The following is a 55,558-nucleotide window of genomic DNA, read 5'->3' on the forward strand; positions in this document are numbered from 1 at the left end:
CATTCCGGTCTCCGCGCGTTCCTCTCTCACACATTCAGCGAAAAGGAGCGTCCGATGGATTGGAATCGGGTCGAAGGCAATTGGAAGCAGCTCAAGGGCAAGGTGAAGGAGCAGTGGGGCAAGCTGACCGATGACGATCTCGACGTCATCGCCGGCAAGCGCGACCAGCTCGAAGGCAAGATCCAGGAGCGTTACGGCATCGCCAAGGACCAGGTCCGCAGCGACGTCGACGCCTGGTATGGTCGCCAGCAGTGGCACTGAGCATCGCGGCCGTCGATCGGCCGCTGCGAGATGGAAGGGCCCGGCGCGTCGCGCCGGGCCTTTTTGCATGGGCGGGAGCCTTGATCGTAGCCTCCAACCGGCCGACAGTTGCGGCTGTCCGAAACGGGATGGCCGATGTTCGAGGATCTCTCTGGAAAGCGCGCCCTGGTCACGGGCGCGTCGGGCGGGCTGGGGCTGCACTCCGCCGGGCTTCTCGCCCGCCACGGTGCCGAGGTCACGCTGGCGGCGCGAAGGCAGGCGGCGCTGGACCTGGCCTGCAACGACATCGCGGCGGGAGGCGGCAGGGCGGCAGGCCTGCTTCTCGACGTCGCCGACCCTGCCTCCGTCAAGCGCGCGCTCGCCGGTAGCGCCTTCGACATCCTGATCAACAATGCTGGCGTCAGCGGCGCCGGCCCGGCCGCCGAGCTCTCCGAGGCGGATTGGGACGCGGTTCTCGACACCAATCTGAAGGGCATCTTCCTGGTCGCCCAGGCCGTGGCCCGTGGTATGCGTGAGAGCGGCCGCGGCGGCGCCATCGTCAATATCGCCTCGATTCTCGGCCATCGCGTCGCCGGTGGCGTCAGCGCCTACGCTGCCTCGAAGGCGGGCGTGATCCAGCTCACCAAGGCGCTCGCGCTCGAATGGGCGCGCGACGGCATTCGGGTGAACGCTCTCTGCCCCGGCTATATCGAGACCGACATCAACCGCGAGTTCTTCGCCACCGAAGCCGGCGGGAACCTGATCAGGCGCATCCCGCAGCGCCGCCTCGGACAGCCGGAAGAGCTCGACGGAGCCTTGCTCCTGCTCGCCTCGGCCGCGGGCAGTTACATCACCGGCACGACCATCGCGGTCGATGGCGGCCATCTCGTCTCTTCCCTGTGAGAACGGTCATGGATTTCGAAATTTCCCCGCGCGTCGAAGACTATCGCGCGCGCATCGCCGCCTTCGTCGAACGCGAGGCCCTGCCGCTGGAAGCGGACCAGGCGTCCTATGACGCCCATGGCAACATCGCGCTGCCCGTGCTGGAGAGCCTGCGGGCAAAAGCCCGCGCTGAGGGCCTCTGGTGCCTGCAGCTCAAGCCGGAGACCGGCGGGGCCGGGCTCGGCCGGATGGGCATGGCGGTCTGTTACGAGGAGATGAACCGCTCGATCTTCGGCCCCGTCGCCTTCAACTCGGCCGCGCCGGACGACGGCAACATGATGGTGCTGGAAGCGCTCGGCACGCCCGAGCAAAAGGAGCGCTGGCTGGAGCCGATCGTCGAGGGCAGGGTCCGCTCCGCCTTCGCCATGACCGAGCCGCATCCCGGCGGCGGCTCCGATCCCTCGATGATCCTGACGAAGGCCGAACGGCGGGGCGACACCTATGTCGTCAGCGGCCGCAAATGGTTCATCACCGGCGCGGAGGAGGCCAAGCACTTCATCCTGATCGCCCGGACCTCGGACGACCCGCGCAACGGCCTCACCGCCTTCCTCTTCCACGCTGACCAACCGGGCTGGCGCATCCTGCGCCGCATCGAGATCATGGGGCCGGAGGAGCATGGCGGCCATTGCGAGCTCGAATTCGACGGGCTCGAGATCCCGGTCGAGAATGTGCTCGGTGGCGAGGGCCGCGGCATGAAGGTGACGCAGGTCCGCCTCGGCCCGGCCCGCCTGACCCATTGCATGCGCTGGCTCGGCCTATCCAAGCGCTGTGTCGAGATCGCGCAGGCCTATGCCGCCGAGCGCTACGGCTTCGGCCAGCGCCTCGCCGATCGCGAGAGCATTCAGCTCAAGCTCGGCGACCTCGCCATGCGCATCGAGATCGGCCGCATGCTGGTGATGAAGGCGGCCTGGGAGCTCGACCGCGGCGGCTTCGCCCGCAAGGAGGTCTCGATGGCCAAGGTCCAGGTCGCCAACGTCCTGCACGACGCCGCCGACGTCGCGATCCAGGTCAACGGCGCGCGCGGCTATTCCAAGGATACGGTGCTCGAATGGATCTACCGCTACGCGCGCCAGGCGCGGCTGGTGGACGGCGCCGACGAGGTCCACAAGATGGTGCTGAACCGTTTCCTGACCGAGGAAGGTCGCGATTTCTGGCGCTGGCCGGTTGCCGGTCAGGCGCGAGGCTGAGGCTCAGCCATGGCCGAGCGGGAGGGCGGAGCCTCAGTCGGGAAGGTCGACTTCGCCCCCGCGGCGCTGGCGGGCTTCCTGGACGGGCGTTTCGGCGCCGCGCCGCTCGCGATCGAGCGGATCGGCGGGGGCCAGTCCAACCCGACCTATTTCGTCGATCATGGCGCGCGGCGGCTGGTGCTGCGCAAGCAGCCCCTGGGGCCGATCCTGCGCGGAGCCCATGCCATCGACCGGGAATATCGGGTCCTCGAAGCCCTGGCGTCGACCGACGTGCCGGTGCCTCGCGCCGTCCTCTTTCATTCCGAGCCTGAACCGCTCGGCACGCCCTTCTACCTGATGGAGCGGCTCGAGGGCCGCGTCTTCCATGACTGCGCCTTGCCGGGGCTCGCGCCCGCCGAGCGCCGTGGTCTCTATCTCGGCATGGCCGAGGCCTTGGCGAAGCTCCATGCCGTCAGGCCCGACGATGTCGGCCTCGGCGATTTCGGCCGGCCTGGCAACTACTTCGAGCGCCAGATCGCCCGCTGGACGAAGCAGTTGCGCGAATCCCCGGGGGAACGGATCGCGGAGCTGGAGGCGGTGGCCGACTGGCTGCCCGCGCATCTGCCGGATGATGACGGGCATGTCTCGATTGCCCATGGCGATTTCAGGCTGGGCAACCTGCTGTTCCACCCGACGAAGCCCGAGGTGATCGGCATTCTCGACTGGGAGCTCTCCACGCTCGGCCATCCGCTCGCCGATCTCGGCTATTGCGCCATGCCCTGGCATACGAGCCCGGACGAATATGGCGGCATCCTCGGGCTCGACCACACGGCACTGGGCATCCCGTCGGAGGCCGGGTTCCTGGCCCATTACTACGCCCATGCCGTCCCGACCGCGCCGCTCACGCGCTTCCATCTCGTCTTCGCGCTGTTTCGTTTCGCCGTGATCTTCGTCGGCATCGCCGATCGGGTGCGGGCGGGCAGCGCCGCTGCGGCGAATGCGGCCGAGCTCGCCCCTCTCGCACGCCGCTTTGCCCTGCGGGCGATTGCAGCCATGGGCGGGCCGTAGCCATTGCCGTGAGGACGAAGGCGGCGTGATCTTTAGAAACTTTCTGAATATTGGAAGTTGAATTGCGTTATCATAGATCAAGACTTGATTAGATTGTATTTAGGCGGATTCAAAACAAGAGAATTGCTTTGCTGAACTGTAGGGGGGTGTGTTAGCGCGTGGCCGTCTTCATCTGCCGGACGTCGCACCATGCCCGCTCCCCGTTGGCTGACCCGCCTCTCTTCCGCCCTCGCTCTCGGGGCCGCGCTTCTTGGCGCATCCGTCGCTGCGGCCGAAACCATCGAGGTCACCGACCTTGCCGGCCGGGTCGTCAACGTCACGCGTGATCCCTCGAAGGTCGTCCTGAGCGAGGGACGCCAGCTCTATACGCTGGCGATGCTGGATCGCGACGATCCGTTCAAGCGCGTCGTCGGCTGGGGCGACGACCTGATCCAGAACGATCCGGGCGCCTGGGCAAAGTATCTGGCCAAGTTCCCCCAGGCCAAGGACGTGGTACAGATGGGCAACCCCTATGCTGCCGACGTCAGCATGGAGAAGATCGCCGCGCTCGGCACCGAGGTCTACATCCTCGACCTCTCCAACTACTTCAAGGCGCAGGAGACCGGCCTGCTTGCCAAGCTCGAGAAGGCCGGCATCGCCACGATCTTCGTCGATTTCCGTCAGGACCCGACCCGGAACGTGCTGCCGAGCGTGCAGTTGCTGGGCCGCGTCCTCGGCCGCGAGAAGGAGGCCGCTGCCTTCGCCGATTATTATCTGCGCCAGACCCGGCGCATCTATGCGCGCATCGGCGCGATTGCGGACGCCAAGAAGCCGCTGGTCTTCGTCGAGCGCGCCGCCGGGCTGCTGCCCTGCTGCGCCACCTTCGGCCCGTTCAACTTCGGCCGCTTCGTCGAGGAGGCCGGCGGCCGCAACTGGGGCAGCCAGTTCTTCTCCGCCTTCCAGGCCCAGGCCGCTCAGGAGAAGGTGCTTGCCGACGATCCGGACGTCTATTTCCTCACCGGCGCCAACTGGTACGGCAGCAATCCGGGGAGCAGCCCGGTCAGCCTCGGCTATGACGCCACGCCGGAGAAGGTGCAGAAGGAGCTGGCGGCGCTGATGCAGCGGCCCGGCTTCCCGCAGCTCAAGGCGGTGCAGGGCAAGAAGGTGATGGCCTTCTACCATCAGTTCTACGACGCGCCCTATTACTTCGTCGCCGAGCTCGCCATGGCGAAGGAGTTCTATCCGGACCTGTTCAAGGACGTCGATCCCGAGGCGGTGTTCAAGGAATTCCACGAGAAGTTCCTGCCGGTCCCCTATTCCGGCGTGTTCTGGGCCAAGCTCCAGTGAGGGCCTGAACGGCGATGACGGTGATGATGCCCACGGCGACGAGCGCGACGACGCAGTATCGGCAGCGCAATGCGCGCCGGCTGAAGCTCGTCCTGTTCGGTGCGCTGGCGCTGGTGGGTTCGGTCGCGCTCGACGTCTCGATCGGGCCGGGCAACCTGCCGCTCGCCGACGTCCTGCGGACGCTGGTCGATCCTCAGGCGGCGGCGCCGCGCCTGTCCGTCATCGTCTGGGATCTGCGCCTGCCGATCGCGCTGATGGCGCTGGCCGTCGGCGCCATGCTGGGCCTCAGCGGCGCCGGCATGCAGACGATCCTCGCCAATCCGCTGGCCGACCCCTTCACGCTCGGCGTCTCGGCGGCGGCGACGGTCGGCGCCTCCGTGGCCATCGTCTTCGGCTGGAGCGTCCTGCCCGGCGCCGGGCCCTTCATCGTCACGGCCAACGCCTTCGTCTTCGCGCTCGGCGCCTCGCTTGTCCTGTTCTTCATGACCCGGCTGCGCGGCGTCAGCGCCGAGACCATGATCCTCGTCGGCATCGCGCTGCTTTTCACCTGCAACGCCGTCACCGCGCTGCTGCAGTACCGCTCCAACGAGGTCCAGCTCACCCAGATCGTGTTCTGGACGCTCGGCAGCCTCGCCCGCGCCAGCTGGGGCAAGGTCGGCGTCGCGGCCGTGCTGATCGGGCTCGCGCTGCCCTTCTTCCTGATGCGCGGCTGGGCGCTGACGGCGCTCAGGCTCGGCGACGAGCGGGCCGGGAGCCTGGGCGTGCGCGTCGATCGCCTGCGGCTCGAGATCCTGATCGCGACCTCGTTGCTCGCCGCCGTGTCGGTCTCCTTCGTCGGAAGCATCGGCTTCATCGGGCTGGTGGGGCCGCATATCGCGCGCCTGCTGGTCGGCGAGGACCAGCGCTTCTTCCTGCCGGTCGCGACCATCGCCAGCGCGGTGCTGCTGTCGCTCGCCTCCACCGTCTCGAAGGTGATCACGCCGGGCGTGATCTACCCGATCGGCATCATCACGGCGCTGATCGGCGTGCCCTTCTTCTTCAGTTTGGTCATGTCGATCCGCAGCAGGGCAGGCTGACCATGGCTCTGGCGATCCGCGATCTCGACTTCCGCTACGGCTCGACGCCGATCCTGTGCGGGCTCGGCACCGGTGAGCTGCCGCGCGGCGAACTCGCCGCGCTGGTCGGTCCGAACGGCTCGGGCAAATCGACCCTGTTCCGCTGCGCCGCCGGCCTGCTGCGGCCGCGGGCCGGCAGCGTCAGCCTCGACGGCCGGGACCTTGCCGGTCTGTCGCAGCGCGAGCGGGCACGCCGGGTCTTCTATCTCTCGCAGGACACCGAGGCGCGCGTCGCGCTCTCGGTCTTCGACATCATCCTGCTCGCCCGCAAGAGCCTGCATCGCGGCTTCGCGCTCGCAGCCTCCGCCGCCGATACCCATGCCGTCGAGGCCGTGATCGCGGAGCTCGGCCTCGGCCCCTTCGCCTCGCGCGACATCGCCACGCTCTCGGGCGGCCAGCGCCAGCTCGCCGCGATCGGCCAGGCGCTGGTCCGCGAGCCGGACGTTCTGCTGCTGGACGAGCCGACCAGCGCGCTCGACGTGCGCCGTCAGCTCGACGTCATGGCCACGATCCGCGAGGCGACGCGCCGGCGCGGCATCGTCACGGTGACGGCGATCCACGACCTGTCGCTCGCCGCCCGCTTCGCCGATCGCGTCCTGGTGATGAATGCCGGGCAGATCGCCCAGGCCGGATCGCCCGAGAAGGTGCTTGCGCACCCTGCCGTCTCGCAGACATATGCCGTCGGCGTGCATCTGGAGCGTTCGGCCCGGGGCACCCTCCTGGTCGAGCCCTATATTCAGGTTCCCTGAGCCATGCCCGCTCCCGCTCCCCACGACAATTTCACGCTCAAGGAAGAGATCCGCGCCTATTGGTCGGCGCGGGCCGAGAGCTTCGACCTCTCCTACGGCCATGCGATCAAGTCCGATCGCGAGCTGCAGGCGTTCCAGCGCCTGATCGGCGATTCATTCGGGCGCGAGCCGCTTGACGTGCTCGACCTGGCCTGCGGCACGGGTGAGATCACCCGCGCGCTGCTTTCGCTGAAGCACCGCGTCACCGCGCTCGACTTTTCAGAGGCGATGTTGGAGCGCGCCCGCGCCAAGCACGGCAAGGCCGCTCGCTTCCGGCTGGGCGATGCCGAACGCCTGCTCGACGACGATGCGAGCTATGACGCTTTGATCACGCGCCATCTGGTCTGGACCCTGACGGATCCCGAGGCCGCCTTCGCGGAGTGGTTCAGGGTGCTGCGCCCCGGCGGGCGTCTGCTCGTGATCGATGGCGACTGGATCAACCGCACCCGCTGGCAGGCTCTGGTCAACCGCTTCGGGACCTGGCTGCGCGAGAAGCGCGGCGCAGCCGCCCACCAGATCGATGCCGATACCCATGCCTCGATCACCAAGCGCTTCTACTTCAAGGACGGGCTGAGCCAGCAGCGCCTCGAGGCGATGTTGACGGCCGTCGGCTTTGCCGCGATCACACCGGCCGATTACGGCCAGGTGGTTCGCGAGCAGCAGCGCGCCGCGCCGCTGCACGATGCGATCAGGCTGGGGTCCTCGACCCGCTTCGCCCTTCTGGCGCACAAGCCTGCGGACGCTGCCGCTTCGCGCTAGAAAGGGGGATGTCCGGTTGCCGATTCCCGAGGGGTGGCCGGATCTGGCGATGCGACAGGAGGGGGTGATGAACGTGAAACCGGACTGGGACGCCGCGCAATATCTTCGCTTCGAGGATGAACGGACGCGGCCTGCGGTCGATCTGCTCGCCCGCGTGCCGCTGGGCGAGCCGAGGCGCTGCATCGATCTCGGTTGCGGCCCCGGCAACAGCACCGAGCTGGTCGCGGCGCGCTTCCCCGGCGCCGTCACCGAAGGCCTCGATTCCTCGCCGGACATGCTGGAGAAGGCGAGGAAGCGCCTGCCCGGCCTCTCCTTCGTCCTCGGCGACGTGAATACATGGTCCGATGCGGCGGGTTACGACCTGATCTTCGCCAACGCCGTCCTGCAATGGCTGCCCGACCACGAGGGGCTGTTCCCCCGGCTGGCGCGCTCGCTGGCACCCGGCGGCTGTCTTGCCGTGCAGATGCCGAACAATCTCCACGAGCCCTCCCATGTCGCGATGCGCGAGGTCGCGGCGGAAGGGCCCTGGGCGGGGAAGCTCGCCAACGCCAAGGCCGAGCGCGCGACGATCGGCTCCTTCGGGGATTATCGGCGCTGGCTCGCCGAGGCCGGCTGCCGCGTCGACATCTGGCAGACGACCTATGTGCATGCGCTCGCCGGTCTCGAAGCCATCGCAGAGTGGTTCAAGAGCACTGGCCTGAAACCCTATCTGGATCGGCTGACGGCCGCGGAGCGGAAGGACTTCCTCGCGCGCTATCTCGAGCGCATTGCGTCGCATTATCCGATCGAGAGCGACGGCAAGGTGCTGCTGCGCTTCCCGCGCCTGTTCGTGGTCGCCGTTAGAGAAGGCTGATCGCCGTTCGGATGTTTCCCGAGCCCTCATCCTGAGGAGCAGCCACAGGCTGCGTCTCGAAGGATGCTTCAGGAAACTCCGGAGCCATCTGGAACATCCTTCGAGACGCCGCTTCGCGGCTCCTCAGGATGAGGGCTGAGGTATCGGCTGGCTTCTGGGCGCTCAGCCCTTGGCCGCTTCGGCCTTCTTGGCGGCGACATGCTCCTCGTCGGAGGCGCCGCTGCGCCAGTAGCTGACGACGAGGTTCTGGTCGCGCTCCGGTCTGAGCTTGTCGCGCGAGGCCGCCCGGATCGCCTTGAACGCGGCATATTCCGCTGCTGCCCAGAGATAGGTCGAGGGGCCGTCCGCCGGCCAGTCGATGGTGGCAAGAGCGTCCTGCAGCAGCGGCAGGCTGCCCGGTGCCGCCGCCCCGCGATGCAGCCAGGTGAGCGCCATGCCGGCCGGACGGCGCAGGGCCTGCTCCTCGCGCGCATCGGCGACTTCGATGAAGGCTTGTCCCACCGCGCCTTCGGGCAGGTTCTCCAGCATGCGCGCCACGGCCGGCAGCCCGGTCTCGTCCGCCAGGAAAACGTAGCGTTCGGCTGCCTTGAGGCCGCGCCCGCCCGGTCCGGCCATGCCGATCCGGTCGCCGGCCTGGGCACGGAACGCGAAGGCCGAGCCTGGACCGGCATCCTCATGCAGCACGAAATCGATCGCTAGCGTGCTGGCGGCGACGTCGATCTCGCGGATCGTGTATTTGCGGACGAGCGGCCGCGTCTCCGCCGGCGACGGCAGCAGCAGCCCGTCATCGCCGACCATCGGCCAGCTCGGCTCGCTCACGTCCTCGGGCGGGATGAACAGGCGCACATGCAGCGCGTCGAGATGGTCGTAGCGCGCGAGATTCTCGCCCTTGAACCGGATCCTGGCCATATGCGGCGTGATCCGTTCGACGCCGGTGACCGTCAGGATGCGGAACTCCGGCGGCAGGGCGGGGCCGGTGCCGTCGCCGGTCCAGCGCATCTGCGGCGCGGCGTCCTTCGGAGCGAACTCGACGACATGGCTGGCGATGGTGCGCTTCATCTCGATCAGGGTCGCGACATCTGGCGCCTCGACGGTGACGTCGAGTGCGGTGGCCGAGAGATCGATGCGCGCCCGGCTTCCGTCGAGCGTGATGACCGTCGCCCCATCCTGCTCGGTGATGACGGCCTCATGCTCGACCAAGTGCTCGCAGAGCGGCTTCAGGACGCTCGCCGGGTTGGCGAGCGCGATCCGGGTCGAAGTTGCCAGCATGATGGTCTCCGTCAGGCTTTTGGCGCCGCGATCCACAGCGTCCCGTCGAGCGGGATGGCCGAGAAGCGTGCTCCCTCCGCCAGCGTCGCCGCAGGGTCGATGTCGGCGAAGCGCTCCGGATGGAACCATTTCGCCAGGAGTTCGATCGCGACGACATGCAGCGGCGTGTCGTTGAAGAGATGCCAGAAGCCGAAGGCCCGCCGCTTCTCGATGGCGCTGAGCGTGGCGAGCGCCGGCGTGGCGAGGAGCTTGCCGAAGCTCGCCGCGGCGTCCGCCTCGCCGACGCCCAGGCCGAGCACGAGCCCCCCGGTCTTCGCCAGATGCGTGCCGCCAGTGGCGACATAGATGTCGGGATCGGCTCCGATCAGCTGCTCCAGCCCGATCTGACCGGTCGCGCCGGGCACCATGGCGGCGGCGATGTTGTGCCCGCCGGCCGCGTTGATGAAGGCGTTGAAGGTGCCCTGGCCCGCGGTCATGCAGCAGTCGTAGCCACCGGCATGGGCGTGGATGAAGACGGAGGGGCGCGGCGCGCCGGCAATGCGCTGCGCCACGCGCGCCATCCGCTCCTCATAGAAGGTGATCAGCCGTTCGGCCTGGTCGGAGCGGCCGATGAGGCGGCCGAGCGCGCGCAGACTGGGGACGGTGTCGCGCAGTGGGTCGAGGAAGAAATCGACGACGGCAACGGGGATGCCGGCCGCCTCTAGCCTTTCGACCAGGTCGCCGGGGCCGCGGCGCGTGCCGGCAAGCGAGCGGCTCAGCACCACGAGGTCGGGCCCGAGCGCGATCGCCCGCTCCAGCGAGAAGCCGTTGGCGGTGCCGCCGTCGCCGACGATCGGCACCGCGTCGGTGGCCGGAAAGCGGGCGCGATAGCGGGCGAGGCCGTCGGCGTTCTGGCGTTCGAGGTCGTTGCCCCAGCCGGCGAGCAGGCTGATCGGGTCGGGATGGATCAGCCCGAGGGCGTTGAGCTGGCGGCCTTGCGCCAGCACGATGCGCTTCGCCGGCGCCGGCAGCGTCACGGTGCGGCCGAGCACGTCCGTCGCCGTCACCGGCTCCGCCGCGACGGCGGCGAGCACCGGCCAGGCGAACCCGGCGAGGAGGAGGGAGCGTCGGGCGATCGTCATGCGGCTGCGACCTTGTCCTCTGCCGTTCCCGCCAGGGCGAAGGCGACGGCGCGCGAGAGCATCGGGAGAATGACCGAGACGTGGTTCTCGCCGGGGAATTCGGCGAAGCTGCAGGCCACGCGCGGCGAGGCCGCGAGCCGCTCCGCCATCTCTGCCGCATTGTCGCGCATGCGCGCCTTGGCGATCCGCTCGGCCCGTTGCGGGCCGACGGCGCGGTCGGGCCGCTGCTCCTGCGCGCCGACGGTGATCAGCAGCCGCCCGCCGGCTGTGCCGCCGCGGCGGAAGGCGGCCTCCTGCGCCAGGATCGCGCGGTCCTGCCACCAGATCGAGGGGCTGCCCGCGACATGGGCCTCGAACAGGTCCGGGCGCGTGAACAGCGCATGCAGGGCGAACAGGCCGCCATAGGAATGGCCGATCAGCGTCCGCCTGGCCGGATCGAGCGGGGCGATGCGGCCGATGGCCGGCAGGAGCTCGCCGACGATCATCTCCAGGAAGCGGTCGGCGCCATCAGGCACGGGCAGCAGGTCCCGCTGGCGCCGTTCGGCATCGAAGGGCTTCTCGCTCGGATAGCCGATGCCGATGACGACGGCGGGCCCGACACCGGTCGCCTCCGGCCGCAGGGCCTGCAGGCGGGCGGCGCTCGCGGCCGTCGCGAACAGGGCGTCGCCGTCGACCAGGAGGAGGGTCGGAAAGCCCCGCATCGGGGCGGGGCCGTCCGGCACGGAGATCAGCAGCCGATAGCGCGCGCCGTCCGCGGCCTCGAAGCCGCCCTGCCAAGCCTGCGGCAGGGCATGGGGCTCGAGCTCGATGCCGGGAGGGAGCGGCTGCGTCATGCCGTCGTCTCACCAGCGATAGGAGAGCGTCGCCAGCACGGTGCGGCGCAGGCCGAAGGAGCATTGCGTGGTGCCGTAGCAGCCGGAGACATACTCCTTGTCGAACAGGTTCTGGGCGTTGACCTGCAGTTTCCAGCCCTTCAGCGCCGGGTTGGCCGTGCCGAATTCATAGCTGATCGCGGCATCGAACAGGGTGTAGTCGGGCGTGAAGAAGGTGTTGCCCGGATCGCCGGCGCCCTTGCCGACATAGCGCACGCCGGCGCCCAGCCCGAGCCCGGCGAAGGTGCCGGTCCGGAAGGTGTAATGGGCCCAGAGCGCCGCTGTATGGCGCGGCACGACGGGCGGGCGCCTGTGCAGATCGGCGCCGTTGCTCTTCGTCACCTCGGCGTCGGTGTAGGCATAGGCCGCAACCAGATCGAGATTGTCGAACAGGGTGGCGCGCGCTTCGACCTCGACGCCGCGGGCACGGATCTCGCCGGTCTGGATCTGGAAGGTCGGGTGGGCGAGGTCCGCGGTCGGGACGTTGGTCTGGGTGAGCTGGTAGACGGCGGCCTGCAGGAAGGCGTTGGCGCCCGGCGGCTCGTATTTGAAGCCGGCTTCGTGTTGCTCGCCCTCGCTCGGCTTGAACGGGACGCCGCCGAAGCCGGTGCCGGGCTGCGGCTCGAAGGAGGTCGAATAGCTCGCATAGGGCGCGAAGCCATTGTCGAAATTGTACATCAGCGCGACGCGGCCGGTGCGGGCGGTGTCGTCCTGCTTGGTCACGATGCCCGTGCTCATGGCGCGGGTGCGGGCTTCCGCCCGGTCGAAGCGGCCGCCGACGAGCAGCGACAGCCGGTCGAGCTTGATCTGGTTCTGCAGATAGATGCCGTACTGCGTCGTCGTCTGCTTCGTGCCCGCGAGCGGCGGCAGGGCGAAGGGCAGCCTGCCATAGACCGGGTTGGTGTAGTCCAGCGGCTGCACCGTGCCGCCGGCGCCGGTGAAGGCAGTGCCGTCCGTCCAGTAGCCGTCGACGCCGAGCAGCAGCTTGTGGGTCAGCGGCCCGGTGCGGAAATCGGCCTGGAGCTGGTTGTCGATCCCGGCGGTGCGGGCCTTCTCGTTCGACATGGTGACGCGGCGGTTTAGCGTCTTCTGGTCGGCCGCGATGCCGCCGACCGCGACCGTCCGGAAGCGCGATTCGAGGTCCGACAGGCGCAGGTTCTGGCGGAAGGAGAAGATATCGTTGAAGCGATGCTCCAAGGTGTAGCCGATATTGGCCTGGTTGCGGCTATAGCCCTCGAAATTCGGTTCGCCCGGAAAGAAATTGGTCGGGATGCGGCCGTTGCGGCTCGGCAGCACGGTGCCGACCGCCGGGATGAAGCCGTAGAATCCGGTCTCGGGGTCCCGCTGGAACGAGGCCAGCAGCGTGAAGCTGGTGGCGCCATTGGGGCGATAGGTGACGGAGGGCGCGATGAAGATGCGCTCCTCGCGGGTGAAGTCGACCTGCGTGTCGGCGGCGCGGCCGAGGCCGACGACGCGATAGAGCCAGGTCTTCTCGGGATCGACCGGCCCGCCGAAATCGAAGGCCATCTGGGCGCGTTCGAAGCTGCCGTATTGGAGCTGCACCTCGCCGTGCCGCTCCTCCTTCGGGCGCTTGCTGATCATGTTGACGATGCCGCCGGGCTTCACCTGCCCGAAGACGACGGAGGAGGGGCCACGTAGCACCTCGATCCGCTCCAGACCCCAGACCTCGTAGGAGGGGACGAGGAAGTTGACGCCCCGCTGATAGCGCAGCCCGTCGAGATTGTTGACGAAGCCGGCGCCGGAGCCCGAGCCACCGAAGCCGCGGATGAAGACGCTATCATAGCGCCCCATCGACAGCCGCGTCTCGCCGACCACGCCTGCCGTGTAGCGCAGGGCCTGGCTGACGTTCTGCGCGCCCTGGTCGTCCATCTGCTGGCGGGGGACGACGGTCACCGATTGCGGCGTCTCGATCAGGGGCGTGTCGGTCTTGGTTGCGCTGTCGCTGCGACGCGCCACATAGCCGTCGACCGGGCCGCTGGCGTGCTCGCCCTGCACCTCGATCATGTCGAGGCCGATGGTGGCGCCGCCCTGCGTCGCCGTGCCGTTCTGGGCGAGGGCTGCCCCCGTCCCGGCGATAATGGCTGCGAGGGCGACCCCAGCCTTCCAGGCCGCATGGTTGCCGATATTGATGCCGGTCATGCTCGAAATTCCTGCCCCAGGCGCGCATGGCGCCGCGTCTGCCGGGGTTCTTTCAGGAAGCCGGTATGGCCGGCAACGCGCTTGGCTTTCGATCGCGGCAGTATTTCTTTCGGTCGTGTTTCGAACGCGTCCAACGAAGAACCAAGGGGGCGTGAATCAACGCAGCGCGCTCGGCGCGACGCCGAAACGTTTGCGGAAAAGGCCGGAGAAATGAGCCGGGGTATAACCGACGCGGAAGGCGGCGACCGCGACGCTCGCCTCGCCGCTGGCGATCATCGCATAGGCCTGCTGCAGCCGCTGCTCCTGCAGATAGGCGAAGACGCTGGCGCCGAATTCGGCGCGGAAGGCGGAGGTCAGCTTGGTCGGGTTCAGGCCGCTGAGACGCGCCAATTCCGCCAGGCTCGGTGGGGTGTCGATCGTCTCGAGCAGGCGGTCGCGGGCCAGATGCACCTGTTCGCGCAGGCGTGGGCCGAGCCTCGCCGGCCGAGCCTGCCGCTCCCCGAGCATCCGCTCCAGCACCAGCGCTCCCAGCTCGAGTGCCTTGCCGGCAAGATAGAGCGGGCGCAGCGATTCGCTGACCGGACACTCGGCCATCTGCAAGGCGAGCGAGCGGATCGGCGCATCCGCCGGGCGCACCCACAGGCGGGTATCGGCCGAGCAGGCCAGTCGCGCCGCCTCGGCGACGTCGCTACCGAACTCGCGCGCGACGAAGTCGACATCGAACTGCATCAGGGCGTAGCGCAGCGTGCCGTCGGCGAGGCCGGTGCGCCGCTGCATGTGCTGGCCACCATTGGCGGCCACCAGCATGGTCGGTCCGTCGAGCAGGACGGCCGGTCGGTCGTCGAGTTCCAGCGCCTGGCGCCCCTCCAGCATGATCGCGACCTTGAGCCCCCGCCTCATCGGCCCGGCGACACGCTCGCCCTCCTGGATCGAAAAGCGGCCGGCGGAGAGCGAGAGATTGCGCGAGAACAGCTCCAGACTTGCGGGGGGCTCTCGGGTCGAGCCGGGGCGGGGGGACATCGCGACCTCTGCTAGGATCGCGTGACAATAGGAGTGCGTCGTAGAAAATCAAGCAAAATCAATAGTTTAAAGGGATTCTAAGGTTGGCGGGCAGGGTCTCCACTGCCTCGCCCGAAGGTGCCGCGCCTACAGATAGGGCGGCGTGCAGGCGCTGACCACGATGCAGCGCGCCGAACCGATATTGCGGAACCGGTGGGGAATGCGGCTGTCGAAGAGATAGGCGTCGCCGGGGGCGAGGACCTTGATCTGGTCGCCGACGGTGACCTCCAGCTCGCCCGCCAGCACCACGCCGCCCTCGTGCGATTCGTGCTTGAGCATGGCGGCGCCGGTGTCGGCGCCCGGCTCGTAGCATTCGTGCAGGATCTGCAGGTTGTGGGCCTGCGCGTCGCCGACCTGGCGGAAGGACATCTGCCCGCGGCTGTCGCCGCCATTGACCTGGTGCAGACGCGAGGTCAGGTCGAGCAGGTCCGAAGCCTCGAAGAAGACCTTGTCCTTCGGCGTCCTGGCCTCGTCAAAAAAATTCACCATCGTCATCGGGATGCCGTCGAGGATCTTGCGCAGCGACGCGACTGACGGGCTGTTCCGGTTCTGCTCGATCAGCGAGATCAGGCTGTGGGTAACGCCGGAGCGCGCGGCGAGTTCGCGCTGGGAAAGCCCGGCTGCAACCCTTAATTCCTTCAGCCTTCCGCCGACATCAAAGCTCATTTTTGTGCTCTCTCCCGATCCGGTGCGCCTTGTCGTTCCTGCGCATTTTGCACGGGGCGCCTGCTCGACGGCCCTTGCCATGTTCAATATTCTGAGCAATGCTGACGGAAAGCCAATAAGAAAATAGTGTCATGGGGAACCGGCGGAGTGGAATAGTTTTCGCGTTCAGAGCAGACCGTCCAGACTAAAATCCTGATCCCGCGCGATAGGGGCGTGTGGAAGCGATGTTCCGTTTCCATGTGACGGTAGCTGCTTGCCGAATACTAGTCGCATGCCAAGGCCCATGGCGAGAAGTCAACAGGGAAAACAGGGTAAGCAGGGCCGATGACGCAAGCGGAGACCGTTTTGTTGAATGGCCGCATCTTCTGCGGTTTGGCGGAAGGCTTCGCGGAAGCCTTGGCGATCGCTGGCGGCAAGGTGCTCGCGACCGGGTCGGCCACGGAGATCGCGGCGCTCCAGGGGCCCGGCACGAAAATCGTCGATCTCGCCGGCCGCGTTGCCATTCCCGGCCTCAACGACGCGCATATGCACCTGCTCCCGCTCGGCCTCGCGATGAGCGAGGTCAATCTGCGTCCCGAGGAGGGCGTCAACAGCATCGACGAGGTTCTGCGCCGTGTTGCGGCTGCCGCCAAGGGCAAGAAGCCCGGCGAGTGGGTGATCGGTCGGGGCTACGACCACAACGAGCTCGCCGAGGGCCGTCATCCGACCGCCGAGGAGCTGGACCGCATCGCCCCGGACAATCCGGTCTACATCAAGCGCACCTGCGGCCATGTCGGCGTCGTCAACAGCCGGGCCATGGCCGCGGCCGGCATCGGCCACAACACGCCGAGCCCGGCGGGCGGCCTGATCGAGCGGCGCGACAACAAGCTCACCGGCCTGCTGGCGGAGAGCGCCATGCGGTTGATCGTCGAGGCGATGCCGCAGCCGAGCGTCGCGGAGCTCAAGGCCGCGATCGAGAAGGCCGGGCACTACATGCTGTCCCAGGGCTTCACCAGCGTGATGGATGCCGGTGTCGGCATGGGCGCTGGCATGGCCGAGATCGAGGCCTATGAGGAGGTCGCGCGCGCCGGCACCTTGCCGGTCCGGACCTGGGTCTGCATCTACGGCAATGCCGATGGTATTGGCGACGAGGCCCATGCGGCGGGTTACCGCTTCGGCCGCGAGACCGGCCTGCTGCGCTACGGCGCGATGAAGGTCTTCGGCGATGGTAGTGCCGGCGGTCTGACCGCCGCGATGAGCGAGCCCTACCTCGTCGGCGATCCCGATAACCGCGGCATCTTCATCTATTCCGATGCCGACATGCATCGCTATCTCCGGCACTACCACGAGCTCGGCTACCAGCTCGCGATCCATGCCATCGGCGATGCCGCGATCGAGCAGGTGCTGTCGGGCATGGAGAAGGCCGACAGCCCCGAGCACCCGATCCGCGGGCGCCGCCACCGCATCGAGCATTGCGGCTTCCTGACCGACGGCCAGCTTGCCCGTATGGCCGCCGCCGGCATCGACCCGGTGCCGCAGCCGGCCTTCATCTACGAGTTCGGCGATCTCTATGTGATCAATCTCGGGCAGGAGCGCGCCGGCGCCTCCTATCCGATGCGCAAATGGCTCGATGCCGGCCTCCACGCCGCGGCGAGCTCGGATGCCCCGGTCTGCGCCACCGACCCGTTCAAGAACCTCTTCACCATGGTCACCCGCCAGACCAAGCGCCATACCGAGATCGGCGGCGCCGAGAAGCTGAGCATGGAAGAGGCGGTGCACGCCTATACCTTGCTCGGCGCCTATACCCAGTTCGCCGAGGACAGCCTCGGCCGGCTGGTGCCGGGCCAGTTCGCCGACATCGCCGTGCTCTCGCACGACATCTTCGCGGTCCCGGTCGAGGCGGTCGAGAACGAGGTGCGTTGCGACCTGACCCTGCTCGCTGGCGACGTCGTCTTCGACCGCCACGGCCAGGTCGCGGCCGCCGCGCAATAGGTCGGAGCGCTCTTCATGCTGCGACATGCATTGCAAAGGCTATTGCTGGTCCTGCCGGTCCTGCTCGGCGTCCTGCTGATCGGCTTCCTGCTGATGCAGGTCGTGCCGACCGACCCGGCGCAGGTCCGCGCCGGGCCGACCGCGACCCAGGACGTGGTCCAGGCCATCCGCCAGGAGCTCGGGCTCGACCAGCCCCTCTGGAAGCAGTTCCTCATCTATATCGGGCGGCTGGCGCAGGGCGATCTCGGCGTCTCGATCATCAACAACGTCCCCGTCGTGCAGGAGCTCGGCAACACCATCGGCCCGACGCTCGAGCTGATGTTCGCCTCGCTGGTCTGGGCGATCCCGCTCGGCATGCTGCTCGGCACCGTCGGCGCCTATTTCCGCGGCTCGCTCCTCGACCGCGCGATCATGGCGGTCTCGGTGGCCGGGGTCTCGCTGCCGGTCTTCTTCCTCGGCCTCGGGCTGATCTGGCTCTTCGGCTTCAAATATCCGATCCTGCCCTTTACCGGCCGCATCGGTCCGCTCTGGACCTGGGAGGGCCTGCAGGGGATCATCCTGCCTGCGATCACGCTCGGCGGCGTCTTCGTCGGCCCCGTCGCCCGCATGACGCGCACCTCGGTGCTCGACGAGCTCAACGCCGACCATGTCCGCACCGCCCGTGCCAAGGGGCTGACCGAGTCGGCCGTGGTGCTGAGGCATACGCTGCGCAACGCGCTCGTCCCGGTCGTCACGCTGATCGGCCTGCAGATCGGCTTCCTGCTCGGCGGCGCCGTGGTCACCGAGACGGTGTTCAGCTGGCCGGGGATCGGCCGGCTCGCCGTCGGCGCCATTCTCTCCAGCGACCTGCCGATGGCGCAGGGCACGATCATCGTGCTCTCGCTCGGCTTCATCCTGGTCAATCTCGCGGTGGACGTCCTCTATGCCGTGCTCGACCCGCGTGTGAGGGGCGCCTGATGAGTTCCGTCCCCAGCCAGCTCAAGCCCGGCAGCGGCGCGGTCGAAGCCGCCGTGAGCGTGGCCGCCGCCACGCCCGTCCGCCGGAAAACCGTGCTCCGGATGCTCGTCTCCGACACCGGCGCCTGCATCGCGCTCGCCCTCGTCGTGCTCGCGATTCTTGGCGCGGCCTTCGCACCCTGGCTCGCGCCGACCGACCCCTTCGGCAACGACCTCGCCAACACGCTGAAGCCCCCGGGCGAGATGGGACTGCTCGGCACGGACGGGCAGGGCCGCGACATGATCACAAGGCTGCTCTTCGGCCTGCGGACGACGCTGCTGATGGGGCTCGCCTCCGTCGTCTTCGGCTGCCTGATCGGCGGGGTCATCGGCTTCGCCGCCGCCTATTATCCGAAGGCTTCGGGCGTGCTGATGCGGCTGATGGATGTGCTGCTCTCCTTCCCCGCCATCCTGTTCGGCCTCGCCATCGCCGCGATCTTCGGCCCCGGCCTGCTGGCGGTCATCATCGCGCTTTCCATCGCCACCGTGCCGCTGATGGCGCGCGTCGTGCGCGGCTCGGCGCTGGTGGTGCTGCAGCAGGGCTATATCGAGGCGGCCCGTTCGCTGGGCCTGAGCGATCTGCGCATCATCCTGCGCTACGTCCTGCCGAACTGCCTCTCGGCCATCTTCGTCTTCGTCACGCTGCGCTTCGGCCAGGTGATCCTGCTCGGCGCCGCCCTGTCCTTCCTCGGACTCGGTGCCCAGCCGCCCACCGCCGAGCTCGGCTCGATGGCGGCGGACGGGCGCAACTTCCTGTTCTTCGCGCCGCATGTCTCGGTCCTGCCGAGCCTGGTGATCTTCGCCGTCGTGCTGGCCTTCAACGTCCTCGGCGATGCGCTGCGGGACGCGCTCGATCCCAAGCTGCGCAAATAGCAGCCGACATCAACCAAGAAGCGTCAAAAGGGGATTTGCTCGATGCTCAAACTTTCAACTCTGCTTCTCGCCGGCGCGGCCGCCGCGACCTTCGCCGCGGTACCCGCCGTCGCCCAGCAGAAGGCGCCGCTCTCGATCCTGCGCATCATCGATGCCGACAATTACGACCCGATCCGCTCGACGGCGACCGCGGCGGCCGAGGTCATGTACATGCTCGCCGACACGCTGGTGACGGTCGACTTCGACATGAAGACGATCAAGCCGGGCCTCGCCGAGAGCTGGACCATCTCGCCCGACGGCATGACCTACACCTTCAAGCTGCGCAAGGACGTGAAGTTCTGCGACGGCCGGCCGATGACGATCGACGACGTCGTCTATTCGCTGAAGCGCTGGATCGACCCGGCCAGCAAGTCGCCGGTCTCCTTCCGCGCCGGCCCGGTCAAGGACATCCGCGCCGATGGCGACTCGACGCTGATCTACGAGCTCAAGGAGCCCTATAGCGACCTGCTCTTCCAGCTGGCGCTCTCCTTCGCCTCGGTCGTCGACAAGAACACGGTCGAGAAGCTCGGCCAGAATTTCGGCGTGCAGGGCTTCAACGGCACCGGCCCCTATTGCTGGTCGAAATGGACGCCGCGCCAGGAGCTCGTCCTCAAGAAGAACCCGCACTACAGCTGGGGCCCGCCGATCTACAAGGATCCCAAGCCGCAGATCGACGAGATCGTCTGGAAGGTCATCCCCGAGTCGAACACGCTGATGGCCGCGATCCAGGCCAAGCAGGCCGACGTGACCTACTACATGCCCTATATCGCGCTCGACACGATGCAGCGCATCCCGGGCATGACGGTGCAGCGCCAGGAAAACTACATCTACGACATCTTCATGGGCTTCAAGGTCGACAAGCCCGTCTCGAAGGACGCCGCGATCCGCGAAGCCGTCAACATGGCCGTCGACAAGCAGGCGATCGCCAAGGCGATCTTCTTCGGCAAGGGCCAGGTCCTGCCTTCGCTGCTGAACCCGGCGGTGCTGGATTATGACAAGGATTCTGCCGGCAAGATGCCGAAGCACAACCCGGCCGGCGCCATCAAGCTGCTGGAGGAGGCCGGCTGGAAGCCGGGTTCCGACGGTATCCGCGAGAAGGACGGCCAGAAGGCGAGCTTCACCGTCTACGGCATCCGCAACGACGTGAACCCGCGCATCTCCGAGGCGATGCAGGCCGATCTTCGCAAGGTCGGCATCGAACTGAAGATCCAGCTCTGGGACGCCACCGTTGCCTGGGGCAAGCTGGCGACGCAGGAATTCGACGCCTTCTACATGGCCTATCCCTATGTGACGGCCACCGAGGCGCTGAACCTCTACTTCGCCAGCCGCCAGGTGCCGACGCCGAACCGGATGAACTGGAAGGATCCGAAGACCGACGAGCTGCTCAAGGCCGCGGCGACCGCCGTCGATGCCGGCAAGCGCAAGCAGGCGATCGGCGCCGTCCAGACACAGCTCACCGAGGCGAATGTCTGGGTGCCGCTGGCTTCCCAACCGCTCTGGGTGGTCGCGGGTGACCGGCTCGAGGGCGTGCGTGCCCACGGCATCTACGGCGCCGGCCTCTACAAGGGGCTCGACATCAAGCTGAAGCGCTGAGCTTCCTGAGCGCCGCGCGGTGAGAACCGCGCGGCGCTTTTCTTTGCTGTGCCTGTCGGGAGGAAGGGAAAATCATGACGATCACGGTCATCAAGAACGCCGAAGTCGTTGTCGCCTGGGACGCGGAAGCTTCCCGGCATGTCTATCTGTACGGCGCCGATGTCGCCTTCGAGGACGGCACACTGCTTTATGTCGGGGCCCGCTACGAAGGGCAGGCCGACGAGACCGTCGACGGCAGCGGGCGCATGGTCATGCCCGGCCTCGTCAACATCCACTCGCACCCGTCGAGCGAGGCGCTGAACAAGGGTTTCCTCGACGAGCTCGGCTCGCCCGCGCTCTATAATTCCTCGCTCTACGAGTTCATGCCGATCCTGCGGCCCGACGCCGAGACGGTGCCGGATTGCGTGCAGGTCGCCTATTCCGAGCTCCTGCTCTCCGGCGTCACCACGCTCGCCGATCTCTCGGTCGCCCATCCCGACTGGATCGACCTTGCGGCCAATAGCGGCCTGCGCGTCTGCGTCTCGCCGATGTTCCGCTCGGCCCGCTGGTACACGAAGAACGGCCATGTCGTCGAATATGAATGGGACGAGAAGGCCGGTGCCGCCGCCATGGAAACCGCCTTCGACGTTATCGAGAAGGCGCAGAAGCACCCTTCAGGCCGGCTCTTCGGCATGGTCTGTCCGGCGCAGATCGACACCTGCAGCGAGGGGTTGATCAAGGACAGCCACGCCGAAGCGAAGCGCCGTAACCTGCCCTGGCAGATCCACGCGGCCCAGTCGACGGTCGAGTTCCACGAGATCACCCGCCGTCATGGCGTGACGCCGATCCAGTGGCTGGAGAAGCTCGGCGTGCTCGGCAGTACCAGCATCGTCGGCCACGGCATCTTCCTCGACGACTACCCGCGCCTCGGCTGGCACAGCCGCCGCGACCTCGCGCTGCTGGCCGAGACCGACACGATGGTCGCTCATTGCCCGACGGTGTTCATGCGCCGCGGCATCGCGCTCGACGATTTCGGGCGCTACCGCCGCGCCGGCGTTCGCATCGGCCTGGGTACCGACACCTATCCGCACAACATGCTCGAGGAGATGCGCCATGTCGGCTATGTCGCCCGGCTGATGGCGGAGAACCCGCGCACGCTCACCACCACCGACATCTTCGAGGCCGCGACCACGGCCGGCGCCGCCGCGCTCGGTCGCGACGACATCGGCCGGCTGGAGGCGGGCTGCAAGGCCGACCTCGTCATGGTCGACCTCAAGCACCCGATGATGCAGCCGCGCCGCGATCCCGTGCGCAGCATGGTCTATGCCGCCGCCGAACGTGCCGTCGACCGCGTCTATGTCGACGGCAGGCTCGTCGTGCGCGACGGCACCGTGCTGACCATGGATTATCCGGCCGCCGCGCTGCGCCTCCACGAGGGCCAGAAGCGGACGGAAGCGGCGGCGCCGGGCAATGACTGGGTCAAGCGCCCCGTGACGGACTACTCGCCGCTGACCTTCCCGGTGAAGTGAGCGGAACATCCGCCGTCATGCTCGCCCTTGTGGCGAGCATCCACGCCTTGGACACCGCACAGCATCGCTGAAGACGTGGATGGTCGGGACAAGCCCGACCATGACGCCGTGGTTGTGCGAACGGTCCGCACTCCAACGGCGCATCGCTGCATCGTGAGCCCCCTGCGTCACGCCGCCCGCTTTCGGACGGCGCGATCCGGCGATAGGTTGTGCCCATGTCGCAGGCAGACGAGACAACGCAGACGGAGGCCGGCTCTTCGAGCCGTCTGGGCCTCATGCTGATCGGCGGAGGCTTCTTCGCCCTGTTTCTCACCGGCCTGCTGCTCTGGTGGCGCGAAGGCGACCGGCTCTTCACCGACGGTCTGATCGCCGCCATCGTCGCATGCTTCTAGCGGCTTTCGCCGCCTGCCCGGGAATGTCTCCGTGAATCGCCGTATCGTACTGCCTCTCGTCGTCTTCCTGGCCGGCGCGCTCGCGCTGGCCGCAGCCGCGATTCTGACCTTCTCGCCGGGACGCCAGGGCAGCGGCACGGCAAGCGTCGGCGGCCCGTTCACCCTGACGACACAGGAGGGCAAGCCGCTCTCCGACACGGATCTGAAGGGCTCGCCCTTCCTGGTCTTCTTCGGCTTCACCCATTGCCCGGACATCTGCCCGACCAAGCTGTTCGAGATTTCCGAGGCGCTGCGGGCTGCCGGCGACGGCGACAAGGCCAAGAAGCTCAAGGCCCTGTTCATCACCGTCGATCCCGAGCGCGACACGCCGGAGGCGATGAAGAGCTATCTCGGCTCCTTCGATTCGAGGATCGTCGGGCTGAGCGGCGACCGTGCCGCCATCGATGCGGTGATCAAGACCTATCGTGCCTATGCCAAGAAGGTGCCGCTGAAGGATGGCGACTACACGATGGATCACACCGCCCTGGTCTATCTGATGGGTAAGGACGGCAGCTTCGTCGGCGCCTTCAATATCGAGCAGACTCCGGCGCAGGCCGCAGCGGAGTGGCTGCGCCACTCCTGATCGCTTCGACCGGCGCGCGTTGCCGCGCCAGCCCGTGCTCGGTCTTGTTCCAGACGAAGCGGCGATTGGCGTATTCGTAGAGCGCCATCCAGGCCGCGATCGAGACCAGCCCGTGATAGAGCGGCAATAGCGGCAGAAGCGGCAGCAGGCGGAAGGAGCCGCGGCGCAGCGCGCCGATGGCAGGCGGAACGAAGAGCGCCACGCTGCCGAATATCCAGAGCCCGAACGCGATGGTCGAGCCCAGCGTGGCGAGCGCGCCTGCCGGCTCCAATAGCGATCCGTCCCAATAGGCGATCAGGGCGGCGATGGCGAAGAAGGGATAGCCGAGCGCCGCCACCACGGTGCCGAGCGCCAGCGACAGGAAGACGAATGTCGCGCCGAAGCCGGCTTCGCGCAGCAGCCGCAGCGGCGCACGCGAATGGGTCACCATCGTCTGGAGATAGCCCTTGATCCAGCGCGAGCGCTGCTTGAGCCAGGCCCGGATGGAGAGCGGCGCCTCCTCGCGCGTCGTCGACGGCAGGTCGTCGATGCGATAGCCGGCGCGCACCAGCCTCAAGCCGAGATCGGCATCCTCGGTGACGTTCCAGGCATCCCACCCGCCGATGGCCCCCAGCACCTCCGTCCGGAAATGGTTCGACGTGCCGCCCAACATGATCGGCAGCTGGAACCGCAGCAGGCCGGGGTTCAGTACGTCGAAAAGCCCGGCATATTCGAGGGCGAAGAGACCGGTCAGCACCTTTTCCGAAGCGTGATCGATGACGAGGCGCGCCTGCAGGCAGGCGAGCTCCGGCGGCGCGCGCAGGAAACGCGCAGCGGCCATCCGAAGCTGCTGCGGATCGGGGATGTCCTCGGCGTCGAAGATCGTGAAGAGCGAGCCTCGCGCCTCCAGCAGCGCAAGATTGAGCGCGCGCGGCTTGGTGCGTGGGAGGCCGGGCGGCACGATCGCGACCGTGAAATGCGCCGGCAGTGTCATCTCCGCCAGGGCGGCCCGCATAACGGCGTCATCGGCCTCGATCAGCAGGCGGATGTCGAGCTTGGCCGGCGGATAATCGAGGGCGCAGAGCGCGTCCGTCAGTTGTCGCAGCACTGCCACTTCGCGGTACATCGGCACCGCGACCGTGTAGATCGGCAGCCTCGCATCGTCGATGCGCCAGCGGTGGCTCTGCCAGAGGTCGGGCGTCGCGCGCTCGATGGCGGTGGCCAGCCGCAGCAGGATGAGGCCGAGGAAAAGCGGCCCGAGCAGCAGGGCGAGGGCGAAGAAGGTCTCGAGCGGCGCGAGCACGCCGCCGGCGGCCGCAGCCGCGAGGCCGAGGCCCGCCGCCACCATCTGGCCGCGGCTGGCGCCGCTGCGCGCGCTGTCGCGGACGAGCCCCGCATCGTCGAGGCCGGCGACATGCCGGGCCAGTTCTGCCGCATTGGCCTCGCGCAGCGCCGTGGCAAGGCGGCTCGGCGTCGTCACGGCGATATCGTCGCGCCGCCGCGGCCCGGCTTCGATCATCCGGTGCAGCGCCGCCCCTTCCGGCGCGAGAACGAAGCGGAAGGGGGATCCGGCCGCGGTTGCCGCGAAGCCCTGGCCCAGGATGGCGCGATAGCCGCCGCCCGCCAGCAGCGCCGGTGGATCGGCCCGGAAGGGCAGGCCCAACTCGGCCGCAAGGGCTCGGTAGAAGCCGGTCTCGTCGATCAGGCCGAGCGCTATGGCTTCGCGGGCCGGATCGGTGCGGTTGCGGGCAGCACGCCGGGCGATCTCGGCCAGAGCCGAGACCGGAAACCCGTAGCGCGTCAGGAAGGCGAGTTCGACCGGCAGGCCGGCAGCCGTCTGCCCGGCCTCGACTGGATAGCCGTCGTTACCGCTGCCCCCCACCGGCCCCGGTCCCGCCCCTCGACGTGCTCCCGGCGCGGTCGCGCCAGGACATCCCATGCTTGCCGGTCCGGCCGCGGGAGTCGAGAGAGCGGATCTTGGACTTTCGGCGGGCCTTCGCCGCGCTCAGCGGCTCGCCAGGATCTCCGCGACCTGAGGGATGTCCTTGTCGCCGCGCCCCGAGAGATTGACCACCATCAGGTGATCCTTCGGCTTCTGCGGGGCGAGCTCGGCGACGCGGGCGAGCGCGTGTGCCGATTCCAGCGCCGGGATGATGCCCTCCAGCCTGGAGATCAGCTGGAACGCCTCCAGCGCCTCCTCGTCGGTGGCGGAGAGGTACTTCACCCGGCCGACATCGTGCAGCCAGGAATGCTCCGGCCCGATGCCGGGATAGTCGAGCCCGGCCGAGATCGAATGCGCGTCCTTGATCTGCCCGTCATCGTCCATCAGCAGGAAGGTGCGGTTCCCGTGCAGCACGCCGGGGCGCCCGCCGGTCAGCGAGGCCGCGTGCAGCCCGCTCGGGATGCCATGGCCGGCCGCCTCGACGCCGTAGATCTCGACGCTTGCGTCGTCGAGGAAGGGGTGGAACAGCCCCATCGCGTTCGAGCCGCCGCCGATGCAGGCGACCAGCGAATCCGGCAGGCGGCCTTCGGCCTCCTGCATCTGCTCGCGCGTCTCCTTGCCGATGATCGACTGGAAGTCGCGCACCATCGCCGGATAGGGATGCGGGCCGGCGACCGTGCCGATGCAGTAGAAGGTCGTCGCGACATTGGTCACCCAGTCGCGCAGCGCCTCGTTCATCGCGTCCTTGAGCGTCTTGGTGCCGGATTCGACCGGGACGACCTTGGCGCCGAGCATCTGCATGCGGAACACGTTCGGCGCCTGACGGGCGACGTCGACCGCACCCATATAGACGATGCATTCCAGCCCGTAGCGGGCGCAGAGCGTCGCGGTGGCGACGCCGTGCTGGCCGGCGCCGGTCTCGGCGATGATGCGCTTCTTGCCCATGCGCCGCGCCAGCAGGATCTGGCCGAGCACGTTGTTCACCTTGTGGGAGCCGGTGTGGTTCAGCTCCTCGCGCTTCAGGTAGACCTTCGCCCCGCCGAAATGCTCGGTCAGGCGCTCGGCGAAATAGAGCGGCGAGGGCCGGCCGACATAATGCTTCAAGCCGTCGGTCATCTCGGCGTGATAGGCCGGGTCGGCCTTGGCCTCGTTATAGGCCTGCTCCAGCTCGAGGATCAGCGGCATCAGCGTCTCGGCGACGAAGCGGCCGCCGAACAGGCCGAAGCGGCCGTTCTCGTCCGGGCCGTTGCGGTAGCTGTTCGGGTTCGAGGGGGCGTTCATGCCGTCTAGCCTTCCTGCACTGTCGCGGCGGCCTTGCGCGCCGCCGCGATGAATTCCGCGATCCGGGCCGGGTCCTTGACCCCTGGCGCGCTTTCGACGCCCGAGGAGACGTCGACGCTCGCCGGCCGGGCGATGCGGATCGCATCCGCGACATTGGCCGGATTGAGCCCGCCCGATAGCATGAAGCGCAGGCTGGGGTCGAGGTCGGCGAGCAGCGTCCAGTCGAAGGGGCGGCCATGGCCGCCGGGATAGGCGGCATCCTTCGGCGGCTTGGCGTCGAGCAGCAGGCGGTCGGCCGCGTCGCGATAGGCCGCGACGGCCTCGAGGTCTTCGGCCGTGGCGATGCCGAGCGCCTTCATCACCGGAACGCCGACGGCACGGCGCAGCGCGGCGGTCTCATCGGGCGTCTCGCGGCCATGGAGCTGCAGCCAGTCCGGCTTCAGCGCCGCGACGAGTTCGGCTGCCTGCCGCTCGTTCCAATCGACGATCAGCGCGACGATCTCGGTCTTGCCGCGGGCGATGGCCGCGAGTTCCGCGGCGCGCTCCAGGGTCACGAAGCGCGGGCTTTTCGGATGGAAGTTGAGCCCGATCATGTCGGCGCCGGCATCGAGCGCGGCGTGCAGGGTCTCCGGCGTGGAAAGGCCGCAGATCTTGACCGGGATTGGCGAATTCATCGACATGGCGGCGCCTTTAGCACGGTCCGTTCGCCGGCGCATGCCGTACTTGCGACATGATCGCGAAGGAAGCCATTGTGAGACGGGCGAAGAAGGGGTTGCGGCATTGGTCCGGCTGGGCATGGGCAGGCGCGGTCTGGCGGTTCTGGCGGCGCTGCTCGCCGTCTCCGGCCTCGCCGCGGCGGTGTTGTATTACGTCAGCCAGCCGCACACCCTGCGCCTCGCCGTCGGCCCCCTCGGCTCGGAGGATGCGCGCATGGCGGCCGCCTTCGTCCAGGGCCTCAATCGCGACAAGGCCGCCATTCGCCTGCGGCTCGTGCTGACGGAGGGCTCCGAGGATAGCGCGCGCAAGATCGATGCCGGCCTGGCCGACCTCGCCATGCTGAGGCCCGACATCGCCATGCCGTCGACCGCCGACACGGTGCTGATCACCCGCCGGACCTATCCCTTCTTCATCACTGCCAAGGAAACGGCGATCGGTCGCATCGCCGATCTGCGCGGCCGTAAGATCGGCGTGGTGCGCGATCCGGCCGGCAACATCGCCCTTTTGAAGCGTGTCCTGGCGCAATACGAGGTCCGGCCCGAAGAGGTCGAGATCGTCGGCCTGTCGCGGGATGAACTGGTTTCGGCCGCCAGGGAAAGGCGCATCGACGTCTTCTTCTCGATCAACGCCGTCGGGTCCCACACCAACAATGACGGTCTGCGCCGGCTGCGGTCGGCCTGGGGCGAGGATCCCGTGCTGATCCCGATCCGTGAGGCCGATGCGCTGTCGGTGCATTACCGGGCGATCGAATCCGGCGAGATCGTGCGCGGCGCGCTCGGCGGCGATCCGCCCCGGCCGGCGGAGAGCCTGCAGACCATCTCGATCACCTCCCGCCTCGTGGCCGCGCAGGCGCTCGACGACAATCTCGTCGGCGAGCTGACCAAGGACATCCTCGGCCTGCGGCTGACGCTGGCCACCGAGCTGCCGGCCGTGCAGGCCCTGGAGACCCCTTCGACCGACAAGGATGCGCCGCTGCCGGTCCATTCCGGCGCCGCCGCCTATATAGACGGCGAGCAGGAGACCTTCTTCGATCGCTATGGCGACTGGTTCTACATCAGCGCGATGGCGCTCTCGGCGCTGGGCACTGGCGGCGCGACCCTGCTCGGCCGCGAGAACGCCAACCGGCGCCGGCGCGCCATGTCCGGCCTCGATCAGCTGCTTGCCCTGCTTGCGATCATCCGCTCCTGCGAGGACGAGGCGGAGCTGGCGAGGCTGGGCCGCGAGGCCGACCAGATCCTGACCCGCGTGCTCGCGGACTACGCCAGGGGCGACCTCGACACCGCCGCGCTCGCGGCCTATCGCCTGGCCATCGATCAGGTCGGCCGGGCGGTCGCCGAGCGCCAGCGCACGCTGGCAGAGGATTGAGCCTCTTCATCTTTTACGGGCCTGTGCGGTTGCCGAAACGCCCTCCAGCGTTTATGTGCAGCGCACCGAATTCCAGATTCACGTGAAACAGGCTGCGCCGGCGGGGCTTCGAACCTGGCCGGCTCGTGGCCTTGAAAGCAAGGCCCAGACCCGCATGTCCATGCGCAACATCGCCATCATCGCGCACGTCGACCATGGCAAGACGACCCTCGTCGACAAGCTGCTGCAGCAATCCGGCGCCTTCCGCGAGAACCAGCGCGTCGCCGAGCGCGTGATGGATTCGAACGACATCGAGAAGGAGCGCGGCATCACCATCCTGGCCAAGGCGACCTCCGTCGTCTGGAAGGATACGCGCATCAACATCGTCGACACCCCCGGCCACGCCGATTTCGGTGGCGAGGTCGAGCGCATCCTGAACATGGTCGACTCGGCGATCGTGCTGGTCGACGCGGCCGAAGGCCCGATGCCGCAGACCAAGTTCGTGGTCTCGAAGGCGCTGAAGCTCGGCCTTCGTCCGATCGTGGCGATCAACAAGGTCGACAAGCCCGACGCCCGCACCCAGGAAGTCATCAACGAGGTCTTCGACCTCTTCGCCGCGCTCGACGCCACCGACGAGCAGCTCGACTTCCCGATCCTCTACGGCTCGGGCAAGCAGGGCTGGATGGCGCCCTCGCCGGAAGGCCCGCAGGACCAGGGCCTGGCCCCGATGTACGACCTCATCCTCAAGCATGTGCCGGCGCCGAAGGTCGAAGAGGGGCCGTTCCGCATGATCGGCACGCTGCTCGAGGCCAACCCCTATCTCGGCCGCATCATTACCGGCCGCGTCACCTCCGGCGTCGCCAAGCCGAACCAGACGATCAAGGTGCTCTCGGGCGACGGCTCGACCGTCGAGACCGGCCGCATCTCCAAGATCCTCGCCTTCCGCGGCATCGAGCGCCAGCCGATCGAGGAAGCCGTCGCGGGCGACATCGTCTCGATCGCCGGCCTGGTGAAGGGCACTGTCGCCGACACCTTCTGCGATCCGGCCGTCAGCGAGCCGATCGAGGCCCAGCCGATCGACCCGCCGACCGTCTCGATGACCTTCACGGTCAACGATTCCCCGCTCGCCGGCACCGAGGGCGACAAGGTCACGAGCCGCATGATCCGCGACCGCCTGTTCAAGGAAGCCGAGGGCAATGTCGCGCTCAAGGTCGAGGAATCCTCGGACAAGGACTCGTTCGTCGTTTCGGGCCGCGGCGAGCTTCAGCTCGCGATCCTGATCGAGACGATGCGCCGCGAGGGTTTCGAGCTCGGCGTCTCGCGTCCGCGCGTCGTGCTGCAGCGCGACGCCAACGGCCAGCTCCTGGAGCCGATCGAGGAAGTCCTGATCGACGTCGACGAGGAGCACTCGGGCGTCGTCGTGCAGAAGATGAGCGAGCGCAAGGCCGACATGCTGGAGATGCGGCCGTCCGGCGGCAATCGCCTGCGCCTGGTCTTCCACGCCCCGACCCGTGGCCTGATCGGCTACCAGGGTGAGCTGCTGACCGACACCCGCGGCACCGCGATCATGAACCGCGTCTTCCACGAGTACATGCCCTACAAGGGCGAGATCGCCGGCCGCCGCAACGGCGTGCTGATCGCGATGGAGACCGGCGAGGCCGTCGCCTACGCGCTGTGGAACCTCGAGGATCGCGGCCCGATGATGATCGAGCCCGGTTGGAAGGTCTATCAGGGCATGATCGTCGGCGAGCACACCCGCGAGAACGACCTCGAGGTGAACGTGCTCAAGGGCAAGAAGCTCACCAACATCCGCACGACCTCGAAGGACGAGGCGGTCCGCCTGACGCCGCCGATCCGGATGACGCTCGAGCGTTCGCTGGCCTGGATCGACGACGACGAGCTCGTCGAGGTGACGCCGAAGTCGATCCGCCTGCGCAAGGCGATCCTCGATCCGAACGATCGCAAGCGCGCGCAGAAGCAGAAGGCCGAAGTGGCCTGAGGAACAGGGCCGCCAGATCTGGCGGCCCTTTTCGTTTCGGCCCGGCTCAGCGGCTCATCAGCAGCGGCAGCGGCGTCGCCTTCAGCAGCGACTGCGTGACGCCGCCGAGCAGCCACTCGCGCAGCCGCGAATGCTTGTAGGCGCCGCAGACGATCAGGTCGGCCCGGAAATCGGCCGCCGCCTGGCGGATCGTCTCGGCCACGTCGTTGCCACCGGACACGGCGACGTTGCGCACGGTCACGGAAGCGCCGTGCCGCGACAGATGCGGCGCCAGCTCCGCCCCCGCGACGAGGCGCGACAGGTCCTTCTCGCCGGTGACGGAGAGGATCTCGACCTCCGCGCCCTTCAGGAAGGGCCGCGTTTCAGCCACCGTCCGCGCCGCGCCGGCGCTGCCGTCCCAGGCGATCAGGAGGCGTCCGGCGGCGAAGGTCTCGCAGCCCGGAGGCACGATGATCACCGGCCGTCCGCTGTCGAACAGGGCGGCTTCGATCAGGCCGCGGTCGCGCTCGGCGGCGTCCTTCTCCAGATCGAGCACGCTGAGGTCGTGGACGCGGGCATGGCTGACGAGCCGCTCGCCGAGCTCCGCATAGACCAGCTGCGGCGTCTCGATCGTGCTGGTCACGCCGGCAAGGCCGGCGCTCGTCCGCGCGAGCTCGGCGAAGCGTTCCGCCAGCGCGCCGATGCGGCGGTTCTCGGCATGGACGAAGGCGACACCGAAATCCCCGACGAGCGAGGCGGGGATGGCGTAACGCATCGCCGCGGCCTGGATCGTCAGATGCGCGCTGGCGTGCTGTGCGAGCGAGAGGGCGTAGCCGAGCGCGGATTCGCGTTCGCCCTGGCCTTCCTCGGTATAGGCGGTGAAGATGCTCTTGATCGACGGGGCCATCGAGATCTCCGGTTGTTGCGCAATGTCCGGGACACGTTTGCCGGATCATTCTGCGCGCGCCTTGCGCTGGGTCAAATGTGATCCCCGCGGCCGATGGCTCCGCCCTGCGCCCGGTGCAGTGCGCGGATGACGGATGCCGCGCTTGTCGGCCGGTTTCGGCTCTGATCCTGTGTGCGGCTTCCGGAGGAGGAACACAGCCATGCAATTCCGCAATCTCGGCCGCTCTGGCCTGCGCGTCTCGCTCGTCGGCCTAGGCTGCAACAATTTCGGCGGCCGCATCGATCTGGAGGCGACGCGCAAGGTCGTCGATGCCGCGATCGAGCACGGCATCACGCTGTTCGACACCGCCGACATCTATGGCGAGCGCGGCGGCTCCGAGACGGCGCTAGGCGAAGTGCTGGGCGCGCGGCGCAAGCAGATCGTGCTGGCGACCAAGTTCGGCATGGATATGGATGCCGAGGGCGTGAAGAAGGGCGGCTCGCGTCGCTACATCATGAACGCGGTCGAGGATTCGCTGCGTCGGCTCAAGACCGACTGGATCGATCTCTACCAGCTCCACCGGCCGGACCCGCTGACCCCGATCGAGGAGACGTTGCGCGCCCTCGACGACCTGGTCCGCCAGGGCAAGGTCCGCTATGTCGGCTGCTCCAACGTCGTCGCCTGGCAGGTCGCCGATGCGCAATGGACGGCGCGCGACCTCGGCATCCCCGGCTTCGCCTCGGCACAGGATGAATACAGCCTGCTCAAGCGCGGCGCCGAGAAGGACCTGATCCCGGCGATCGCCCATTACGGCATGGGGCTGCTGCCCTATTTCCCGCTCGCCAACGGCGCGCTGACCGGGAAGTACAAGCGCGGCGCGGCGATGCCGGAAGGCGCGCGCCTGACCAAGCTGCCGGAGCGCGCCGGCCAGATCTTCAGCGAGGACAACTGGCGCCGGATCGAGGGGCTGACCGCCTTTGCCGAGCAGCGGGGCCACAGCCTGGTCGAGCTCGCCTTCTCCTGGCTCGCGGCACAGCCCGTGGTGTCGAGCGTCATCGCCGGCGCGACCAGGCCCGAGCAGGTCGCCGCCAACGTCAAGGCGGCCGACTGGGCACTGAGCGCCGAAGACCTCGCCGAGATCGACAAGATCACCGCGTAGGGATCACAGGAAGGTCGCGATCTCCTCCAGCGGTTTCTTGCCGATGGCGGGGACGAGGCAATCCTCCTTCGGGTAGCCGACGACGAGCAGGATCAGCGCCTTCTCGTTGTCGGGCCGCCCGCAGATCTGGTTGAGGAAGTTCATCGGCGCCGGTGTATGCGTCAGCGTCGCCAGCCCGGCGTCGTGCAGTGCCGCGATCAGGAAGCCGGTGGCGATGCCGACCGATTCCGGCACGTAATAGTGCTTCACCTTGTTGCCCTGCGCGTCAAAACCCCAGCGCTGGGCGAAGATCGCGATCAGCCACGGCGCGGTCTCGAGGAAGGGCTTCTTGTCGTCCGTGCCGAGATGGGCGAGCGCGTCGAGCCATTCCTCGCCGGCGCGGCCGGCATAGAAGGCGCGCTCCTCCTCCTCGGCGCCCTCGCGGATCAGCTTCTTGCGCTCGGGATCGGAGATGCAGACGAAGGTCCAGGGCTGCTGGTTGGCGCCGGAAGGGGCCGTGCCGGCGACCCGCACCGCCGCCTCGATCAGCTCGCGCGGCACCGGCCGGTCGGCATAGTCGCGCACGGTGCGGCGCTTGCGCATGCGGGCGAGGAATGCCTCGGCACGGGGCAGCATCTCGGCTTCGGGAACGCCCTCGAAGACGAGAGGCATGGTGACATAGGGACTCACGGCGTTCGCTCCTGACGTGTTTTGGTCAGCTTGCTGCGAATTGCAGGTCCGGCGCAATGGACCGGTTGCGTCGGCCCGCTTATGGTCCGCGCCATGAGCGATAAAGCCACGACCGCCCCCGCCCTGAAGCCCGGCGACCATCTCTTCCTGGTCGACGGCTCGAACTTCATCTTCCGGGCCTATTTCCAGTCGATCAACCAGGACCGGAAATACAATGCCCGCTCCGACGGCCTGCCCTCCGGCGCGGTCAGGCTCTTCGCGACGAAACTCTTCCAGTTCGTGCGCGAGGGCGTGCTCGGCGTCAGGCCGACCCATCTCGCCATCGTCTTCGACAAGTCCGAGAACTCGTTCCGCAAGGCGATCTACCCGGCCTACAAGGGCAACCGCTCCGACCCGCCGGCCGACCTCATTCCCCAGTTCCCGCTGATGCGCGAGGCGGTGCGCGCCTTCGGTCTGATTCCGGTCGAGCAGGATGTCTATGAGGCCGACGACCTGATCGCGACCTATGCGAAGCAGGCGCGCGAGGCCGGCGCCGAGGTGCTGATCGTCTCCGCCGACAAGGACCTGATGCAGCTCGTGCGGCCGGGCGTCGCCATGTACGACCCCGCTTCGGGCGACCAGAAGAAGGGTGCGGGCTTCCGCGCCGAGCGCCGCATCGGCGAGCCGGAAGTCGTCGAATATTTCGGCGTCACCCCGGACAAGGTCACCGATGTCCAGGCGCTGGCGGGCGATGCCACCGACAACGTGCCGGGCGCGCCCGGCATCGGCATCAAGACCGCCGCCCAGCTGATCGGCGAGTATGGCGACCTCGAAACCCTGCTGGCGCGCGCCGGCGAGATCAAGCAGCCGAAGCGCCGGGAGACGCTGACCAATCCCGAGGTGGTCGAGAAGGTCCGCATCTCGCACAAGCTCGTCAGCCTGGTCGACGACGTGAAGGTCGAGACACCGCTGGAGAATCTGACGCTGGAGCAGCCCGATCCGGCGAAGCTCATCGCCTTCCTCAAGGCGATGGAGTTCACCACCATCACCAAGCGCGTCGCCGAGGCCTATGAGGCCGATGTCGGGGCGGTCGATGCCGATCCGGCGCTGGCGCCGGGCGGCTCGCGCGCGGCCGAGCTCAAGGCGCTTTATGCTGGCGCCGACGCGATCGAGGACGCCGTCTCGGCCACCACCCCGGCCGCGCCCTCGCCGGCGGCGACCCTGGCGGAGGCGACCGGCGGCGAGGCGGGCTGGATGAAGCCGGCCGATCTCGCGGCGTCCCGCAAGAACGAGGCGATCGCCGGCAAGATCGACCGCTCGACATACGAATGCGTGCGTACGCTCGCCGATCTCGAACGCTGGATCGGCTGGGCCTACGAGGCCGGCCATGTCGCTCTCGATACCGAGACGAACTCGCTCGACGCGATGCAGGCCGATCTCGTCGGCATCTCGCTCGCGGTCGCGCCCGGCCGCGCCTGCTACATCCCGCTCCAGCATCGCGCCGGCGATGGCGGCCTCTTCGACGAAGGCTTGCTGCCCGAGCAAATCCCGGTCGCGCAGGCCGTCGCGGCGCTGAAGCCGCTGCTCGCCGATGCCGGCGTGCTCAAGATCGGCCAGAACCTGAAATACGATCTGCTGGTCCTGGGGCGCCACGGCCTCGCCGTGTCGCCGATCGAGGACACGATGCTGATCTCCTACGCGCTCGATGCCGGCATCAACAGCCACGGCATGGACAAGCTCTCGGAGCTGCATCTCGGCCACGAGACGATCCCCTATGCGCAGGTCGCCGGCAGCGGAAAGTCGGCGGTCACCTTCGACAAGGTGCCGCTCGAGAAGGCGACCGACTATGCCGCCGAGGACGCCGACGTCACGCTCCGCCTCTGGCTCGCGCTGAAGCCCCGGCTCGCGGCCGAGAAGAAGACGGCGGTCTACGAGGTGCTGGAACGGCCGATGGTCGCGGTGCTTGCCGATATGGAGAAGCGCGGCATCGCCATCGACCGGCAGATCCTGTCGCGTCTCTCCGGCGATTTCGCGCAAGGCCTGGCACGGCTGGAGGACGAGATCTACGAGCTCGCCGGCGAGAAATTCACCATCGGGAGCCCCAAGCAGCTCGGCGACATCCTGTTCGGCAAGATGGGGCTGGAAGGCGCCAAGAAGACCGCGACGGGCCAATGGGCGACGGGCGCGGGCGTGCTGGAGGACCTCGCCGAGCAAGGCCACGCCCTGCCTTCGAAAATTCTCGACTGGCGCCAGCTCGCCAAGCTCAAATCGACCTATACGGATTCGCTGCCGGGCTATGTGAACCCGCAGACCAACCGCGTGCACACCTCCTACGCGCTGGCGGCGACGACCACGGGGCGGCTCTCCTCCTCCGAGCCGAACCTGCAGAACATCCCGATCCGCACCGAGGCCGGGCGCAAGATCAGGACGGCCTTCGTGCCGGAGAAGGGCTTCAAGCTGGTTTCCGCCGACTACAGCCAGATCGAGCTGCGCATCCTCGCCCATATCGCCGAGATCCCGCAGCTCAGGCAGGCCTTCGCCGACGGGGTCGACATCCATGCCATGACCGCCTCGGAGATGTTCGGCGTGCCGGTCCAGGGCATGCCGAGCGAGGTGCGCCGGCGCGCCAAGGCGATCAATTTCGGCATCATCTACGGCATCTCGGCCTTCGGCCTCGCCAACCAGCTCGGCATCGGCCGCGAGGAGGCGAGCGCCTATATCCGCAAATATTTCGAGCGCTTCCCCGGCATCCGCGACTATATGGACCAGACCAAGACCCATGTCCGCGCCCATGGCCAGGTCACCACGATCTTCGGCCGGATCTGCCATTTTCCGGCGGTGGCCTCGAAGAACCCGTCCGAACGCGCCTTCGTCGAGCGCCAGGCGATCAACGCGCCGATCCAGGGCTCGGCCGCCGACATCATCCGCCGTGCCATGGTGCGGATGGATGCGGCGCTCGCCGCCGAGCGCCTCAATGCCCGCATGCTCCTGCAGGTCCATGACGAGCTCGTCTTTGAGGTGCCGGAGGCGGAGGTCGAGAAGACCCTGCCGGTGATCGAGAAGGTGATGGTCGAGGCGCCGCATCCGGCCGTGCAGCTCAGGGTGCCGCTCGCGGTCGAGGCCCGCGCCGCCGGCAACTGGGACGAGGCGCACTGAGGCGCGGCGGCCGGAACCCGGCCGATCGTCCGGCGTTGCTGTCTCGGACGCGCCAAGGGGTGCGCGGGTCGGGGGGACGCGGGTCGCGCGTCGGACGCAGGACATGCTCAGCTCATCCGCCTGGAGGCCGTTTCCGCGCTACATGGCCGAACCGGAGCCGGTGGAGGAGACCGAAGAGGTCACGCAATACGAGCACGACCTCATCCTCCGCTACGCCATCGTCGGCATCTTCGTCATCCTGTTCACCGCGACGCTGTATCTCACCAAGGTCATCGCCGTTCCGGTGACGGCCGGCGTGATTTTCGGCCTCGTGCTCGGCCCGCTGGTCGACTGGCTGGTGCGCCATGGTGTGCCGCAGCATCTGGCCGCGGCGACGGTGACCCTGCTCTTCCTCGGCGTCCTGATGGGCGCGCTCGCGATCCTGGCGGTGCCGGTCGCCGGCTGGGCCGACCAGGCCCCGGCGATGATGGCGGGGCTGCAGGCCAAGCTCGCCCGGCTCTTCGCCTTCATGGACGAATTCAAGCGCAGCATCGCCTCGATCACGGGCAAGGGGGGCGAGCTCAGCGTCTCGCAGGGCAACCCGCTCTTCGACATCGCCATGACCTCGTCGACGGCAGCGGGCGGCATGCTGATCTTCGTCGCCACCGTCTATTTCTGGCTGGCCACCCGCCGCCATCTGAAGGCGCGCGTGCTCCGGTTCTGCCTGCGCGACGCGCGCCGCTCGGCCGGCTCCTTCTTCGAGGAGATCGAGGCCAGGGTGGCGCGCTATTTCGCGCTGGTGACGGTGATCAATCTCGGCATGGGGCTGTTGACCATGGCGATCGCCTGGCTCGCGGGGCTACCCTTCCCGGTCTTCTGGGGCGCGCTCGCATTCCTGCTCAACTACCTGGCCTTCATCGGCCCGATCATCGTCGCCGTCCTGCTGTTCGCGGGCGCGCTGCTCGATGCGCCCTCGCTGCTCGCCGCGCTCTGGCCGGCGACGGCCTACTACATCCTGCATCTCTTCGAGGGCAACGCGGTGACGCCGGTCTTCGTCGGCAACCGGCTGACGATCTCGCCCTTCCTCGTCTTCATCGCCTTCATCTTCTGGCTCTGGCTCTGGGGGCCGGTGGGAGCGGTGCTCTCGACGCCGATCGTCATCGTCTTCATGGTCGCCCAGGAGGAATTCGCGCGCTATCGCCGCGAGAAGGCGAAGGCCGCAGCCGAGGAAACGGCCGCGGCGGAGCCGGCTTGAACCCGGCGATATCGGAACAGAAGCGGGCCCGGCGCGTTGCAAACCGCGCGGGGGCCTTGCGGGGAAGGCGTCATCCCGCCACCATCCCATTCTCGTCAGCGACAGGAACAGATCGTCATGGCAACCACGACATCCGCGAAACGTCAGGCGGCCGCCGCCGCCAAGCGAGCCAAGGCCGAGGTCGAGGCCGGTGCCGAGGATGTCGCGGCGCAGGCGCGTCAGGCCGGCGCGCGCGCCAAGCGCCAGGCGAGCGCCCTGGAGGACACGCTGACGCGCAGCGCCGAGGACATCGCCGCTACGGTCAGCGAAAGGCTGCGCGCGGTCGGCGTCGACACCGACCGCATGGTCGGCGTCGCCAAGGAGCAGGCGACCGAGCTGCAGCAGCTGATCGAGGACGAGATTCGTGAGCGGCCGCTGCGCGCCCTCGGGCTCGCGGCTGCCGTCGGCCTGTTCGTCGGTTACCTGTCGGCACGCTAGCCATGTTCGGGGGGCTCGGATCCTTCATCGCTTCGGAGATTTCCGGAGCGGTGAAGCGCAACGTCACCGTCTACGGCCTGTTCGGCTTCGCCGCGCTGCTCCTGCTCTGTGCCGGGGGCTACGCGCTCAACGCGCTGCATACCGTGCTGGAGCTGCGCTACGGCGCGGTCGCGGCGAGCCTCTGGATCGCCGGCGGCCTGTTCGTGACGGCGCTTTTCGCCTTTGGGCTTGCGCTCATCGTCAAGGGCCGGCGCCGGCCGCCGCGGCCCGCCGCGACGGCGGCTCTCGCCGCCGCGCCGCTTGCGGCGAAGCTGATCGGATCGCGCCTGAGCTGGCGCATGGCGGTCGCCGGCGGCATCGTGGTGCTGGGTGCGATCCTCGGCCGGCAGATCGTCGCCGGGGGCGAGAGCGACGACGAGGAAGCGTGACCCGCCGATGGGGGCAGACGGTGGACGCAGCCTGTCTTTTTACATAGGGATGTCGGCATGCACCCGTTAACAAGGCCGGCATGTCCGTTCAGGTGAGGCCCCGTAGCCGCATCCCCTTTCCGGCGCTTCCGACACTCGGAACCCGGCTGCGCTCGGCCACGACGACGATCATCGCGATCGGCGTCGTCGCGGTGGCGGTCCTGCTTGCCGCCTGGATCAACCGGCAGGCACGGCAGACGGCCGACCGGGTTTCCCACGCCATCGAGATCCGCGAGCGGGCCGAACGCTTCCTCGGCCGGCTGCGCGATGCCGAGACCGGCCAGCGGGGCTACCTTCTGACCGGCCAGGCGGAGCATCTCGATCCCTTCACCGAAGGCCGCGCGGCGGCGGGGCCCGAGCTCGATATCCTGGCGGCCCTTGTCGATACCGACCCGGCCCAGAAAGAGCGGGTGATGAAGCTGCGCGCCGACATGCGCGCCAAGTTCGAAGAACTCGACCGGACGATCGCCCTCGAGCGCGCCGGCCGGCGCGACGAGGCGCTTGCGCTCGTCCGCGACGAAAAGGGCATCGCCGCCATGGACCGTCTGCGCGAGACCGTGCAGCAGATCCAGCAGAACGAGAACATCCGGCTGATGTCGCTCTACCGCCGGGAAGAGCGTCGCCGCCTCTGGGGCAGCACCGGCATCGTTGTCGCGCTCGCCGGGCTCGCCTTCGCCGCCTGGCAGCAGCTGCGTCGCCGCCAGCGCCGCAGCGCCGCGCTGGCGGTCACCAATGCCGAGCTGGAGCAGATCGTCGGCGAGCGGACACGCCAGCTCGAGAGCGAACGCCTGCGTATCGAGGCGTTGCTGCGCGACGTCAATCATCGCGTCGGCAACAATCTCGCCATGGTCTCGGCCCTGCTCAACGTCCAGAGCCGGCAGGCGCGCGAGCCGGCGGTCAAGGCCGCGCTGGCGCAGGCGCAGTCGCGCATCCAGGCGATCGCGGCTGGCCAGCGCCGCCTGCGTCTCGACATCGAGACCGACGAGATCGATGCGCGCCCCTATATGGAGGATCTTCTGGCCGAGATCGGCAAGGCCGCCGAGGGGCGCCCGATCCGGATCGAGCTCGACATGGAAGCGATCCGCCTGCCGGGGCGCGACGCGGTCTCCTTCGTCGTCATCGTCAACGAGCTCGTGACCAATGCCATCAAGCATGCCTTTCCGGACGGCCTCGCCGGCAACATCACGATCCGCTTGACGCGGGACGAGGCCGAGAAGGAGACGGTCCTTGTCATGACCATCGAAGATGACGGCGTCGGCATGCCGCCCGAGGCGCGCAATGAAGGCCTGGGGCAGACCGTGATCGCGAGCCTGTTGCGGAGCATGCGGGCCAAGATGTCGACAGGACCGCTGCACGAGGGGCAGGTCCGGCCCGGCACCCGCGTGACCGTCATCTTTCCGAAGCGGGAGATTCCCGAGGCCGAAGCCGCGGATTGAGCTGCCGCCGGGCTCAGATCGCCTTGAGCCTGGGCTAGCCGCCGATGGCCTTGAGCACGAAGGCCGCGACCTCGCGCGTCGAGAACGGCTTGCGCAGGAAGCGGGCCGATTGCAGCGGCGCCGGCACCTCCTGCGGCGCCGACCCCGAAACGAAGGCGAAGGGCGTGCCGGCCTTCTGCAGGGCGCTGGCGACGGAAAAGGTCTTGCCGTCGACGACATCGATGTCGAGCAAGGCGCAGGAAAGCTTCCTCGTCGCGGCCCGCTTGGCTTCCGCCACGGATCCGACCACGATCAGCTCGGCCTCGTCGCCAAGCTGCTCTGCCACCGCGGATTCGATATCCATGGCGATGAATGGGTCGTCTTCGACGATGAGAACGCGGATATCAGCCATCGACCGGCTTTCTCACTCACTGCAATTCTGACACGCCATCCCAACGTGACAGAATTGGCGATGTTCCTGTTCCTGCCCCTAGCAGAGCACGAAAGCATCGGATTTGAGTCGATTTTGCCGGATCAAGGTTAGCAAAAAGTAATCTTGCGCGAGCTGCTGCGGGTCAACGGCGCCGCCCCGGTGGAATGAGCGTCAGCTCGAGACTGGTCACGCCGACCGCCGCGTTCACGCCGCGATTGCCCTGGAGCGGCAGCGGCCTCAACGTCACTTCATTGTCGGGGCCTCCGATCAGGGCATTGCTGCCGGCGGTTGCCTCGGTCTTGTAGCTGCCGTTGAGGGCTCCGAGCGATGCGCGCGCATAGGGCCCGTAGACCCGCCACACCAGGGCCGCGCTGCGGATCGCGCCGAGATCGACGCCGAAGCCGCGAACAATGCCGGTATAGTGCTGGGGCGGGCCGCGGCGTGGCCTGAAGCGGCACTCGGTCGGCTTCTGCGATTTGGTGATCGCGGCGAGTCCGCTGCCGACCGTGCAGGAGAGACGACCTGCCGGCGGCGTGCCGCTCTGGGCCGAGGCGACGCCGGGCAGGCCGAACAGACCGGCGAGGACGGTGGCGGCGACGCAGGGTCGGGAGCGCCGAATGCTCATATCATGTGCTCCTGGGGTAGTGGCCGGACGGAACGCCTCAAGAAGCCCACAGTTCCGTCGTAGGGGAACCATAGGAAGCTCGTTGCGTTGTCGCTTCATCTTGGCATGGGAATGTCGATGTCCGTGAGTCGTGTCCGCGAGCAAATCCCCACAAAAAGCGCGGCACTGCCGGCGCCCTCATCGGCTTTGCCGCCGTTCTGGGAACTCGAGGATCTGATCGCATCCGGGCTCGACTGCGAGGCGGCGCTCGCCGTGATGGCGGCGCGGCGCATCGAGCTGCGCCTCGTCGGCGCCGGCGAGACCGCCGAAATCGAGCCGACCCATCTCTCCTGGCGTTGCGACCTTCCGATCTGACGTTCGTCACTGGCAGAAGCGCGAGGCCTGCGAGCGCCGCTGCTGGATGTCGACATGCAGGTGGTTGGCATGGGCTGCGTCGGAGCCCGGGCCGAGGACGGTCATGAACGCGCCGCAGGCCGATTGGCGCACCGCCTCGAGGAAACGGCTCTGGACGAGGCCGGCAGGTTTTTCGACCGATACCGGGTTCGGCGCGCCGTCTTGCTTGAGCGTGAAGGCGAAGATGTCGAGGGCCTTGCCCGTGGCGTGCTCGCTCACCGGCCCGGCCGAGGCGCGGTTGCGCCGCCGACATTCCTGTCCGCCGCCGACCCGCAGATTCATCAAATCCTTGCCGAAATAGCCGCGCGCCAGCGGCTGGACGCTCCGGTCGAGCCAGTCCGCCAGCGACGCCGCCATGGCGCAGGCCAGCAGCGGCGGCGGTTCGAAGGCGACGGCGATGCTGCCATCGGCGCCGCGCAGCGCCAGAGCCGCGACGCGCACGGGCTCCTCCACCCGGCAGGCCGGATCGGTTTGCGCAGCTTCCGCCACCGCGGAGCTGATCCTGTTGCCGGGAATCGCGGCGAGCTTCGCCAGGCAGGTGGCTTCCGTCGGAGCCGGGGTGCTCGGCCCCGCCTGGACGGGCGAGGGCGCTGCGGGCGGGGAGCCGGCGGCGGGCTTGTCGGGAGGTGGCACGAGCCCGGCGGGCCGCGCCGGCGGCAACCGCTCGGACAGGCGCGTGGCTGGGGCGTCCTTCGCTCCCGCCGTGGAGCAGGCTGGCGCAAGCCAGAGCCCCGCGAGCGCGAGCGCTGCCGCCGTTCGGGCGCAAAGGGAGAACCGGCGCCGGCTCAGGAGTCGAGAGCCGAGGCGCTGGCGATGGTGAGGCCGGTGAAGCCAGCCAGGGCCAGGGAGAGCACCTCCCCGCTCATCGCCCCCGGCTGGACGAAGCCCGAAAACAGGGCCGTCGCAATCGAAGCCGCCGCGATCGCTGCCGACAAGCAGGTCATCGCCATGGTCCACGCCCTCCCGCACTGGAAACGAAACCGACATCCTCACGCGAACGCGCGATGCTCCGGCTTGTTCCTGCGGTCAGGGCAAAAAAAGAGCCCGCGTATGTGCGGGCTCGGGGGCACGGGCAAGGCTGTTCAGGCAGCCTTGCGGCCGGCGCGGCGGTCGAAGAACAGCGCCTGGCTGATCGCGGCCTTTACCGCTTCCGGCTGGAACGGCTTGGTGATCAGGAAGGCGGGCTCCGGCCGATCGCCCGTGAGCAGGCGCTCGGGATAGGCGGTGATGAAGATGACCGGGACGTCGATCGAGGTGAGGATCTCGTTCACGGCATCGAGGCCGGAGCTACCGTCGGCGAGCTGGATGTCGGCGAGAACCAGGCCGGGGCGCTTCTTGCCGACGAGGGCGATGGCTTCCCGCTGGGTGCGGGCGACGCCGGTGACGCTGTGGCCGAGCTCCTCGACCATCGTCTCGATGTCGAGCGCGATGATCGGCTCGTCCTCGATGATCAGCACGTCGGTCGCGACCTGCTCGGCGATTTCCTGCCCGGCGGTCTGCACCAGGGCGGCGGCCTCGGCGGTCGTCTCGCCCATGATGGTGGCAACCTCCTCGATCGAGAAGCCCTCGACGGTGCGCAGCAGGAAGGCCTGCCGCGGCCGCGGCGTCAACGCCTCGAGATTGCGCTCTGCCGGCGCGCGAGAGAGCTCGACCACGGGCGCAGCCGCGTCGAGGCTGGCCGAGGACCAGAGCTTGAGGAAGGTCTGATAGAGACCGATGCGCGGATCGATGTCGCGCGGGAAATCCGAAGGATCGGCGACCAGGGCCTCCAGCATGGCCACGACGTAAGCATCACCGCTTGATTGTGTTCCGCTCAGCGCCCGCGCGAACCGGCGCAGATAGGGAAGGTGAGGCGCAATTTCCTTGGCAATCGACATGAACGCATCCCTTTTATCGTGCCGGAATAATGGCTTACGATACGCAAACGACAAGAGATTTATTTTTTGCCGGACATGGAACCTTTCGGAATTGGTTCGGTTTATAGAGCGCATTGGTGTCGCCATTGCCGCTTGGCGGTGGTTGCTCCGGGTTGATGGAAAGTAAGGCGGGACCCGCTGGAAAAGCTGGCCCGTTATGGTGCGAGGGCTGGTATGAGCAATCTGGATACAGCGATGTCCGAACCCGGCGCAGGTGACAATGACGATTTCGAGATGGTTCTGGATCCGAAAGTGCAGGAATCCATCGGCCGTTCGCTGAAGGCTCACTACGACGACATCGTGAACGCGCCCGTGCCGGACAAGTTTCTCGTGCTGTTGGCCCAGCTCGAAGCGATCGAGCAGCGTGCAGCGGGAGTGTCGTCCGATGACCGCAAATGATCCCGGTTCCTGCCGGTCCACGGCCGAGTTTCGTGCCACTGAGTTCAAGGACGGCCTGATCCGCGAAATCCCGAATCTGCGCGCCTTCGCCGCCTCGCTCTCGGGCTCGATGCAGCTCGCCGACGATCTGGTCCAGGACACGCTGCTGAAGGCCTGGAGCAATGCCGAGAAGTTCGAGCCTGGCACCAGCCTGCGGGCCTGGCTCTTCACCATCCTGCGCAACACCTATTATTCGCTCTATCGCAAGCGCGGGCGCGAGGTGCAGGACAGCGAAGGCACCTATGCCGAGCGCATGGCGACCCACGGCAACCAGGAAAGCCATCTCGACCTCGCCGACTTCCGCAAGGCGCTCGCCAAGCTCCCCGAGGAGCAGCGCGAGGTCCTGATCATGGTCGGCGCCACGGGGCTGTCCTATGAGGAGGCTGCGGAGATCTGCGGCGTCGCGATCGGCACGATCAAGAGCCGCGTCAACCGTGCGCGCACCAAGCTTGCCGAACTGCTTTCCATCGGTGGCGTCGACGATCTCGGGCCCGACCGCACCAGCGCGGCGGCGATGCAGAGGGTCGGTTCCGAATCCGTCGGTTCCTGATGCCGCTGGGACGGTTCAGAACGGTCAGGGGCCGCCTTCTGGCTCTGCTGGTCGCTATTGCCGTCCCCATCGGCGCGGTGTCCGCGCTTGCCGCCTTCACGACCTATCACGCGGCGCTCGCGGCGATCGAGGAATCCCGCGCGCGCGCGGTCAATGATTTTGCGGTGCGGACCCGGGTCTGGTATCGCGGCGCCACACGCGCCCTGCTTGCCTTCGCGACGATGGCGAGCGACGGCCGCTTCGATGCTGCCGCTTGCGGCGAGCTCGGCCGCAAGGCCATGGAGCGGGCGGGCGGCTTCCGTGCCTTTCTCGTCCGTGATTCCGATGATCGCCTTTGCACGGCCGCACTCGATGCCGGCCTCGACGCCGAGATGCTGGCGGGTGTCGCGCGCGAACTCGCCGGCCGCCCCTCGGTGATGGCTTGGAATGGGGCGGACCTCGGCCAGATCCGCTACGATCAAGTAGCGGTCGCCGGCCGGCGCTATCTCGCGATCCTGGCACGTGCCCGCACCCCGACGGAGAATGGACCGAGCGAAGCCCTGCTGCTGGTCGAGCCCGATCTGCTCGAGAACGTGTTCGACCTCGGGGATGACGGGCTCGGCATGAACGTCGCCCTGCTTGGGCGCGGCGGTGCCGTCGTCGCCACGCGCGGCGCCGACGCCGCGCTCACCTGGCTTCCTCGCGAGGATCGGATGCCGGGAGCGGGGCGCGAGAACTGGATCGCCCCCAGCCGCGCCGGGCCGGAGCGTGCCTATTCGACCCGGATGGTGGCGGAGCCGGATTTCTACGTCGTCGCCAGCTTCGACGATGCCTCCGAGCGGAAAGCACGGCTGCAATTCATCGTGCTGCTGCTGGCGCCCCTGATGACGCTGACCCTCCTCGGTCTGGTCTACATGCGCGCGATCGACAGGCAGTGCGCCCGCTGGCTGCGCGACATCGAGGCCGCGGCACGCTCCCGGACCTCGTCGGGATGGGCACGGGTCGCGGTCGCCGACGACATGCCGAGCGACATCCGCAGCGTCGCCGAAGCCTTCAACGCCATGGTCAACGAGCAGGAGGTGCGCCAGCGCCGCCTGCAGACCGCCCTCGACGACAACCGCTTCCTCGTCCGGGAATTGCATCACCGCGTGAAGAACAGCCTGCAGGTGGTGCAGAGCTATATCGGCCTCAGCAAGCGCGACTATCGCGACGAGGCCCGTCTGGCGCTGGCCGATGCCGAATGCCGCGTGCATGTGCTCTCGGCGGCCTATCGCTTCACCCTGGCCGATGGCGAGATGCAGCCGGTCCGCGTCGATCTGTTCCTGGACGACGTCGTCACGATGATCGCGAACCTGATCCGCGGCCGCGATCAGGCGGTGCGCAGCCGGATCGAGACCACCGCGGTCCTGTCGGTCGACCGCATCATCCCGCTGGGTTTCCTGGTGGCCGACGTCGCCTCGCGCGCGCTGCGCAGCACGCCCGGCGTGCGGATCACGGTGACCGTGACCGACATCGACGATGCGACCATCGAGGTCGGGCTCGATGCCGATCGGGAGCTCATCCATAGTGCGCCGCCGCGGCTGTTCGCCGGCCTGCTCGCCCAGATCCAGGCGACGCAGACCGTCGAGCCGGCGGGGCACGTCCTGGGCCGCTGGCAGCTGCGCCACGCCGCTTGATGTTCGCTCAGTCCGCGATCGGCTCGACCGCGACGCCGACGCTCAGCCCGAGGAAGGCGCCGGCCGGCCCCGTGAAGGTGCCGTTGATGGGCGATGCGTCCTCCGGCACGCGTGCGACGGCGACGCGCAGCAATTGGCGGTCGGCCACCAGATTGTTGGTCGGGTCGAACTCGACCCAGCCATCGCCGGGAATGAAGACCTCCGCCCATGCATGTGTCAGCCCGGGGGCGCTCACCAGCGCGGCCGTTTCCGGCGCGCGCTCATAGATGTAGCCGGTGACGAAACGGGCGGCGAAGCCCATCCGCCGGGCAAGCTCGATGAACAGCCATGCGTAGTCGCGGCAGGAGCCGCCGCCGCGCTGCAGGGTGTCGAGCGGGTGTTGCGTGCCTTCGTCGTAGCGGATCGCATAATGCAGGGCGCCATGGATCGCCCCGGCGAGGTCGCGCAGCAGATGGCCCGAGCCCTGGCCGATGCGCGCCCTGAAGTCCATCAGCCAGCGATCGAGTCGTTTGTCGGGATCGGCGCTCGCGAGGGTCAGGAAGGGCTGGAGCACGGCACGTTCGTTTTCGCTGTAGACCACGCCGGTCAGCCCCGTCCCGGGCCTGATCTCCGTCCGTGGCATGGCCGAACCGAAGCGCTGCAGCGTGAGCACGCTGACGATGTCGAGGGTTTCGGCCTCGGCCGCGATATTCGCGACGGCGACCGGGTTTCCGTAGACATCGTGCATCCAGCGCAGGCTGGCGGCCGGCGTAATCGTCAGGGCCGTGTCGACGACCCTCAGGTCGAAGCTGTCGCGCGGCCGCAGCATCAGCCGGTGCGGGCCAAAGCTGACCGGCTGGGCGTAGCGATAGGTCGTCGCGTGCCGGATGCGCAGCAGCATGGTTGTCCCGTCGCCAAAAAAACAAGCCGCCAGAGGCGGCTTTTGAAGTGAAGCGCGAGGATGCGCCGATCCGTAACGCGGTTCGGCGCGAGAGGTTCCGTCCCGTCTCGAAGCTAGCGGAGGATGCGCCTGGCCGGGTTCTCGGCCATCGCCTGCTGCGACGGCGACGGAATGGCGCGCTTGGCCGTGCTCTGGCCGCGATCCGAGCGATCGACCGCGGCGATGCGGAAATCGGTGGCCGGATCGCCCAGGCTCCTGGCCAGCGCCACGCTGGTCGAACTCTGATCCGTGAGAGCCTGGAACCGGGCTCCGAGCGTGAGGCCGCCGATGGCAGCCCCCATGAAACCGAAGAAGAGGAGGGCGCGTATGGTGGGGGCCAAGCCGGCGTTCAGCATTTTTTGTCTCCCAACCCGTTTCAGCCTTTCAAGGCGGTTCGGTCTGGAAAACGCGGTCAAGGCGGCGGCGGTTCCATCGAAGGTGGCCGGTGGCCCCAAGCCGGGAACGCGGCGGCGTCTCGCCGCGTTGGTCTCAGGCCGGTGCAGACCTCACCGGGACGGGGGACCATATTCTTCATGCACGACACGCATCATGGAGGCCGACCACGTCGCCTCGGAGCGTCCTGCCTGGCCTGTCCGCTGCGGCTGAAATCCGCCTTCAAGGACAAGACCGACGACGAGATCCGCTTCATCCAGGCGATGAAGATCGATCATCGCATCCTGCGGGCCGGTGCCGACATCATCCATCCGGGCGAGGAGGAGGCGGAGCTCTATACCCTCTTCTCGGGATGGGCGTTTCGCTACAAATCCCTTCCCGACGGCCGCCGCCAGATCCTGAACTTCCTGCTGCCGGGGGATCTCGTCGGCCTGCAGGCTTCCCTGCTCAGCGCCGCCGAACACGGCATCGAGGCGCTCACCGAGGTCGAGCTCTGCGTCTTCCCGCGCAAGCGGATCTGGGACCTTTTCGTGAAGATGCCGACGCTGGCCTACGAGCTGGCCTGGCTCGGCTCCCGCGAGGAGTGCCTGATCGACGACAACCTCACCTCGGTCGGCCAGCGCAGTGCGAGCGAGCGGATCGCTGCGCTGATCATCTCGCTCTATCGCCGAGCCGATGCGCTGGGGCTGGTGACGAGCAACAGCTTCGCCTTTCCGCTGACACAGCAGCAATTGGCCGACGCGCTCGGCCTGTCGCTGGTCCACACCAGCAAGACCTGGTCGCGACTGCGCAAGGCCGGGCTGTTCGCTTTGTCCGGCGGGCGGCTGACGCTGCTCAACCCGCGCCTGACCAATCGCATGGCCGCGATCTACGATCAGGAGGGCGCGCGCAGGCCGTTAATCTGATCGATTTTGCGTCGCGAGCCATAAAAGAGGCTTGGCGCCGAAGCACACTTGACCACATATGCAGCGCGAGTCAGGTTCGGCTGCGTCAGACGCGTCGCCTCCGCGGCGATCAAAGGGTGCCATGTCTTCGACGATCCGTCATCGTCCTGCGCGCGCAACGTCGCTCGCGGCCCGCCTCGGGCAATCCCGCGTCGCGTCGCGGATCGAAGGTGAAATGCGGGTCACGGCCGCCGATCTCGTCGACAGCGTGGCGGAGGCGAAGCTCAAGGTCGCGGCGGTGCGCTACAAGGTCGAGAGCGAAGTCCGCAGCACCGCGGAGAAGTTCAAGAGCCGCGTCAGCGAGGCCAGGGCGAAGCTCGGCGACGAGGCGCGTTTCATCAAATCCTGGATCGACGACCCCTTGCGCACCGGTTCGGTGACGCCGTCGAGCCCGGCGCTGGCACGGCGGATGGCGTCTTTCGTCGATCCGGAACAGCCCGGCCCGGTGATCGAGATCGGCCCGGGAACCGGGCCCGTCACCGAGGCGCTGATCGAACGCGGGATCGACGAAGCCCGGCTGATTCTGGTCGAGTACAGCCCGGAATTCTGCGAATTGCTGCGCCGGCGCTTCCCGCGCGCCACCGTCGTGCAGGGCGACGCCTATGCCCTGTCGACGACGCTCGAGGGCCATCTGAACGAGAAGGCGATCGCGCTGGTCTCGAGCCTGCCGCTGTTCAACCGGCCGCCGGCCACGCGCACGGCGCTCGCCCGCGAGGCCTTTCCGCTGCTGGTCCCGGGCGCGCCCTTCATCCAGTTCACCTATTCGGTGATCTCGCCGATTCCGCGCAAGGGCTCCGGGCTGAAGGCCCTGGTTTCGGACTGGGTGCTGCGCAACATCCCGCCGGCCCGCGTCTGGGTCTATCGCCAGATTTCCTGAAGATTCGGCCTGTTCCGCGACCTTCGCCCGCGAGCCGCATCTGAATCGCGCTGGTTTCCTCACCGAATCGTAACACCTCTCTGCTAGGCCCCGCTTCGCGATCGGCTGACTTGCCGGCCGTTCGCGAGAGGAGTCGGACCTGCCGATGAGCGCGCCAGTCCTCCGTTTCAGCCTGCCGCGCTGGCGCCTGACGCGCTGGCTGGCGGATGCCGGACCGGATGTCCCGCCCGAAATCCGGGTAGCCCTTGTCGGCAGCCTCTACGGCACGCTGCCGATCTTCGCCGGTGGCGTCATCAATTCGCTGGCCGTGTCCTTTCTCATCGCCTGGCGCATCCCGACCTGGCCCTTCACGCTCTGGTGCGCCTTCGAGGTGCTGTGCTGCGGCATTCGCCTCGTCGTCCTGCTGCACGCCCGTCGTCGGGCCGAGCGGGGCGAGAGGACGCCGACCGACCTCTACCTTCTGCTCGGCGTCGCCTGGGCCGCCGGCATCGGTGCCGGCACCTTCCTCAGCCTGATGAGCGGGGATTGGGTGGCGGCCGCGCTTGCGTGTCTGTCCGCGGCGGCGATGGTCGGCGGCATCTGCTTCCGCAACTTCGCCGCCCCGCGCATGGCGGGGGTGATGATCGCGCTGACGCTCGGCCCCTGCGTGCTCGCAGCCCCGTTCCTGTCCGAGCCGATGATGCTGATCACCTTCATGCAGATCCCTTTCTACCTCTTCAGCATGACGATGGCGGCCTACAAGCTGAACGCGATGCTGATCTCGACCATGCGGGCGGAGCGCGAGAACGCCTTCCATGCCCGGCATGACATCCTGACGGGGCTGTCGAACCGGGCGGGCCTGGCGAAGGCCTTCTCCGCCCGCTTCGAGAGCGAGGCCGCGCCGCGCGGGCTCGCATTGGTCTATCTCGACCTCGACGGCTTCAAGGCGGTCAATGACAGCTATGGCCACATGGCGGGGGATGCCCTGCTCCAGCTCGTGGCCGAGCGGCTGCGCGGCCTCGTCCGCGCCTCCGATATCGCGGCGCGCATTGGCGGCGACGAGTTCGTCGTGCTTTCCGAACAGACCGAGCGCATCCAGCTGCAGCGCTTCGGCGAGCGCATCGTGCGCGAAATCTCGGAGCCCTACGAGCTCGATAGCGGGCACAGGCTCCATATCGGCGCCTCGGTCGGCATCGCGCTCGCGCCGGAACACGGGCGCGACATGAACAGCCTGATGGCGGCGGCCGATGCGGCGCTCTATCAGGCGAAATCGCGCGGCAAGTCGCTTTGCGTCATCGCCGGGCAGCGCCCTGTGATTGACGGCATGGCTTCCAGCGGGGCGCTGCGCCTCCAATAGGCGCCGCCGGCTTGCACGGCCTTGACCTGTCGCTCCGCCTCGGCTTGCCTGAGGCGCGCAATGTCCGGGAGATCCAGGCGTGGCGGACTTAGCGCGGCTCGTCCGCGACATCGCCGAAGAGATGCGGGATGCCGAAGAGCGCGGCGAGGTCGCGACCTATATTCCGCCGCTCGCCCGCATCGATCCGCGCCAGTTCGGCCTCTGCGTCGTCACGGCTGAGGGCGAAATCCATGCCGCCGGCGACAGTGAGGAGCTGTTCTCGATCCAGAGCGTCTCCAAGGTCTTCGCGCTGACGCAGGCGCTCGGCAAGGTCGGCGACACCTTGTGACGCCGGGTCGGGCGCGAGCCTTCGGGCACGCCCTTCAACTCGATCGTCCAGATCGAGCGCGAGCACGGCGTGCCGCGCAACCCCTTCATCAATGCCGGCGCCCTCGTCGTTGCCGACATCAATCTTGCGGGCCATGAGCCGCGCGTGGCCATCGGCGAATTGCTGCGCTTCATGCGCTACCTCGCCGATGACGACACGATCATCATCGACGAGGCCGTGGCACGGGCCGAACAGGCGACGGGCTTCCGCAACATCGCGCTCGCCAACTACATGAAAGCCTTCGGCGATATCCAGCATGCGCCGGAGCTGACGCTCGGTGTCTATTTCCACCAATGCGCCATCGCCATGAGCTGTCGCCAGCTCGCCATGGCCGGCCGCTTCCTGATGCATGGCGGCTTCTACGAACCCGGCGGGCCACGCGTCGTCTCGGCCCAGCGGGCCCGGCGCATCAACGCGCTGATGCTGACCTGCGGCCATTACGACGCCTCGGGCGATTTCGCCTTCCGCGTCGGCCTGCCCGGCAAATCCGGCGTCGGTGGCGGCATTCTCGCGATCGCGCCGGGCAAGGCCGCGATCGCGGTCTGGTCGCCCGGCCTCAACGCCAACGGCAACTCGCTGCTCGGCACGCTGGCGCTGGAGCGCCTGACCGAAGCGACCGGCTGGTCGGTTTTCGCGCGGTAGGTCTTCGATACACCCTGGCCGTCATTGCGAGCGTAGCGAAGCAATCCAGGGGACCTGGTCGAACCGTCCAGCCCTGCCGCCCCTGGATTGCTTCGTCGCTGCGCTCCTCGCAATGACGGCAGAAGCTCAGCTGCGCAGGCCCGGCGCTTCCTGTCCGGTGCGCGCGACGTATTCCGTGTAGCCGCCGCCATAGGCATGCACGCCATCGGGCGTCAGCTCCAGCAGCCGGTTCGACAGCGCGGCGAGGAAATGCCGGTCGTGGCTGACGAAGAGCATCGTGCCCTCGTAGTTCGAGAGCGCCTTGATCAGCATCTCCTTGGTGGCGATGTCCAAATGGTTGGTCGGCTCGTCCAGCACCAGGAAATTCGGCGGGTCGTAGAGCATCATCGCCATGACGAGGCGGGCCTTCTCGCCGCCTGAGAGCACGCGGCAGCGCTTTTCGACATCGTCGCCGGAGAAGCCGAAGCAGCCGGCGAGCGACCTGAGCGAACCCTGTCCCGCTTGCGGGAAGCGGTCCTCCAGCGCCTCGAACACGGTGCGCTCGCCGTCCAGCACCTCCATGGCGTGCTGGGCGAAATAGCCGAGCTTGACGCTGGCGCCCATGTTGACCGTGCCGGCATCGGGCTCGGCCGTGCCGGTGACGAGCTTCAGCAGCGTCGACTTGCCGGCGCCGTTCACGCCGAGCACGCACCAGCGCTCCTTGCGTTGGATCTGGAAGTTGAGCCCGTCATAGATGCTGCGGCTGCCATAGGCCTTGCCGACATTCTTGAGGCTGACGACGTCGTCGCCCGAGCGCGGCGCCGGTTGGAACTCGAAGGCGACGGTCTGACGGCGGCGAGGCGGCTCGACGCGATCGATCTTCTCCAGCTTCTTGACCCGGCTCTGGACCTGCGCGGCGTGTGAGGCGCGGGCCTTGAAGCGCTCGATGAAGGCGATCTCCTTGGCGAGCATCGCCTGCTGGCGCTCGAACTGCGCCTGCATCTGCTTCTCGGCCAGGGCGCGCTGCTGCTGGTAGAATTCGTAATCGCCGGAATAGCTGGTCAGCGCGCCGCCATCGATCTCGATGATCTTGCCGACGATGCGGTTCATGAACTCGCGATCATGCGAAGTCATCAGCACGGCGCCGTCATAGCCCTTGAGGAAGGATTCCAGCCAGATCAGGCTTTCGAGGTCGAGATGGTTCGACGGCTCGTCGAGCAGCATCGCGTCCGGCCGCATCAGCAGGATGCGGGCAAGCGCGACACGCATCTTCCAGCCGCCGGAGAGGCCGCCGACATCGCCCTCCATCATCTCCTCGCTGAAGCCTAGGCCGGCGAGCACCTCGCGGGCGCGGCCGTCGAGCGCATAGCCGTCGAGCTCCTCAAACCGCCCCTGGACTTCGCCATAGCGGGCGATGATCTCCTCCATCTCGTCGGCGCGCTCGGGATCGACCATGGCGGCTTCGAGCTCCGCGAGCTCGGCCGCGACCGTGCTGACCGGTCCGGCGCCGTCCATCACCTCGGCGACGGCGCTGCGGCCGGCCATCTCGCCGACATCCTGGCTGAAATAGCCGATGGTGGTGCCGCGATCGATCGAGACCTGCCCTTCGTCCGGCGCTTCCTCGCCCGTGATCATACGGAAAAGCGTGGTCTTGCCGGCGCCGTTCGGTCCGACCAGTCCGATCTTCTCGCCCTTCAGCAGGCCCGCCGAGGCCTCGATGAAGACGATCTGCTTTCCGTTCTGCTTGCTGATGTTCTCGAGGCGGATCATGGAAACAGGGGCCTTTGAAACGATGTGTCGGCCGCCGAAATCCGTCATTGCGAGCGAAGCGAAGCAATCCAGGCGGACCAGGTGAACATTCTACCCAGTCCCCCTGGATTGCTTCGTCGCTTCGCTCCTCGCAATGACGGGGGGGCGTCCGAGCTGTCTGGGGAGGCTCTACGCGATCACGGCGAATGGGGAAAGGCGGTGCGGGGCCGCGATCAGGAGCAGATCGCGGCGCTGCGGGCCCCGGTGGCGCTGAGGAGATCGGCCGGCGCGAGCGCGATCTGCAGGCCGCGCTGGCCGCCATTGACATAGACCAGCGCTTCGCTCGACGCCGCCTCGTCGACGATCGTCGGCAGCTTGCGCTTCTGGCCGAAGGGACTGACCCCGCCGACCTTGTAGCCGGTCATCCGCTCCGCATCCGGCACTGGCATCATCGCCGCCGACTTGCCGCCGAAGGCCGCCGCGACCTTCTTCATACTCGCCTCGCGATCGGAGGCCAGCACGATGCAGACAGGCTTGCCGTCGACCTGCGCGATCAGCGTCTTGAGCACGCGCCGGGCCGGTTCGCCCAGCGCCTCGGCCGCCTGCAAGCCGACGCGCTCGGCATTCGGGTCGTAGGCATAGGCGCGCAGCTCGAAGGCGATGCCGTGCTGCTTCAGCGCCAGAGTGGCGGGCGTCGTCTGGGCCATCGTTCAGGCGCCGTGTGGGGAAACATAGAACTCTGACTCTCTCTGTAGAGATTTCCTCGAAATATCAACGGCCCTTGCTCTCGCGCATTCGATAGTCTCTGACTCGCCTAAGCCAGATAGGTGACTCGATCTAAGGCGCATCGCAAAAGCGTGACTCAGAGAAAAATTCCCCAAAATTTTGCTCTTCAGGGCTTCTCAGGCACGGCCATTCGGCGTCTGGAACGGCTGATCACCCGCGTCCTGGTCCGCGCGGCGTCGAACAAACCAGTCCCTATCGAGCTGACTGCTACAGAACCGTGACCCATGATGTCGAGTGGATCGTCAAAACCAGACTCACAGAGCCGCAGTGACGTCAAAAGCGGTTTCTTTGGTGCAACCGAGATAACGCGGCGCCTCCGCGGCGCACAGGCTCAATCGGCCGGAGCGCGCGCGCTCGCCATTCGCCTTTAATCGCGGTCCGTCCGCTGCTGAGGAGGCCCAAAATGCCTATGGGCCGCCTGCGCGCGGCCGGACGATCTCCGGAGGGCTCGATCGTCCGGCCGCCGGTCACGCGAAAGCGTGCCCTATCATTTTCAAATCACCGAAAAAGGCTGCCCCAAAACTGAGATTACGCGCTGAACTAGGACTCGGCAGCTTCGCTGAACGGAAAAAGCGGACCCAGATCAGCGAAAGAGCGTGTCGGGGGCAGGTTTGTGAATCGCGATCGTCGTCTCGATGGGGCTCCGTGAGGATTGCTGAGCACGCCGAGGCGGTCGGAAGCCCGATATCTGTCCGTTCAGGCGCCTTCGGCGCACGGGACCGCCGGTAGGCGGTGGGCTGCACGACCCGGCCGGCCATTCGCAGGGGTCTCCTGCGCCGAAGGCGGCCGCCTACGTCGGCAGCGCCCCTGCGCAAGCTGAATTCCTCCGGATCACACGGATCGGCCCACGACCCACCTCCGGTCGCCTCATGAGTGAGACGGTCTCTTGAGCGGCAGTTCACGGAGTAGCTTGTCTCCAAGAAGCAGGTTCTCGCAGAAGACCGACTCCAGTCCGATCACAGCGCAAAATCCGGCCTCAGCCGAGCTAGCCTCCGACGATGAAAAACGGGCTGCGGTCTGCGAAAGTGTGTGTCAGTAACCAGGGGCGAGCCGGTATCGCAGCTGGTCGAGCCAAACCTAGCCGATGAATTTCGAGCACGGCTGATATCGTCCGCCGCAGGCCATTGGAGAGCAAGATGTTCACCCACGTCATGATCGGCAGCAACGACCTGGAGCGGGCGCGCGATTTCTACGACGCTACGTTCGCCGCCTTGGGAGGCAAGCCTGGCGAAATGGACGCCCGAGGCCGGCTGATCTATGTCCACGAGGGTGGCCGGCTGATGATCACGAAGCCAATCGACGGCAATCCGGCGACCGCGGCCAACGGTGGGACGATCGGCATCGCCGCTGCGAGCCCTGAGCATGTCCTTGCTTGGTATAAGGCCGGCACCACCCATGGCGGGACGGCGATCGAGAGCCCGCCCAGCGAGCGTCCGAACGGCGCCTTCGTCGCCTACCTTCGCGATCCCGATGGAA

The 55,558-nt window shown here is 67.7% G+C and carries 52 protein-coding genes and 1 pseudogene (1 of these 53 only partly in view); 33 read left to right on the forward strand and 20 right to left on the reverse strand.

Going from position 1 to position 55,558, the window contains the following annotated elements; genetic code table 11:
- The first annotated feature begins 54 nt into the window (after nt 1-54).
- From B5Y19_RS19690 to tam, 9 genes are all read left to right on the forward strand, one after another.
- Nucleotides 55-261 carry a CsbD family protein gene (locus tag B5Y19_RS19690; protein ID WP_055728360.1) on the forward strand — a complete coding sequence of 69 codons (207 nt, stop codon included), beginning with the start codon at nt 55-57 and terminating at the stop codon, nt 259-261.
- Between the two features lie 135 nt (nt 262-396).
- Nucleotides 397-1,143 carry an SDR family NAD(P)-dependent oxidoreductase gene (locus B5Y19_RS19695; RefSeq protein ID WP_079591967.1) on the forward strand — a complete coding sequence of 249 codons (747 nt, stop codon included), beginning with the start codon at nt 397-399 and terminating at the stop codon, nt 1,141-1,143.
- A gap of 8 nt (nt 1,144-1,151) precedes the next feature.
- A complete protein-coding gene (locus tag B5Y19_RS19700) occupies nt 1,152-2,369 on the forward strand; it encodes an acyl-CoA dehydrogenase family protein (RefSeq protein ID WP_055728362.1) in 1,218 nt (405 codons plus the stop codon).
- A gap of 9 nt (nt 2,370-2,378) precedes the next feature.
- A complete protein-coding gene (locus B5Y19_RS19705; protein ID WP_055728363.1) occupies nt 2,379-3,416 on the forward strand; it encodes a phosphotransferase family protein in 1,038 nt (345 codons plus the stop codon).
- A gap of 189 nt (nt 3,417-3,605) precedes the next feature.
- The gene (locus tag B5Y19_RS19710) at nt 3,606-4,742 is read left to right on the forward strand and encodes an ABC transporter substrate-binding protein (RefSeq protein WP_055728364.1); all 1,137 of its coding nucleotides are present in this window, start codon (nt 3,606-3,608) and stop codon (nt 4,740-4,742) included.
- Nucleotides 4,743-4,765: 23 nt separating this feature from the next.
- On the forward strand, nt 4,766-5,818 hold the full coding sequence (locus B5Y19_RS19715; RefSeq protein ID WP_342060165.1) for a FecCD family ABC transporter permease: 1,053 nt from the start codon (nt 4,766-4,768) through the stop codon (nt 5,816-5,818).
- 2 nt (nt 5,819-5,820) lie between these two features.
- The gene (locus tag B5Y19_RS19720) at nt 5,821-6,606 is read left to right on the forward strand and encodes an ABC transporter ATP-binding protein (protein WP_055728366.1); all 786 of its coding nucleotides are present in this window, start codon (nt 5,821-5,823) and stop codon (nt 6,604-6,606) included.
- Between the two features lie 3 nt (nt 6,607-6,609).
- Nucleotides 6,610-7,404 carry a class I SAM-dependent methyltransferase gene (locus tag B5Y19_RS19725; protein WP_079591969.1) on the forward strand — a complete coding sequence of 265 codons (795 nt, stop codon included), beginning with the start codon at nt 6,610-6,612 and terminating at the stop codon, nt 7,402-7,404.
- A gap of 67 nt (nt 7,405-7,471) precedes the next feature.
- Entirely contained in the window at nt 7,472-8,257 is a 786-nt protein-coding gene (gene tam, locus B5Y19_RS19730; RefSeq protein WP_055728367.1) for a trans-aconitate 2-methyltransferase, read from the forward strand.
- A gap of 162 nt (nt 8,258-8,419) precedes the next feature.
- Here tam and B5Y19_RS19735 read toward each other — a convergent pair whose 3' ends face one another.
- The 6 genes from B5Y19_RS19735 to B5Y19_RS19760 form a co-directional block, all read right to left on the reverse strand.
- On the reverse strand, nt 8,420-9,526 hold the full coding sequence (locus B5Y19_RS19735; RefSeq protein ID WP_176168663.1) for a siderophore-interacting protein: 1,107 nt from the start codon (nt 9,524-9,526) through the stop codon (nt 8,420-8,422).
- Nucleotides 9,527-9,537: 11 nt separating this feature from the next.
- Nucleotides 9,538-10,647, reverse strand: coding sequence for an ABC transporter substrate-binding protein (locus B5Y19_RS19740; protein WP_055728369.1), 1,110 nt, complete (start codon nt 10,645-10,647; stop codon nt 9,538-9,540).
- Nucleotides 10,644-11,480, reverse strand: a complete 837-nt coding sequence (locus B5Y19_RS19745) for an alpha/beta hydrolase (RefSeq protein WP_055728370.1) — start codon at nt 11,478-11,480, stop codon at nt 10,644-10,646. Before B5Y19_RS19745 ends, B5Y19_RS19740 begins: the two co-directional genes overlap by 4 nt.
- A 9-nt stretch (nt 11,481-11,489) precedes the next feature.
- Entirely contained in the window at nt 11,490-13,679 is a 2,190-nt protein-coding gene (locus tag B5Y19_RS19750) for a TonB-dependent siderophore receptor (protein WP_210190121.1), read from the reverse strand.
- 156 nt (nt 13,680-13,835) lie between these two features.
- Nucleotides 13,836-14,699: a helix-turn-helix transcriptional regulator gene (locus B5Y19_RS19755; RefSeq protein ID WP_079591971.1), complete on the reverse strand. Its 864-nt coding sequence runs from the start codon at nt 14,697-14,699 to the stop codon at nt 13,836-13,838.
- A gap of 126 nt (nt 14,700-14,825) precedes the next feature.
- Entirely contained in the window at nt 14,826-15,404 is a 579-nt protein-coding gene (locus tag B5Y19_RS19760; RefSeq protein ID WP_055728374.1) for a type II toxin-antitoxin system RelB family anti-toxin, read from the reverse strand.
- 348 nt (nt 15,405-15,752) lie between these two features.
- Between B5Y19_RS19760 and B5Y19_RS19765 the strand changes: the two genes are divergently transcribed.
- The 7 genes from B5Y19_RS19765 (at nt 15,753) to B5Y19_RS19790 (ending at nt 23,397) form a co-directional block, all read left to right on the forward strand.
- Nucleotides 15,753-17,375, forward strand: coding sequence for an amidohydrolase (locus tag B5Y19_RS19765; protein ID WP_244555649.1), 1,623 nt, complete (start codon nt 15,753-15,755; stop codon nt 17,373-17,375).
- Nucleotides 17,376-17,390: 15 nt separating this feature from the next.
- Nucleotides 17,391-18,332, forward strand: a complete 942-nt coding sequence (locus tag B5Y19_RS19770; protein ID WP_055728376.1) for an ABC transporter permease — start codon at nt 17,391-17,393, stop codon at nt 18,330-18,332.
- The gene (locus B5Y19_RS19775; protein WP_055728377.1) at nt 18,332-19,243 is read left to right on the forward strand and encodes an ABC transporter permease; all 912 of its coding nucleotides are present in this window, start codon (nt 18,332-18,334) and stop codon (nt 19,241-19,243) included. Before B5Y19_RS19770 ends, B5Y19_RS19775 begins: the two co-directional genes overlap by 1 nt.
- Nucleotides 19,244-19,285: 42 nt before the next feature.
- Nucleotides 19,286-20,875, forward strand: coding sequence for an ABC transporter substrate-binding protein (locus B5Y19_RS19780; protein ID WP_055728378.1), 1,590 nt, complete (start codon nt 19,286-19,288; stop codon nt 20,873-20,875).
- A gap of 74 nt (nt 20,876-20,949) precedes the next feature.
- Nucleotides 20,950-22,383 carry an amidohydrolase family protein gene (locus B5Y19_RS19785; protein WP_055728379.1) on the forward strand — a complete coding sequence of 478 codons (1,434 nt, stop codon included), beginning with the start codon at nt 20,950-20,952 and terminating at the stop codon, nt 22,381-22,383.
- Nucleotides 22,384-22,598: 215 nt separating this feature from the next.
- Nucleotides 22,599-22,775: a hypothetical protein gene (locus tag B5Y19_RS26180; protein WP_156367053.1), complete on the forward strand. Its 177-nt coding sequence runs from the start codon at nt 22,599-22,601 to the stop codon at nt 22,773-22,775.
- Between the two features lie 31 nt (nt 22,776-22,806).
- On the forward strand, nt 22,807-23,397 hold the full coding sequence (locus B5Y19_RS19790; protein ID WP_244555650.1) for an SCO family protein: 591 nt from the start codon (nt 22,807-22,809) through the stop codon (nt 23,395-23,397).
- Here the strand turns inward: B5Y19_RS19790 and B5Y19_RS19795 are convergent.
- The 3 genes from B5Y19_RS19795 to B5Y19_RS19805 all read right to left on the reverse strand — a co-directional run bounded on the left by B5Y19_RS19795 (nt 23,342) and on the right by B5Y19_RS19805 (nt 27,273).
- Nucleotides 23,342-25,258 (reverse strand): glycosyltransferase family 2 protein, encoded by a 1,917-nt coding sequence (locus B5Y19_RS19795; RefSeq protein WP_055728381.1) that lies wholly within the window; start codon nt 25,256-25,258, stop codon nt 23,342-23,344. The two genes, B5Y19_RS19790 and B5Y19_RS19795, sit on opposite strands and share 56 nt — an antisense overlap.
- A gap of 123 nt (nt 25,259-25,381) precedes the next feature.
- On the reverse strand, nt 25,382-26,599 hold the full coding sequence (gene trpB, locus B5Y19_RS19800) for a tryptophan synthase subunit beta (protein WP_055728382.1): 1,218 nt from the start codon (nt 26,597-26,599) through the stop codon (nt 25,382-25,384).
- Nucleotides 26,600-26,604: 5 nt separating this feature from the next.
- Nucleotides 26,605-27,273: a phosphoribosylanthranilate isomerase gene (locus tag B5Y19_RS19805; RefSeq protein ID WP_055728414.1), complete on the reverse strand. Its 669-nt coding sequence runs from the start codon at nt 27,271-27,273 to the stop codon at nt 26,605-26,607.
- 121 nt (nt 27,274-27,394) lie between these two features.
- Here B5Y19_RS19805 and B5Y19_RS19810 point away from each other — a divergent pair, with 121 nt between their 5' ends.
- Nucleotides 27,395-28,681, forward strand: a complete 1,287-nt coding sequence (locus B5Y19_RS19810; RefSeq protein WP_176168664.1) for a TAXI family TRAP transporter solute-binding subunit — start codon at nt 27,395-27,397, stop codon at nt 28,679-28,681.
- A 154-nt stretch (nt 28,682-28,835) separates the two neighbouring features.
- Nucleotides 28,836-30,659 carry a translational GTPase TypA gene (typA, locus tag B5Y19_RS19815; protein ID WP_055728384.1) on the forward strand — a complete coding sequence of 608 codons (1,824 nt, stop codon included), beginning with the start codon at nt 28,836-28,838 and terminating at the stop codon, nt 30,657-30,659.
- A 46-nt stretch (nt 30,660-30,705) separates the two neighbouring features.
- On the opposite strand, the gene B5Y19_RS19820 is transcribed toward typA, so the two are convergent.
- Entirely contained in the window at nt 30,706-31,545 is an 840-nt protein-coding gene (locus B5Y19_RS19820; protein WP_055728385.1) for a universal stress protein, read from the reverse strand.
- A gap of 199 nt (nt 31,546-31,744) precedes the next feature.
- Between B5Y19_RS19820 and B5Y19_RS19825 the strand changes: the two genes are divergently transcribed.
- Nucleotides 31,745-32,683, forward strand: coding sequence for an aldo/keto reductase (locus B5Y19_RS19825; RefSeq protein ID WP_079591974.1), 939 nt, complete (start codon nt 31,745-31,747; stop codon nt 32,681-32,683).
- Between the two features lie 3 nt (nt 32,684-32,686).
- Here the strand turns inward: B5Y19_RS19825 and B5Y19_RS19830 are convergent, their stop codons facing one another.
- Entirely contained in the window at nt 32,687-33,352 is a 666-nt protein-coding gene (locus B5Y19_RS19830) for a nitroreductase family protein (RefSeq protein ID WP_342060164.1), read from the reverse strand.
- Nucleotides 33,353-33,445: 93 nt separating this feature from the next.
- Here B5Y19_RS19830 and polA point away from each other — a divergent pair, with 93 nt between their 5' ends.
- The 5 genes from polA to B5Y19_RS19855 all read left to right on the forward strand — a co-directional run bounded on the left by polA (nt 33,446) and on the right by B5Y19_RS19855 (nt 40,101).
- Nucleotides 33,446-36,487: a DNA polymerase I gene (polA, locus tag B5Y19_RS19835; protein ID WP_055728415.1), complete on the forward strand. Its 3,042-nt coding sequence runs from the start codon at nt 33,446-33,448 to the stop codon at nt 36,485-36,487.
- A gap of 103 nt (nt 36,488-36,590) precedes the next feature.
- Nucleotides 36,591-37,721, forward strand: coding sequence for an AI-2E family transporter (locus B5Y19_RS19840; RefSeq protein ID WP_079591975.1), 1,131 nt, complete (start codon nt 36,591-36,593; stop codon nt 37,719-37,721).
- Between the two features lie 117 nt (nt 37,722-37,838).
- Complete coding sequence (locus B5Y19_RS19845) at nt 37,839-38,198, forward strand: DUF883 C-terminal domain-containing protein (RefSeq protein ID WP_055728389.1); 360 nt, start codon at nt 37,839-37,841, stop codon at nt 38,196-38,198.
- A 2-nt stretch (nt 38,199-38,200) separates the two neighbouring features.
- A complete protein-coding gene (locus tag B5Y19_RS19850; protein ID WP_055728390.1) occupies nt 38,201-38,626 on the forward strand; it encodes a hypothetical protein in 426 nt (141 codons plus the stop codon).
- A gap of 80 nt (nt 38,627-38,706) precedes the next feature.
- Entirely contained in the window at nt 38,707-40,101 is a 1,395-nt protein-coding gene (locus tag B5Y19_RS19855) for a sensor histidine kinase (RefSeq protein WP_055728391.1), read from the forward strand.
- A 34-nt stretch (nt 40,102-40,135) separates the two neighbouring features.
- Here B5Y19_RS19855 and B5Y19_RS19860 read toward each other — a convergent pair whose 3' ends face one another.
- Nucleotides 40,136-40,492 carry a response regulator gene (locus B5Y19_RS19860; RefSeq protein WP_055728392.1) on the reverse strand — a complete coding sequence of 119 codons (357 nt, stop codon included), beginning with the start codon at nt 40,490-40,492 and terminating at the stop codon, nt 40,136-40,138.
- A 163-nt stretch (nt 40,493-40,655) separates the two neighbouring features.
- A complete protein-coding gene (locus tag B5Y19_RS19865) occupies nt 40,656-41,138 on the reverse strand; it encodes a DUF992 domain-containing protein (protein ID WP_055728393.1) in 483 nt (160 codons plus the stop codon).
- Between the two features lie 117 nt (nt 41,139-41,255).
- Here B5Y19_RS19865 and B5Y19_RS25835 point away from each other — a divergent pair, with 117 nt between their 5' ends.
- Nucleotides 41,256-41,492, forward strand: coding sequence for a hypothetical protein (locus B5Y19_RS25835; protein ID WP_139384475.1), 237 nt, complete (start codon nt 41,256-41,258; stop codon nt 41,490-41,492).
- Nucleotides 41,493-41,498: 6 nt separating this feature from the next.
- Here B5Y19_RS25835 and B5Y19_RS19870 read toward each other — a convergent pair whose 3' ends face one another.
- From B5Y19_RS19870 to B5Y19_RS19875, 3 genes are all read right to left on the reverse strand, one after another.
- A complete protein-coding gene (locus B5Y19_RS19870) occupies nt 41,499-42,164 on the reverse strand; it encodes an extensin-like domain-containing protein (protein WP_176168666.1) in 666 nt (221 codons plus the stop codon).
- Nucleotides 42,165-42,316: 152 nt separating this feature from the next.
- Nucleotides 42,317-42,481, reverse strand: a complete 165-nt coding sequence (locus B5Y19_RS26185; protein ID WP_176168667.1) for a hypothetical protein — start codon at nt 42,479-42,481, stop codon at nt 42,317-42,319.
- A 132-nt stretch (nt 42,482-42,613) separates the two neighbouring features.
- Complete coding sequence (locus B5Y19_RS19875; RefSeq protein WP_055728395.1) at nt 42,614-43,408, reverse strand: response regulator; 795 nt, start codon at nt 43,406-43,408, stop codon at nt 42,614-42,616.
- Nucleotides 43,409-43,621: 213 nt separating this feature from the next.
- On the opposite strand from B5Y19_RS19875, the gene B5Y19_RS19880 reads away from it, so the two are divergent.
- The 3 genes from B5Y19_RS19880 to B5Y19_RS19890 all read left to right on the forward strand — a co-directional run bounded on the left by B5Y19_RS19880 (nt 43,622) and on the right by B5Y19_RS19890 (nt 46,090).
- Nucleotides 43,622-43,846, forward strand: a complete 225-nt coding sequence (locus B5Y19_RS19880; protein ID WP_055728396.1) for a NepR family anti-sigma factor — start codon at nt 43,622-43,624, stop codon at nt 43,844-43,846.
- A complete protein-coding gene (locus tag B5Y19_RS19885) occupies nt 43,833-44,435 on the forward strand; it encodes a sigma-70 family RNA polymerase sigma factor (protein ID WP_055728397.1) in 603 nt (200 codons plus the stop codon). Before B5Y19_RS19880 ends, B5Y19_RS19885 begins: the two co-directional genes overlap by 14 nt.
- A gap of 77 nt (nt 44,436-44,512) precedes the next feature.
- Entirely contained in the window at nt 44,513-46,090 is a 1,578-nt protein-coding gene (locus tag B5Y19_RS19890; RefSeq protein ID WP_176168668.1) for a sensor histidine kinase, read from the forward strand.
- 7 nt (nt 46,091-46,097) lie between these two features.
- On the opposite strand, the gene B5Y19_RS19895 is transcribed toward B5Y19_RS19890, so the two are convergent.
- Together B5Y19_RS19895 and B5Y19_RS19900 are read right to left on the reverse strand one after the other, a co-directional pair.
- Entirely contained in the window at nt 46,098-46,970 is an 873-nt protein-coding gene (locus B5Y19_RS19895) for a transglutaminase family protein (RefSeq protein WP_055728399.1), read from the reverse strand.
- 113 nt (nt 46,971-47,083) lie between these two features.
- Nucleotides 47,084-47,365, reverse strand: coding sequence for a hypothetical protein (locus B5Y19_RS19900; protein WP_055728400.1), 282 nt, complete (start codon nt 47,363-47,365; stop codon nt 47,084-47,086).
- A gap of 177 nt (nt 47,366-47,542) precedes the next feature.
- Here B5Y19_RS19900 and B5Y19_RS19905 point away from each other — a divergent pair, with 177 nt between their 5' ends.
- The 4 genes and pseudogenes from B5Y19_RS19905 (at nt 47,543) to B5Y19_RS19920 (ending at nt 51,568) form a co-directional block, all read left to right on the forward strand.
- Complete coding sequence (locus tag B5Y19_RS19905) at nt 47,543-48,307, forward strand: Crp/Fnr family transcriptional regulator (RefSeq protein ID WP_055728401.1); 765 nt, start codon at nt 47,543-47,545, stop codon at nt 48,305-48,307.
- 214 nt (nt 48,308-48,521) lie between these two features.
- The gene (locus tag B5Y19_RS19910) at nt 48,522-49,223 is read left to right on the forward strand and encodes a class I SAM-dependent methyltransferase (protein ID WP_079591978.1); all 702 of its coding nucleotides are present in this window, start codon (nt 48,522-48,524) and stop codon (nt 49,221-49,223) included.
- A 145-nt stretch (nt 49,224-49,368) separates the two neighbouring features.
- Nucleotides 49,369-50,559, forward strand: a complete 1,191-nt coding sequence (locus B5Y19_RS19915) for a GGDEF domain-containing protein (RefSeq protein ID WP_055728402.1) — start codon at nt 49,369-49,371, stop codon at nt 50,557-50,559.
- A gap of 79 nt (nt 50,560-50,638) precedes the next feature.
- Nucleotides 50,639-51,568: pseudogene (locus tag B5Y19_RS19920) on the forward strand (glutaminase).
- Nucleotides 51,569-51,694: 126 nt separating this feature from the next.
- Here B5Y19_RS19920 and B5Y19_RS19925 read toward each other — a convergent pair.
- Together B5Y19_RS19925 and ybaK are read right to left on the reverse strand one after the other, a co-directional pair.
- Nucleotides 51,695-53,317, reverse strand: coding sequence for an ABC-F family ATP-binding cassette domain-containing protein (locus B5Y19_RS19925; protein ID WP_055728417.1), 1,623 nt, complete (start codon nt 53,315-53,317; stop codon nt 51,695-51,697).
- A gap of 212 nt (nt 53,318-53,529) precedes the next feature.
- On the reverse strand, nt 53,530-54,003 hold the full coding sequence (ybaK, locus tag B5Y19_RS19930) for a Cys-tRNA(Pro) deacylase (protein WP_055728403.1): 474 nt from the start codon (nt 54,001-54,003) through the stop codon (nt 53,530-53,532).
- 1,215 nt (nt 54,004-55,218) lie between these two features.
- Here ybaK and B5Y19_RS19935 point away from each other — a divergent pair.
- A protein-coding gene (locus tag B5Y19_RS19935) for a VOC family protein (RefSeq protein ID WP_055728404.1) crosses the window boundary here: on the forward strand, nt 55,219-55,558 show its 5' portion. Its footprint extends 35 nt past the window's final position; the window shows 340 of its 375 coding nt (coding positions 1-340); its start codon is at nt 55,219-55,221; its stop codon lies off the right edge, out of view.

The sequence above is a fragment of the Allobosea thiooxidans genome (assembly GCF_900168195.1).
In the GTDB taxonomy this organism is placed as follows: Bacteria; Pseudomonadota; Alphaproteobacteria; order Rhizobiales; family Beijerinckiaceae; genus Allobosea; species Allobosea thiooxidans.

What these genes read in the sequence shown, in the direction of transcription:
- B5Y19_RS19860 (WP_055728392.1), bottom strand. Translation starts at nt 40,492, where the DNA reads ATGGCTGATATCCGCGTTCTCATCGTCGAAGACGACCCATTCATCGCC.
- polA (WP_055728415.1), top strand. Translation starts at nt 33,446, where the DNA reads ATGAGCGATAAAGCCACGACCGCCCCCGCCCTGAAGCCCGGCGACCAT.
- B5Y19_RS19720 (WP_055728366.1), top strand. Translation starts at nt 5,821, where the DNA reads ATGGCTCTGGCGATCCGCGATCTCGACTTCCGCTACGGCTCGACGCCG.
- B5Y19_RS19880 (WP_055728396.1), top strand. Translation starts at nt 43,622, where the DNA reads ATGAGCAATCTGGATACAGCGATGTCCGAACCCGGCGCAGGTGACAAT.
- B5Y19_RS19760 (WP_055728374.1), bottom strand. Translation starts at nt 15,404, where the DNA reads ATGAGCTTTGATGTCGGCGGAAGGCTGAAGGAATTAAGGGTTGCAGCC.
- B5Y19_RS26185 (WP_176168667.1), bottom strand. Translation starts at nt 42,481, where the DNA reads ATGGCGATGACCTGCTTGTCGGCAGCGATCGCGGCGGCTTCGATTGCG.
- B5Y19_RS26180 (WP_156367053.1), top strand. Translation starts at nt 22,599, where the DNA reads ATGTCGCAGGCAGACGAGACAACGCAGACGGAGGCCGGCTCTTCGAGC.
- B5Y19_RS19745 (WP_055728370.1), bottom strand. Translation starts at nt 11,480, where the DNA reads ATGACGCAGCCGCTCCCTCCCGGCATCGAGCTCGAGCCCCATGCCCTG.
- B5Y19_RS19895 (WP_055728399.1), bottom strand. Translation starts at nt 46,970, where the DNA reads ATGCTGCTGCGCATCCGGCACGCGACGACCTATCGCTACGCCCAGCCG.
- B5Y19_RS19840 (WP_079591975.1), top strand. Translation starts at nt 36,591, where the DNA reads ATGCTCAGCTCATCCGCCTGGAGGCCGTTTCCGCGCTACATGGCCGAA.
- B5Y19_RS19770 (WP_055728376.1), top strand. Translation starts at nt 17,391, where the DNA reads ATGCTGCGACATGCATTGCAAAGGCTATTGCTGGTCCTGCCGGTCCTG.
- B5Y19_RS19710 (WP_055728364.1), top strand. Translation starts at nt 3,606, where the DNA reads ATGCCCGCTCCCCGTTGGCTGACCCGCCTCTCTTCCGCCCTCGCTCTC.
- B5Y19_RS19775 (WP_055728377.1), top strand. Translation starts at nt 18,332, where the DNA reads ATGAGTTCCGTCCCCAGCCAGCTCAAGCCCGGCAGCGGCGCGGTCGAA.
- B5Y19_RS25835 (WP_139384475.1), top strand. Translation starts at nt 41,256, where the DNA reads ATGTCCGTGAGTCGTGTCCGCGAGCAAATCCCCACAAAAAGCGCGGCA.
- typA (WP_055728384.1), top strand. Translation starts at nt 28,836, where the DNA reads ATGTCCATGCGCAACATCGCCATCATCGCGCACGTCGACCATGGCAAG.
- B5Y19_RS19750 (WP_210190121.1), bottom strand. Translation starts at nt 13,679, where the DNA reads ATGACCGGCATCAATATCGGCAACCATGCGGCCTGGAAGGCTGGGGTC.
- B5Y19_RS19740 (WP_055728369.1), bottom strand. Translation starts at nt 10,647, where the DNA reads ATGACGATCGCCCGACGCTCCCTCCTCCTCGCCGGGTTCGCCTGGCCG.
- B5Y19_RS19690 (WP_055728360.1), top strand. Translation starts at nt 55, where the DNA reads ATGGATTGGAATCGGGTCGAAGGCAATTGGAAGCAGCTCAAGGGCAAG.
- B5Y19_RS19865 (WP_055728393.1), bottom strand. Translation starts at nt 41,138, where the DNA reads ATGAGCATTCGGCGCTCCCGACCCTGCGTCGCCGCCACCGTCCTCGCC.
- B5Y19_RS19855 (WP_055728391.1), top strand. Translation starts at nt 38,707, where the DNA reads ATGTCCGTTCAGGTGAGGCCCCGTAGCCGCATCCCCTTTCCGGCGCTT.
- B5Y19_RS19810 (WP_176168664.1), top strand. Translation starts at nt 27,395, where the DNA reads ATGGGCAGGCGCGGTCTGGCGGTTCTGGCGGCGCTGCTCGCCGTCTCC.
- B5Y19_RS19845 (WP_055728389.1), top strand. Translation starts at nt 37,839, where the DNA reads ATGGCAACCACGACATCCGCGAAACGTCAGGCGGCCGCCGCCGCCAAG.
- B5Y19_RS19850 (WP_055728390.1), top strand. Translation starts at nt 38,201, where the DNA reads ATGTTCGGGGGGCTCGGATCCTTCATCGCTTCGGAGATTTCCGGAGCG.
- B5Y19_RS19905 (WP_055728401.1), top strand. Translation starts at nt 47,543, where the DNA reads ATGCACGACACGCATCATGGAGGCCGACCACGTCGCCTCGGAGCGTCC.
- B5Y19_RS19875 (WP_055728395.1), bottom strand. Translation starts at nt 43,408, where the DNA reads ATGTCGATTGCCAAGGAAATTGCGCCTCACCTTCCCTATCTGCGCCGG.
- B5Y19_RS19925 (WP_055728417.1), bottom strand. Translation starts at nt 53,317, where the DNA reads ATGATCCGCCTCGAGAACATCAGCAAGCAGAACGGAAAGCAGATCGTC.
- B5Y19_RS19910 (WP_079591978.1), top strand. Translation starts at nt 48,522, where the DNA reads ATGCGGGTCACGGCCGCCGATCTCGTCGACAGCGTGGCGGAGGCGAAG.
- B5Y19_RS19915 (WP_055728402.1), top strand. Translation starts at nt 49,369, where the DNA reads ATGAGCGCGCCAGTCCTCCGTTTCAGCCTGCCGCGCTGGCGCCTGACG.
- B5Y19_RS19805 (WP_055728414.1), bottom strand. Translation starts at nt 27,273, where the DNA reads ATGAATTCGCCAATCCCGGTCAAGATCTGCGGCCTTTCCACGCCGGAG.
- B5Y19_RS19705 (WP_055728363.1), top strand. Translation starts at nt 2,379, where the DNA reads ATGGCCGAGCGGGAGGGCGGAGCCTCAGTCGGGAAGGTCGACTTCGCC.
- B5Y19_RS19900 (WP_055728400.1), bottom strand. Translation starts at nt 47,365, where the DNA reads ATGCTGAACGCCGGCTTGGCCCCCACCATACGCGCCCTCCTCTTCTTC.
- B5Y19_RS19825 (WP_079591974.1), top strand. Translation starts at nt 31,745, where the DNA reads ATGCAATTCCGCAATCTCGGCCGCTCTGGCCTGCGCGTCTCGCTCGTC.
- tam (WP_055728367.1), top strand. Translation starts at nt 7,472, where the DNA reads ATGAACGTGAAACCGGACTGGGACGCCGCGCAATATCTTCGCTTCGAG.
- trpB (WP_055728382.1), bottom strand. Translation starts at nt 26,599, where the DNA reads ATGAACGCCCCCTCGAACCCGAACAGCTACCGCAACGGCCCGGACGAG.
- B5Y19_RS19700 (WP_055728362.1), top strand. Translation starts at nt 1,152, where the DNA reads ATGGATTTCGAAATTTCCCCGCGCGTCGAAGACTATCGCGCGCGCATC.
- B5Y19_RS19755 (WP_079591971.1), bottom strand. Translation starts at nt 14,699, where the DNA reads ATGTCCCCCCGCCCCGGCTCGACCCGAGAGCCCCCCGCAAGTCTGGAG.
- B5Y19_RS19715 (WP_342060165.1), top strand. Translation starts at nt 4,766, where the DNA reads ATGATGCCCACGGCGACGAGCGCGACGACGCAGTATCGGCAGCGCAAT.
- ybaK (WP_055728403.1), bottom strand. Translation starts at nt 54,003, where the DNA reads ATGGCCCAGACGACGCCCGCCACTCTGGCGCTGAAGCAGCACGGCATC.
- B5Y19_RS19820 (WP_055728385.1), bottom strand. Translation starts at nt 31,545, where the DNA reads ATGGCCCCGTCGATCAAGAGCATCTTCACCGCCTATACCGAGGAAGGC.
- B5Y19_RS19780 (WP_055728378.1), top strand. Translation starts at nt 19,286, where the DNA reads ATGCTCAAACTTTCAACTCTGCTTCTCGCCGGCGCGGCCGCCGCGACC.
- B5Y19_RS19885 (WP_055728397.1), top strand. Translation starts at nt 43,833, where the DNA reads ATGACCGCAAATGATCCCGGTTCCTGCCGGTCCACGGCCGAGTTTCGT.
- B5Y19_RS19735 (WP_176168663.1), bottom strand. Translation starts at nt 9,526, where the DNA reads ATGCTGGCAACTTCGACCCGGATCGCGCTCGCCAACCCGGCGAGCGTC.
- B5Y19_RS19695 (WP_079591967.1), top strand. Translation starts at nt 397, where the DNA reads ATGTTCGAGGATCTCTCTGGAAAGCGCGCCCTGGTCACGGGCGCGTCG.
- B5Y19_RS19725 (WP_079591969.1), top strand. Translation starts at nt 6,610, where the DNA reads ATGCCCGCTCCCGCTCCCCACGACAATTTCACGCTCAAGGAAGAGATC.
- B5Y19_RS19785 (WP_055728379.1), top strand. Translation starts at nt 20,950, where the DNA reads ATGACGATCACGGTCATCAAGAACGCCGAAGTCGTTGTCGCCTGGGAC.